Origin of the sequence: Runella sp. MFBS21 (genome assembly GCF_029433105.1) — a bacterium.
GTDB lineage: Bacteria > Bacteroidota > Bacteroidia > Cytophagales > Spirosomataceae > Runella.
In genome coordinates, this window is the sequence record NZ_JARNTW010000004.1 from 266,648 (window position 1) to 324,318 (window position 57,671).

Annotated in this window: 50 protein-coding genes (1 of these 50 cut by a window edge); 31 read left to right on the plus strand and 19 right to left on the minus strand. The window is 41.4% G+C overall.

Translation table 11 applies throughout. The annotated features are described in order from the left end of the window. The first annotated feature begins 125 nt into the window (after positions 1-125). From P1X15_RS11520 to P1X15_RS11530, 3 genes are all read left to right on the plus strand, one after another. Positions 126-836 carry an esterase family protein gene (locus tag P1X15_RS11520; RefSeq protein ID WP_277338272.1) on the plus strand — a complete coding sequence of 237 codons (711 nt, stop codon included), beginning with the start codon at positions 126-128 and terminating at the stop codon, positions 834-836. 81 nt (positions 837-917) lie between these two features. Beyond that, positions 918-1,991, plus strand: a complete 1,074-nt coding sequence (locus P1X15_RS11525) for a RimK family alpha-L-glutamate ligase (RefSeq protein ID WP_277338273.1) — start codon at positions 918-920, stop codon at positions 1,989-1,991. A gap of 63 nt (positions 1,992-2,054) precedes the next feature. After that, complete coding sequence (locus P1X15_RS11530) at positions 2,055-3,152, plus strand: carboxylate-amine ligase (RefSeq protein ID WP_028664646.1); 1,098 nt, start codon at positions 2,055-2,057, stop codon at positions 3,150-3,152. Between the two features lie 50 nt (positions 3,153-3,202). Here the strand turns inward: P1X15_RS11530 and P1X15_RS11535 are convergent, their stop codons facing one another. Then, positions 3,203-4,225 carry an acyl-CoA reductase gene (locus P1X15_RS11535; protein WP_277338274.1) on the minus strand — a complete coding sequence of 341 codons (1,023 nt, stop codon included), beginning with the start codon at positions 4,223-4,225 and terminating at the stop codon, positions 3,203-3,205. A 133-nt stretch (positions 4,226-4,358) separates the two neighbouring features. On the opposite strand from P1X15_RS11535, the gene P1X15_RS11540 reads away from it, so the two are divergent. The 8 genes from P1X15_RS11540 (at position 4,359) to P1X15_RS11575 (ending at position 15,179) form a co-directional block, all read left to right on the plus strand. Further along, positions 4,359-4,706 (plus strand): 4Fe-4S binding protein, encoded by a 348-nt coding sequence (locus P1X15_RS11540; RefSeq protein WP_277338275.1) that lies wholly within the window; start codon positions 4,359-4,361, stop codon positions 4,704-4,706. Between the two features lie 407 nt (positions 4,707-5,113). Then, the gene (locus tag P1X15_RS11545) at positions 5,114-6,355 is read left to right on the plus strand and encodes an outer membrane beta-barrel protein (protein WP_277338276.1); all 1,242 of its coding nucleotides are present in this window, start codon (positions 5,114-5,116) and stop codon (positions 6,353-6,355) included. A gap of 100 nt (positions 6,356-6,455) precedes the next feature. After that, positions 6,456-7,778 (plus strand): ammonium transporter, encoded by a 1,323-nt coding sequence (locus P1X15_RS11550; protein WP_277338277.1) that lies wholly within the window; start codon positions 6,456-6,458, stop codon positions 7,776-7,778. A gap of 640 nt (positions 7,779-8,418) precedes the next feature. Next, positions 8,419-10,758: a DUF11 domain-containing protein gene (locus P1X15_RS11555; protein WP_277338278.1), complete on the plus strand. Its 2,340-nt coding sequence runs from the start codon at positions 8,419-8,421 to the stop codon at positions 10,756-10,758. A 290-nt stretch (positions 10,759-11,048) separates the two neighbouring features. Continuing rightward, positions 11,049-12,080: an AraC family transcriptional regulator gene (locus P1X15_RS11560; RefSeq protein ID WP_277338279.1), complete on the plus strand. Its 1,032-nt coding sequence runs from the start codon at positions 11,049-11,051 to the stop codon at positions 12,078-12,080. A 108-nt stretch (positions 12,081-12,188) separates the two neighbouring features. Then, a complete protein-coding gene (locus P1X15_RS11565) occupies positions 12,189-13,184 on the plus strand; it encodes an AraC family transcriptional regulator (RefSeq protein ID WP_277338280.1) in 996 nt (331 codons plus the stop codon). Positions 13,185-13,233: 49 nt separating this feature from the next. After that, complete coding sequence (locus P1X15_RS11570) at positions 13,234-13,686, plus strand: transposase family protein (RefSeq protein ID WP_277338281.1); 453 nt, start codon at positions 13,234-13,236, stop codon at positions 13,684-13,686. Between the two features lie 110 nt (positions 13,687-13,796). Next, positions 13,797-15,179, plus strand: coding sequence for an L-serine ammonia-lyase (locus P1X15_RS11575; RefSeq protein WP_277338282.1), 1,383 nt, complete (start codon positions 13,797-13,799; stop codon positions 15,177-15,179). A 4-nt stretch (positions 15,180-15,183) separates the two neighbouring features. Here P1X15_RS11575 and P1X15_RS11580 read toward each other — a convergent pair whose 3' ends face one another. Both P1X15_RS11580 and guaA read right to left on the minus strand, forming a co-directional pair. Then, positions 15,184-16,620 carry a hypothetical protein gene (locus P1X15_RS11580; protein ID WP_277338283.1) on the minus strand — a complete coding sequence of 479 codons (1,437 nt, stop codon included), beginning with the start codon at positions 16,618-16,620 and terminating at the stop codon, positions 15,184-15,186. Positions 16,621-16,700: 80 nt separating this feature from the next. After that, complete coding sequence (guaA, locus tag P1X15_RS11585) at positions 16,701-18,227, minus strand: glutamine-hydrolyzing GMP synthase (RefSeq protein ID WP_277338284.1); 1,527 nt, start codon at positions 18,225-18,227, stop codon at positions 16,701-16,703. A 317-nt stretch (positions 18,228-18,544) separates the two neighbouring features. On the opposite strand from guaA, the gene thrC reads away from it, so the two are divergent. From thrC to P1X15_RS11625, 8 genes are all read left to right on the plus strand, one after another. Then, a complete protein-coding gene (thrC, locus tag P1X15_RS11590) occupies positions 18,545-19,846 on the plus strand; it encodes a threonine synthase (protein ID WP_277338285.1) in 1,302 nt (433 codons plus the stop codon). 1 nt (position 19,847) lies between these two features. Beyond that, the gene (locus P1X15_RS11595; protein ID WP_277338286.1) at positions 19,848-20,309 is read left to right on the plus strand and encodes a GNAT family N-acetyltransferase; all 462 of its coding nucleotides are present in this window, start codon (positions 19,848-19,850) and stop codon (positions 20,307-20,309) included. Positions 20,310-20,543: 234 nt separating this feature from the next. Continuing rightward, positions 20,544-21,083, plus strand: a complete 540-nt coding sequence (locus P1X15_RS11600; protein ID WP_277338287.1) for a PspC domain-containing protein — start codon at positions 20,544-20,546, stop codon at positions 21,081-21,083. Positions 21,084-21,115: 32 nt separating this feature from the next. Further along, positions 21,116-21,286: a LiaI-LiaF-like domain-containing protein gene (locus P1X15_RS11605; RefSeq protein ID WP_277338288.1), complete on the plus strand. Its 171-nt coding sequence runs from the start codon at positions 21,116-21,118 to the stop codon at positions 21,284-21,286. Positions 21,287-21,297: 11 nt separating this feature from the next. Beyond that, positions 21,298-22,305 (plus strand): LiaI-LiaF-like domain-containing protein, encoded by a 1,008-nt coding sequence (locus P1X15_RS11610; protein ID WP_277338289.1) that lies wholly within the window; start codon positions 21,298-21,300, stop codon positions 22,303-22,305. Positions 22,306-22,436: 131 nt separating this feature from the next. Continuing rightward, positions 22,437-23,555 carry a TlpA disulfide reductase family protein gene (locus P1X15_RS11615; protein ID WP_277338290.1) on the plus strand — a complete coding sequence of 373 codons (1,119 nt, stop codon included), beginning with the start codon at positions 22,437-22,439 and terminating at the stop codon, positions 23,553-23,555. A 191-nt stretch (positions 23,556-23,746) separates the two neighbouring features. Then, on the plus strand, positions 23,747-24,655 hold the full coding sequence (locus P1X15_RS11620; RefSeq protein WP_277338291.1) for an SMP-30/gluconolactonase/LRE family protein: 909 nt from the start codon (positions 23,747-23,749) through the stop codon (positions 24,653-24,655). 102 nt (positions 24,656-24,757) lie between these two features. Continuing rightward, complete coding sequence (locus P1X15_RS11625; RefSeq protein ID WP_277338292.1) at positions 24,758-25,504, plus strand: M23 family metallopeptidase; 747 nt, start codon at positions 24,758-24,760, stop codon at positions 25,502-25,504. 100 nt (positions 25,505-25,604) lie between these two features. Here the strand turns inward: P1X15_RS11625 and P1X15_RS11630 are convergent, their stop codons facing one another. After that, positions 25,605-27,080 (minus strand): redoxin domain-containing protein, encoded by a 1,476-nt coding sequence (locus P1X15_RS11630; RefSeq protein ID WP_277338293.1) that lies wholly within the window; start codon positions 27,078-27,080, stop codon positions 25,605-25,607. Positions 27,081-27,250: 170 nt separating this feature from the next. Next, the gene (locus tag P1X15_RS11635) at positions 27,251-29,971 is read right to left on the minus strand and encodes a PQQ-dependent sugar dehydrogenase (RefSeq protein WP_277338294.1); all 2,721 of its coding nucleotides are present in this window, start codon (positions 29,969-29,971) and stop codon (positions 27,251-27,253) included. Positions 29,972-30,527: 556 nt separating this feature from the next. Between P1X15_RS11635 and P1X15_RS11640 the strand changes: the two genes are divergently transcribed. From P1X15_RS11640 to P1X15_RS11665, 6 genes are all read left to right on the plus strand, one after another. Next, positions 30,528-31,235 carry a GNAT family N-acetyltransferase gene (locus tag P1X15_RS11640; RefSeq protein WP_277338295.1) on the plus strand — a complete coding sequence of 236 codons (708 nt, stop codon included), beginning with the start codon at positions 30,528-30,530 and terminating at the stop codon, positions 31,233-31,235. Between the two features lie 153 nt (positions 31,236-31,388). Next, a complete protein-coding gene (locus tag P1X15_RS11645; RefSeq protein ID WP_277338296.1) occupies positions 31,389-33,182 on the plus strand; it encodes an ABC transporter ATP-binding protein in 1,794 nt (597 codons plus the stop codon). Positions 33,183-33,450: 268 nt separating this feature from the next. Continuing rightward, positions 33,451-34,650 carry an argininosuccinate synthase gene (gene argG, locus P1X15_RS11650; protein WP_277338297.1) on the plus strand — a complete coding sequence of 400 codons (1,200 nt, stop codon included), beginning with the start codon at positions 33,451-33,453 and terminating at the stop codon, positions 34,648-34,650. 59 nt (positions 34,651-34,709) lie between these two features. Then, on the plus strand, positions 34,710-35,729 hold the full coding sequence (locus tag P1X15_RS11655; protein WP_277338298.1) for an alpha/beta fold hydrolase: 1,020 nt from the start codon (positions 34,710-34,712) through the stop codon (positions 35,727-35,729). Next, positions 35,665-36,369 carry an NAD-dependent deacylase gene (locus P1X15_RS11660; RefSeq protein ID WP_273213240.1) on the plus strand — a complete coding sequence of 235 codons (705 nt, stop codon included), beginning with the start codon at positions 35,665-35,667 and terminating at the stop codon, positions 36,367-36,369. The genes P1X15_RS11655 and P1X15_RS11660 overlap by 65 nt, the downstream gene beginning before the upstream one ends. 87 nt (positions 36,370-36,456) lie before the next feature. Further along, positions 36,457-37,335 carry a bifunctional 5,10-methylenetetrahydrofolate dehydrogenase/5,10-methenyltetrahydrofolate cyclohydrolase gene (locus P1X15_RS11665; RefSeq protein WP_277338299.1) on the plus strand — a complete coding sequence of 293 codons (879 nt, stop codon included), beginning with the start codon at positions 36,457-36,459 and terminating at the stop codon, positions 37,333-37,335. An 81-nt stretch (positions 37,336-37,416) separates the two neighbouring features. Here the strand turns inward: P1X15_RS11665 and P1X15_RS11670 are convergent, their stop codons facing one another. Beyond that, positions 37,417-38,169, minus strand: coding sequence for an acyl-CoA desaturase (locus P1X15_RS11670; protein WP_277338300.1), 753 nt, complete (start codon positions 38,167-38,169; stop codon positions 37,417-37,419). Between the two features lie 106 nt (positions 38,170-38,275). Between P1X15_RS11670 and P1X15_RS11675 the strand changes: the two genes are divergently transcribed. Further along, positions 38,276-38,566, plus strand: a complete 291-nt coding sequence (locus tag P1X15_RS11675; RefSeq protein ID WP_277338301.1) for a hypothetical protein — start codon at positions 38,276-38,278, stop codon at positions 38,564-38,566. A 297-nt stretch (positions 38,567-38,863) separates the two neighbouring features. Beyond that, entirely contained in the window at positions 38,864-39,304 is a 441-nt protein-coding gene (locus P1X15_RS11680; RefSeq protein ID WP_277338302.1) for a VOC family protein, read from the plus strand. Between the two features lie 8 nt (positions 39,305-39,312). On the opposite strand, the gene P1X15_RS11685 is transcribed toward P1X15_RS11680, so the two are convergent. Both P1X15_RS11685 and P1X15_RS11690 read right to left on the minus strand, forming a co-directional pair. Beyond that, the gene (locus P1X15_RS11685; RefSeq protein ID WP_277338303.1) at positions 39,313-40,197 is read right to left on the minus strand and encodes a PE-PGRS family protein; all 885 of its coding nucleotides are present in this window, start codon (positions 40,195-40,197) and stop codon (positions 39,313-39,315) included. A 68-nt stretch (positions 40,198-40,265) separates the two neighbouring features. After that, a complete protein-coding gene (locus P1X15_RS11690; RefSeq protein WP_277338304.1) occupies positions 40,266-41,666 on the minus strand; it encodes an OmpA family protein in 1,401 nt (466 codons plus the stop codon). Between the two features lie 183 nt (positions 41,667-41,849). On the opposite strand from P1X15_RS11690, the gene P1X15_RS11695 reads away from it, so the two are divergent. Beyond that, on the plus strand, positions 41,850-42,497 hold the full coding sequence (locus P1X15_RS11695; protein ID WP_277338305.1) for a class I SAM-dependent methyltransferase: 648 nt from the start codon (positions 41,850-41,852) through the stop codon (positions 42,495-42,497). Positions 42,498-42,507: 10 nt separating this feature from the next. Here P1X15_RS11695 and menD read toward each other — a convergent pair whose 3' ends face one another. Next, positions 42,508-44,223 (minus strand): 2-succinyl-5-enolpyruvyl-6-hydroxy-3-cyclohexene-1-carboxylic-acid synthase, encoded by a 1,716-nt coding sequence (gene menD, locus P1X15_RS11700; RefSeq protein WP_277338306.1) that lies wholly within the window; start codon positions 44,221-44,223, stop codon positions 42,508-42,510. 12 nt (positions 44,224-44,235) lie between these two features. Further along, positions 44,236-44,697: an Lrp/AsnC family transcriptional regulator gene (locus P1X15_RS11705; protein ID WP_028664612.1), complete on the minus strand. Its 462-nt coding sequence runs from the start codon at positions 44,695-44,697 to the stop codon at positions 44,236-44,238. Positions 44,698-44,914: 217 nt separating this feature from the next. On the opposite strand from P1X15_RS11705, the gene ald reads away from it, so the two are divergent. Beyond that, positions 44,915-46,045 (plus strand): alanine dehydrogenase, encoded by a 1,131-nt coding sequence (gene ald, locus P1X15_RS11710; RefSeq protein ID WP_277338307.1) that lies wholly within the window; start codon positions 44,915-44,917, stop codon positions 46,043-46,045. A 670-nt stretch (positions 46,046-46,715) separates the two neighbouring features. Here ald and P1X15_RS11715 read toward each other — a convergent pair. The 8 genes from P1X15_RS11715 to P1X15_RS11750 all read right to left on the minus strand — a co-directional run bounded on the left by P1X15_RS11715 (position 46,716) and on the right by P1X15_RS11750 (position 56,253). Beyond that, positions 46,716-48,437, minus strand: coding sequence for an AMP-binding protein (locus P1X15_RS11715; RefSeq protein WP_277338308.1), 1,722 nt, complete (start codon positions 48,435-48,437; stop codon positions 46,716-46,718). Positions 48,438-48,711: 274 nt separating this feature from the next. After that, on the minus strand, positions 48,712-48,966 hold the full coding sequence (locus P1X15_RS11720) for a hypothetical protein (protein ID WP_277338309.1): 255 nt from the start codon (positions 48,964-48,966) through the stop codon (positions 48,712-48,714). A gap of 58 nt (positions 48,967-49,024) precedes the next feature. Next, positions 49,025-51,031 carry an OmpA family protein gene (locus P1X15_RS11725; RefSeq protein ID WP_277338310.1) on the minus strand — a complete coding sequence of 669 codons (2,007 nt, stop codon included), beginning with the start codon at positions 51,029-51,031 and terminating at the stop codon, positions 49,025-49,027. Positions 51,032-51,159: 128 nt separating this feature from the next. Further along, positions 51,160-51,489 (minus strand): MGMT family protein, encoded by a 330-nt coding sequence (locus P1X15_RS11730; protein ID WP_277338311.1) that lies wholly within the window; start codon positions 51,487-51,489, stop codon positions 51,160-51,162. Position 51,490: 1 nt separating this feature from the next. Next, positions 51,491-52,069 (minus strand): DUF3109 family protein, encoded by a 579-nt coding sequence (locus P1X15_RS11735; RefSeq protein WP_277338312.1) that lies wholly within the window; start codon positions 52,067-52,069, stop codon positions 51,491-51,493. After that, the gene (locus tag P1X15_RS11740; RefSeq protein ID WP_277338313.1) at positions 52,066-54,237 is read right to left on the minus strand and encodes a LysM peptidoglycan-binding domain-containing protein; all 2,172 of its coding nucleotides are present in this window, start codon (positions 54,235-54,237) and stop codon (positions 52,066-52,068) included. Before P1X15_RS11740 ends, P1X15_RS11735 begins: the two co-directional genes overlap by 4 nt. Before the next feature lie 20 nt (positions 54,238-54,257). Continuing rightward, positions 54,258-54,899: an O-methyltransferase gene (locus P1X15_RS11745; protein ID WP_277338314.1), complete on the minus strand. Its 642-nt coding sequence runs from the start codon at positions 54,897-54,899 to the stop codon at positions 54,258-54,260. A gap of 115 nt (positions 54,900-55,014) precedes the next feature. Continuing rightward, the gene (locus P1X15_RS11750) at positions 55,015-56,253 is read right to left on the minus strand and encodes a pitrilysin family protein (RefSeq protein WP_277338315.1); all 1,239 of its coding nucleotides are present in this window, start codon (positions 56,251-56,253) and stop codon (positions 55,015-55,017) included. 129 nt (positions 56,254-56,382) lie between these two features. Between P1X15_RS11750 and P1X15_RS11755 the strand changes: the two genes are divergently transcribed. After that, the gene (locus P1X15_RS11755; protein WP_277338316.1) at positions 56,383-56,922 is read left to right on the plus strand and encodes an RNA methyltransferase; all 540 of its coding nucleotides are present in this window, start codon (positions 56,383-56,385) and stop codon (positions 56,920-56,922) included. Positions 56,923-57,079: 157 nt separating this feature from the next. Beyond that, on the plus strand, positions 57,080-57,565 hold the full coding sequence (locus tag P1X15_RS11760; protein ID WP_277338317.1) for a histone H1/H5 family protein, HCT subfamily: 486 nt from the start codon (positions 57,080-57,082) through the stop codon (positions 57,563-57,565). Between the two features lie 5 nt (positions 57,566-57,570). On the opposite strand, the gene P1X15_RS11765 is transcribed toward P1X15_RS11760, so the two are convergent. Further along, positions 57,571-57,671: the final stretch of a 4Fe-4S binding protein gene (locus P1X15_RS11765; RefSeq protein ID WP_277338318.1), read on the minus strand. It continues 1,117 nt past the right edge of the window; only the last 101 of its 1,218 coding nucleotides appear in the window; its start codon lies beyond the right edge, outside the window — the gene reads right to left on this strand; its stop codon occupies positions 57,571-57,573.

A 57,671-nucleotide genomic window follows, 5' to 3' on the forward strand; every position in this document is an offset into this window, starting at 1 on the left:
TTTGATAATGGTTTCAAAAGTAGAGGGAAATCCACTTTTACACAATTTTTGAGTGATAATCTTGTAATTCTCGGTTTTTGTATATATTTCGACAAAATATTTCTTTATCAAACACTTTATCAACCTTGAAAGAAACATATCAAAAATGGTATTCGCCCACCTTAGGCCGTGATATTGAAATGCTGGTATTGGGGCATTGGGGCTATCCTATTCTATTGTTCCCTACATCGATGGGGCGTTTTTATCAAAACAAGGACGCTGGCTTAACGGAATCGGTGAGATGGTTTGTAGAATCTGGAAAAATCAAATTGTATTTGATTGACGGTATTGATAAAGATAGTTGGTATGCCAAGCACCTGACTCCTGCCGTACGAGCTCACAATCATGCTGTATATGACCGCTTTTTGAATGAGGAGCTAGTGCCAGCGATGCGCTACGAAGCCAATGTTGATAAAATCGCAGTAGCGGGGTGTAGTTTTGGAGGCTATCATGCGCTCAATTTTGCCTTCAAACATCCCGATAAAGTAGCCTATATGTTTAGTATGAGCGGGGCTTTTGATGTCAGAAGCTTCTTGGAAGGGTATACTGACCATACCGTTTATTTCAACAACCCAGTCGAATTTATCCCCAACGAAGAAAGTTGGAAATACAATCATATGAAGATTGTACTAGGCACGTCTGAGTGGGATATTTGTCTCAATGACAACCTCACAATGTCAGGAATTTTGAAAAATAAGGGTATTCATCATTGGCTCGACGTAAGAGGTTGGGAAAAACACGATTGGCCGCTTTGGAATCAAATGTTTCCAGACTATATCTCAAAAATGGGACTCTAACCGCAGGCTTCTTGCCCCATAGGAGCTTGTGCAATCTAACAAACTAAAAATTTCCCCTTGGGGTAGGGGGCTTTTACATGTATGAAAAAAATTGGAATACTTCACGGAATGGAAAATACTTTCCCACAGGCTTTTGTGGAGAGAGTCAATGAGTTAGAGGGCACCGACATCGTAGCTGAGCCTGTGCTTATAGATAGAGTAGTACAAGGAGAGCCTACCGATTATGCCGTTATTATTGACCGTATTTCGCAAGATGTGCCTTTTTATAGGGCGTACCTCAAAAATGCGGCTCTTTGTGGTACGGCAGTTATCAACAACCCTTTTTGGTGGAGTGCCGACGAGAAATTTTTCAATAATGCTTTGGCCGTAAAGTTGGGTGTGCCTGTACCTAATACAGTCTTAATGCCTTCAAAAGAACGCCCCACAGATACCACAGAAACCTCGTTCCGAAATCTCAAAATGCCGATGGCTTGGGGGGAGATGTTTGAGTATGTAGGTTTTCCTGCATACATGAAACCACACGCAGGCGGAGGTTGGAAAAGCGTATATAAAATTCATGATATGGACGACCTTTGGGCCAAACACGCCGAAACCGAACAATTGGTAATGCTCCTTCAGAGTGAAGTTACTTTTGAGGATTATTATCGGTGCTATTGTTTGGGAGGAAAATATGTCCACATCATGCCCTATGAGCCACGCAATCCGCATCATTTGCGCTACGCTACTCAGCCTAAAACTACGGGAGAAGCACACAAAAAATTGATTGCGACGATTACCGATTACGTACTTCGCCTCAACAAAGCCTTAGGATATGATTTCAATACCGTAGAGTTTGCTGTACATGATGGGATTCCGTATGCCATTGATTTCTGTAATCCTGCTCCAGACGCCGACATTCATTCTGTAGGGCAAGAAAATTTTGATTGGATTGTGGACAATGCCGCCAAAATGGCCATTGAAAAGGCCAAATCCCACAAAGACGGTAAAATGAACCTGACATGGGGAAGTTTTGTACGTACTTCTGCTATGAATCTTCCTATCACAAACCTCGCCAAAGGAGACGTAGAGCAGACGGAAGAAAAACCCAAGAAAGCCCCTGCGCCTAAAAAAGCAAAAGCAGAGGAACCCACACCCGCCAAAAAGTCTAAAAAATAATATTCAGACTCAAGCCCTAGCAAGGAATTTCCTTGCTAGGACTCTAACTCTACTTTCTAGCCTATGTCTATGTTTACAATCGGAATCGAAGAGGAATTTCAGACCATCGACCCTGAAACACGGGCGTTGCGTTCGCATATGTCAAAAATCGTAGAAGACGGGAAAATCATCCTGAAAGAACGAGTGACTGCCGAAATGCACCAATCGGTGGTAGAAGTAGGTACCAATATCTGCACTAATATCCAAGAAGCTCGCCAAGAGGTGACTTACCTCAGAAAGATGATTATTGACTTAGCGGCTCAGCAAAATCTTAAAATTGCGGCGGCCGGGACGCATCCTTTCTCAGATTGGCAAGACGAACTTATCACGCCCAATCCACGCTATGACAAACTCATTGAGGAAATGCGTGATGTAGCTAGAGGTAATTTGATTTTTGGGCTGCACGTCCACATCGGTATCCCTGACCGTGATACGGGAGTTAAGTTACTAAATTCACTTACCTACTTTTTGCCCCATATTTACGCCCTCTCCACCAATTCTCCTTTTTGGTGTGGACGAAATACGGGCTTTAAATCATATCGATCAAAGGTATTTGATAAATTTCCCCGTACAGGTATCCCTGAATATTTTGAGACGGCCCACGATTATGATGATTATGTCAATCTTTTAGTAAAAACGGGCTGTATCGACAACGGTAAAAAGATTTGGTGGGATATGCGTCTACATCCTTTCTACAATACCATCGAATACCGCGTGTGTGATATACCAATGCGAGCCGACGAAACCATCTGCTTGGCAGCGTTGATGCAGGCATTGGTGGCCAAAATTTCAAAATTGATGAGCAAAAACCTCAACTTCCAGCATTATCGGAAGATCCTTATCAATGAAAATAAGTGGCGGGCAGCTCGCTATGGTATTCATGGAAAATTGATTGATTTTGGTCGTAAAGAAGAGGTGCCTTATTATAATTTGGCCCAAGAACTTTTAGAGTTTGTAGATGATGTATTGGACGACCTCGGTAGCAGAAAAGAAGTCGAATATATTCACAAAATTCTAGAAATGGGAACCGGCGCTGACCGTCAGCTTGCCGTTTGGGAAGCGACCAAGGATCTCAGCAAAGTGGTAGATTATATCGTAGAAGAAACTCGCTACGGAATTTAAAAAGAAGCTTTCCCTGCATCATAACATATACAGGGAGAGCTTTTTTTAGCTTATAAATTTGTCAGGAACGTCATCGTATCTACTCCATCTGCATAATCAGAAAGCGAAGGCGCTTGAGCTTGTCCAAAGGGTAGACTCCCTTCAAAACTACCTTCTTGCGAAACAATACACTGGAGTTTAGGACGGTGTAGCTCTACTAATTCGCTAAGGTGATTTTGAGATTTATATTCTTCAAAAAACAATACAGAGATAGGAGAAACTAACCCTTCACTTTCTTTCACTATCAAAAAACCGTTGTCTAAGTGTGCATCGCCATTGATGAGATAGATAGACTTGTTGTACTCATAATTATGGAAATACTTATAATGATGCCGGTATTCTTCAAAGTGAGTTTCAACCAAGGTCAAAAAAGGGATAAAATCATAGCCGGCAGGTACCAAAACTTTAGAGACATTACGGCAACCTAGCCCGAAATACAGCAAAATATCGGTGGCTAGTGCCATTAGCTCTTCTGTCGACTCGCTGCCATTTAGGATACCAAGCGAGGTACGGTTACGGCGGATTAAATGCGGTTTCTTAGAAAAATAATATTCGAAGTAACGGGCAGTATTGTCGCTGCCAGTAGCGATGAAAGCATCGGCATCGTTGAGGCGCTCTGCTACAGAGATGCGAGAGGCTAAAGCAGGCTCAATGTCGATGAGCTTTTGGATGATAAACAACATCAGCGTGCGGTCGTCGGTACTGAGTTTAGCCAATAGATGATGCCCACTTATTAAAACTGCTAGCAAATCATGAAAACCTACAGCAGGAATATTACCTGCCATGACAACTCCGACTTTTTTAGGAATATCAACATCTTCTAAATAAAGATTAGGATATTCACTGAGCCATTGGGTGAGTTTTTCTTCATCGAGGTATTGTTGGGCTATTGCCAGCAAAGCTCCATCTACTGCCGAAGGAGTAAACCAAGGGTTGGTAGAATGTGCTCTGTATGCGATTTCTTCGCGAATAGAAGTGTGGAGCAATTTGCCAAGTTCCACAAAAGGGCGTATGCGTTTGGTGATAGAATTCATTGGAATATTTATAGGAAAAGTACAAGAAATCAAAGATTTCTGATTTTTATTACCTAACCGAAACTTTAAATAGTTAAATTTGTTTTTCAATTGCGAGTGCAAATATCCCAAAACTAAACGATACAGTGCAATTATGGCTATCATGATTACTGACGAATGCATCAACTGTGGTGCATGCGAGCCAGAATGTCCAAATACTGCAATATATGAAGGTGGCGTAGAATGGACCTACGCTGGCGGGACTCTTTTAGAAGAAATTGACTATGGCGATGGTACGATTGTGAATGCCAAACTGAAACAATCGCCCGTTTCAAATGAGTTTTATTATATTGTCACTGACAAATGTACGGAGTGCGTAGGTTTTCATGAAGAACCTCAATGTGCGGCTGTTTGCCCGGTAGATTGCTGTGTGCCAGATCCTGACAATGAGGAAGACGAAGATACACTCTTGGCTAAAAAAGCATGGATGCATGGTGAATAGCCCAACATAAGTACATAAAGGCTCTTTTCGATTCAAAGCCTCTGGACTAGTCCAGAGGCTTTTTTTTTGCCAAAATCTCTCTGGGCTTCTTACCACTGGATTGGTTTGTTACCTTTTGAAAGAGTAAAAAAATATAAATATTCAAATGTTTGGTTACTTAGTATAGTAAGTTGGTGAAGAATAATATTTTGAAATTTTTTAATAAAACAGAATAATATTAAAAATTGTATTATGTTAATAAATAATTAAATTTATCTATAATAGTAGGTATTAAATGAGCAAAAAATTAAATTTTTATGAAAAAATACTTAAAAAATGAACCAAAAATTTGGTTTTTTACAAAAATAGACCAAAGTTTGTATCGGAAAACAAAACCACATAATGCCCACCTTAAACAAAATAATATTATGCAAAAGCTAAGTTTACTTGTTTTATGTTTGTTTGCAACGTTTTTGGCTTTTCCTAAGGGAATTGACGAAGTGAAGGACGATAGTAAGAAGGAAGCGAAGACGGAAAGCAAAACAGAAACCACTACCGAAACTAAAACGGAAGCTAAAACAGAGGAGGAAGAAGAGAAAAAAGGTCAGTTTACATTCTCAGGTTATATTGACTCTTATTACACTGGAAACTTCAACAAGCCCCTTTCTCGTTCAAACCTTGGTGCTTATTATGCTCGTGTATTTGATCAAAAATCAGGTCAGATTTCTTTAGGTTTGGTTCAAACCAAAATGCAGTATAGCAATGATAAGTCTGATGTAGTAGTAGACTTAACTTTTGGACCTAATGCCAATATGGGTAACTACGGAAATGCAGTCGGAACAGCTCTTGCGATCAAACAAGCTTATTTCAACTGGAAAGCATCAAGCAAACTTACTTTGACTGCTGGGCAGTTTGGTACTCACATTGGATATGAAGTAATCGATGCTCCTGTCAACTTCAACTATTCACTTTCCAATCTTTTCAACAATGGGCCTTTTTATCACATTGGGGTGAAAGGTACTTATGCGTTTTCAGACAAAGCGTCTTTGATGGTAGGGGTTGTTAATAATGTCGACAACTTGGACGACAACAACCGTAAAAAAGGCTTGATTTCTCAATTGTTTTTGAATCCTGTAGAAGGATGGAATGTATATCTAAACTTTATCAATAGCAACGAAGCCAACCCTGATGCACAAGGAAATACTCCTTCAGCTCACTATCGTGTATTTGATATTGCTACTACTTACCAAGCTACTGAAAAATTATTGCTAGGATTAAACGCGGCTTATGGTTCTCAAAAAGGAGATTATCAAGGTGCGGGTGGCCCTACAGATACCAAAACTTGGGGTGGTGCAGCAGGTTATATCAGCGTTGCGGCTAGCGATTTGTTTAGCATTGGTGCTCGTTATGAGTATTTTGATAACACAGGTGGTGCTCGCGCTTTACTAAACCGCAAAGATGAAGGAACTTCAGTTAACTCTTTTACACTTACTGGAAACTTTACCCTTGCTGACGGTCATTTGCTTATCAAACCTGAATTCCGCTTAGATGCTTACAAAAAACTTAGCGGTGCTGGCGAAACCAATTTGCAACAATTTGAAGATTCAAAAGGCGCTTACTCCAAAAACTCACAATCTACTTTGGGACTTGCCTTGATTTATAAATTCTAATGCTCTTTCCCTACTTAGTAGTTGGTATTGAAAATGAAAAAATACCAACTACTAACAATTCAATAATTATAAGTACAACCAAAACCAGTCAAATAATTTTATGAAAAATTACATCCCACTCGTGATTTTGTTGGGCATTAGCCTTCTAGGGATTTTGATGCCCGCTATCCCTACTCAAATTGTGACGGAAGGCCTTGATACAGGCGACATCGCATGGATGCTTGTTGCTACAGCCTTCGTTTTGTTGATGACGCCCGGTTTGGCGTATTTCTATGGTGGTATGGTCAACCATAAAAATGTGATTTCAACCATGCTTCAGAGCTTTATTGCGATGGGAGTTATCAGTGTGGTTTGGGTTGTGGTTGGGTTTAGCTTGGCTTTTGGAGATTCTATCGGAGGCTGGGTTGGTAATCCTACTACATTCTTTATGTTTAATGGAGTATTGGATGGTAAACCTTGGGGAGGCGCTCCTACGATTCCATTGGCATTGTTTGCTTTTTTTCAATTGAAGTTTGCGGTAATTACTCCAGCTCTTGTGACAGGTTCGTTGGCAGAGCGTATTAAATTCCGTTCTTATATTTTGTTCATGGTATTGTTTAGCATTTTTGTGTATGCACCTTTGGCACACTGGACTTGGCACCCTGACGGATTTTTGTTTAAATTAGGAGTACTTGATTTTGCAGGTGGTACAGTAGTACACATGTCTGCTGGATGGGCTGCTTTGGCTGGAGCATTGTATCTTAAGCGTCGTCGTGCTCACGTTGAAGCCAACTTTTTGCCCCCTGCCAATATCCCTTATGTATTGCTCGGAACAGGTCTTCTTTGGTTCGGTTGGTTTGGTTTCAATGCAGGTTCGGCGGTAGGTTCAGGTCCTTTGGCAGTATCTGCTTTGGGTGCTACCAATACTGCTGCTGCTGCTGCTGGTCTTGCTTGGGTTCTTTTCGACACTGCTAAAGGTAAAAAACCTTCTGCTCTTGGATTCTCTATCGGTGCTGTAGTAGGTTTAGTTGCGATTACTCCTGCTTGCGGTTTTGTGACCATTCCTCAGTCTATCTTTATCGGAGCGATTTCTTCAATCGTTTCTAACTATTTAGCACATCTTCGTACCAAAACTACTCTTGATGATACTTTGGATGTATTCCCTTGCCACGGTGTAGGAGGTATGATGGGTATGCTTATGACTGGTATTTTTGCTACTAAAGGTATCAACGGTGCGGTAGTAGATGAAGGATTGGCATACGGACAGTTTACCTTGTTCAAAAACCACTTGATAGCGCTTGTTTTAGTATCAGTATTTGCTTTTGTAATGTCATATATTATCTTGAAAGTAACTGATTTGATTGAACCTTTGCGTGTGTCTGAAGAAGATGAGAAAGTAGGTTTGGATATTAGTCAACATGATGAATTTTTGGTAGAGGCTTAAGCCTCCAAACAACGACACCACAGGCACGTTTCTGACGTGCAATTGACTGTGGTTTTGTTGTACTCGTTGAAGCTACTGGCATTGCTGGTAGCTTCATTTTTTTGTATAGTCATTTACCCTGAAGAAGACAAGAAACGATTTTTGGGCAAGCCTAATTTAGCTCATGTTTTATACGTCGGCTTGTGTTTTATTTTGTATTATCTATGGTATTAATGTGATTTTTAATAGAGAGTGATTCTGGATCTTTTCTAAATACATACGCTTAGAGAGGTAAACTGATTTATTGAGATGGTTTTGAAACCTTTAAAAATAGAGATGTTATTTATATTCCTATTGGTTTTTTGTTGTCTTAAAAGGTTTTTGTATAATTTATTCAAGTTTTGGTTAGAATATTGTAGTAGGGTGACAGCTTTAAAAAATACGCTTCCGAAGAATTAAGTAAAATACTTAATAAGTATATATTAATAGTATATAAATGCCAAAAAAAGGCATATTTTTTTCCTAAAAGATTATTTGATATTCCTCAAAGTTACTTTCTAGGGTTTGTTTATCGATTGGTCAAAATGTTGATAAAAGAATAGCTGGTGGTATATCAAAGATAGACACCACATACTCTTTTCACACTAAACATTTTATGGTCATGTTGTACAAATTCCTACGTACAGTTGGGGTAAGCATGCTGCTTTTCATTCTAACCCTAAGTCATTCTAAAGTGCTAGCGCAACAACAGACGCTAGAAAACAATCAAATATGTATGGATCCCATTGCAGGGAGAGGGGCCTACATCAACAGTGTCAATACAGGAATATGTTTGCTTTGTACAGCTGCGGACGGGGCACCCGTAGTTGATGGCAATCTTGCAAACTTTACGACACTAACCACGGGTATCTCAGTAGGACTCCTAGGCGGCTCGGCGATTTCGGTAAAGGACTCACTTCAGTATTATCCAGCAGGAAATGTAGCAGGTTTTGTGATAGGAATGGGGACGTCTCTGTTATCTGCAGATATCTTGGGCGCTTTACAAATCCGTACTTATCGTAATGGGATATTACAACAAACCGCGACGCTAGGAGGAGGCTTATTGAAAGCATCGGCTCTGGCGGGCACAGGAGGCAAACAAATCGTAAGTTTGACCACAACCCAAGCTTTTGATGAAATCCAGCTTTTTGTGGATGGGAGTTTGTCGGTTTCCCTGTTATCTTCTTTGAATGTTTACTATGCTTTTGAGGGGCCTGCTTCCTGCCCCCTTGATTGTACCAATGCTTTGGTGGGGGCGGATGTCAATAGCGGAGATCCTACCGATACTGGTTTTGGAGGGGTGTGTTTAGGTGGAGGAGTATCAAATCCCACCAATGCAACTAATGCGGATACCACTGATGCGGCCCAAATATCTATTCCAATCGGTGTGGGATGTTCTCGTTATTTGCAAGTAAATCTTGCCAATACTATTTCAAATGGCCCAGGCGACGTATATGCTGGTTTTGTAGTGCAGCAAGGATCAGGTTTGCTTGATGCCAGTGTGCTAGGCGTTCTTACAATCAACACTTATTTGAATGGAACACCTGTACAGAGTATCCCGAGTGGAAGTATTTTGACGGCGTCTCTTCTGGGAGGTACACGCGCTCAGCTTGGATTTAAAGTAACGGGTGCGTTCAATGAAATTAGAATTACCGCAGGGGGATTAGTGTCTTTAGGTTATGATTTGAATGTGTATTATGCTTTTGTAAAAAATGATAGTGACGGCGACGGAATGCTTGATTGTATGGATAGGTGCTCGGGCGATGATTTGTTGGATACCGATGGGGATGGTATTCCTAATGCTTGCGACGAAAATCAAGTGGATATTGCTATCAACAAAACCGTGAACGCTGATAGTGTATCAGCAGGTACAGATGTAGTATTTACTGTTACCGTTACTCGTGAGGCTGATTTAACTGGTATGGAATCGCCTACAGGTTTGAAAATTAAAGATTTACTTCCTACGGGTCTTAATTACGTATCACATTCGGCACCCACTGGAACTTTCTATAATCCTGGAACAGGTATATGGAACGTAGGTAGTGCTTTAGGGGGTAGTACTATGAGTCTTGCCCTAACGATTACAGCGAGTGCGGATTCGAGTGGAGTGCTGACCAATATAGCCCAGCTTTTTGCGCTTAATGAGCAAGATATCGACCCTGCCAATGCCGATACTATCTCTAGTGCGTGCGTATCGGTGCCATTCTTACTGTGTCCCGGTACTGCTCTGACATTGTCGGCACCCGCGGGGGCTACCGGCTATCAATGGTATCTTAATGGAGCCATTATTCCGGGAGCTACCGATTCTACTTATACTGCGACTGCTTCTGGTAGCTATACATTTACAAGCTCGGTGGTAGGTGCATGTCTTACGGGTAACTGTTGCCCAGTGATTGTAATCTACAGAGTAGCTGAAGCCAATGCTGGTTTAGATCCTGCGCCAATCTGTGCGGGCACTGCTGTGACGCTCACTGGCTCAGGAGCTGGGATAGGTGGTAGTTACTTATGGAATACAGGCCAAAATACGGCAAGTATCAATGTGTCACCTACTAATACTCAATCCTATATTTTGACCATTACAACTGTAGATGGGTGTGTAGATCGTGATACAGTGGTAGTCACTGTCAATCCAATACCTATTGTTGGAAGTGTAGTAGCGATTTGTAACAACAATGGTACTACCGACAATTCTGGTGATGATACATTTACATTTAATCTTAACCCAACGGGTGGAAGTGGCACTACTTATACGGTGAGTGGTGTGACTCCTACAGGGCCTTTCAATTATGGAACTCCCCAGTTATTTGGGCCATTTGCGGCAAGTGGAGGCAACCTTAACGTTACGGTGACAGATGCTAATACCTGCTCAGTAAGCGTGACAGTGATAGCACCAGCGGGGGGATGTTCTAACTGTTCGCCCTCACCTGTTTGTGTACCAGTAACCGTACGTAAACTTCAATAAAGGTGACTAGAAAATAAACCATCAAAGTGCTTTTTAAGTGTTTAGAGGAGAGGGCTTTCTGTAAAGGGAGGCTCTCTTTCTATTTTTTTTAGATTTGTGAATCCAAAACGTTTTTTTTTCGTACATACCTTGGGTTATTGAGTATTCGTTTTATTATTGTATTGGGTTTGAGAATAATACTATGCGTTATGATGACTATTTTACTCATAATAAATGCAATCCTATCGACATTACTCGCAATAAAAATTTATCGAATAGGGCAGTTTGGTAAGTATTTAGCACTTTTGGGTGTGTTAAATTCTCTACAGCAGTTGCTGCTGAGCTATGTTTCTTATTTTCATAAAGCGATTGCAAGTTATCTTTTATGGTTGCCAGAAGCACTTAGTTTGACCGTGCCGGTTTTGTTGGTAGGGCTTTTAAATAGTTCTTTGACTCCTCCTACTTCCAGAAGCATCAAATGGATGCTGGTACCATCTTTCCTTTATATCAAACTATTTTCGTATGCCTATGTAGGAGGGTATGTAAGCTCGGGGTTGTTTTATAGTTCTAGTTTATTTAAAGGGACGGTAGGAATAGTGTTTCTGTATAATTTAGCAGTATGTAGCTACATAGCTTATAAGTTCTCGGTTCAGCCCAAAAGTATACTACAAACATATAAGCCTTATTTTTTATGGTTGTTTTTGTATACTTTTTTGCTGTGCTACATGGTCAGTACTAATTCCTTATTTTTAGGACAACCTCTGAAGAACGATTTGTATTTTATCGTTAATCAAGGTATCATCATGGGCGGAATCGTGTTGTGGGGAGTGGGGTTGTACAAAGATTGGAAGCTAGATAGTGTTGCGATAGACCAGTATCCTGATGTAAAAATCTCTACAGAGTTACTAGAAAATGAACCCAAATACCAACTGAGTATAGCCGATAGCAATACTACTATAAGTCTTAAAAAAGAGTTATGCCCTAATTTAAAGACAGAATACGTAAAACGTATTAGACATGCTTTAGAAAGTGAAGAAGTATTTCTTAATTCTAAATTAAGTTTGGCTTTGCTAGCTCAAAAGGTTGACATTACCCCTCATCAACTATCCTATACAATCAATAACGAGTGGGGGCTTAATTTTAACGAATTGATAAATTTATACCGAGTCAAAAGAGCTAAACAGCTTTTAGAAGACAAAAACCATATCTCAGCTACCATTTTTGCGATTGCGATAGACTCGGGCTTCAATTCAGAGTCATCGTTTTATACGGTTTTCAAAAAAAGCACAGGATATTCGCCAAAACGCTTTAGAGAGGCATTAAAAATGACTTCAAAATTATAACTTTGAAGTTTTTTATTAGAAAATTTTATTTAATTTGCACTACGCACATTACCACTACTTTGATCAAGCCATTAAATAGGGTATCTAATCTTATTCAAGATCATTTTTATGGAGATCAAGTTGAGTTTAAAACCATCCAGAGATTGGATGAGTCAAGTAGCGGAGCAATTTGGAGTTGAAGCAAAATCAGCATCTGAATTTTATCATTCTGAAGGCCATTCGTATGTTAAGTTAAACGCAACAATCTTTGATAAAGAGGTTGCAGTATTGATTGGTGATTTGTGTTGGCACAAACCACTCAATACAGTAAATGTGTCATTAGGAACTAACGAATACTGGACATTGCAGTTCGTTCATTCAGAAGACGCTCATGTCCATTACTTAACGGGAGGAGCAGCCCAAAAACACACACAGGCGTTTAAATCTTCTTTGTTTTTTAGTTCTAAAATGACTGTAGATACACACTGGGCTGTAGGTAAACGTTCACGGTTTGTGGCTATTAGTTTTTCAAGAGAGTGGCTTTATGAAAAACTTGGATTGAGTGAGACCAAAAATAATGAGACAAATTCTGCGTTTTTAAATTTGTTATCTTCTGAAGCAGGGGTGTATATGAAAGGGATGGCGCTGTTTGAACAATCTTTATCACTTAACAAACTTTTTGAGGACGTACACGCGCCTACTTGGAAGCTATTAGCGCAGGCAAAGTGCTATCAATTGATAGCTGAGTTTATTAATCAAATAGGCTATACCACAGTAGAAGAATTGGGGATGAAGCTAAATCAAAGCGATCTAAAACGTATTGTGGCAATTGAAAACAAGTATTTTGTAGCTACCAAGCCTCTTCCCAATCTAGACTTTCTAGCTAGTGAAGCCAACATGAGCTTGTCCAAATTTAAAAAATGCTTCAAACAAGTATATGGCTTACCTCCTTATGAATATCACCTTAATCAAAAACTAGAAGTAGCTAAAAATCAACTTCTACAAAACAAATGGACTGTCTCTGAGATTGCTTCCCAATTGGGATATACAAGCGCTGCTAATTTTGACAAGGCATTCAAAAAGAAGTTTGCCATGAGTCCAACTTCTATGTTAAAACAAGTATAAGCAAGGTATCTATCAAAATACACATTTCTATTCTCAATTTAATGCTTCTATGGTTTGGATTATGATTCAGCGTTACGAAGATTTACAATCTGATGAAAAAAATCTTCGACGATTAACAGGTTTAAAGAAAGATGAGTTCAAGCAGCTTCACCAGTATTTTAAAGACGGGTGGCAGACTTATTTTTCTAACTATACTTTTGATGGTAACCCTCGCCTAAGAAGGCAATTGTCCACTCGTAAAAATAGCATATTCGCGGATTCTCAAGATGCATTGCTTTTTGTGTTGGTATATTTGAAAGGAGGGGTACCCCAAGAGCAGCTAGCACTTAGCTTTGGGATGGATCAACCTAAGGTGAGCAAGTATCTTTCGCTTACTCAAAGGATTTTACTTAGTGTTATGGAAAAAAATCCAAACATTATTTCCAAGCGCAAACAAAAACGCCTCTTAGAAATAATAACGACTAAGTCTCATGGGGGAATGATAGCCGAGGAGGTTTCTTAGGGCTTTTTGGGGACAAAGATTTTTTTTTACTTTACCCCTACGGCGAGATAGTACCAAAAAGCGTATTTTTGGCTACTATCTCGCACTTGTTTATAACCTCTTTGAAACTTATGCCTACTCCTAACCCAATTACTACTTCATTTTTTGATTTATTTAAAGTAGGCCCAGGGCCCTCTAGTTCGCATACAATTGGCCCTATGAAAGCCGCTTATCTTTTTAGAAAGCAGCTAGAGACAATAGCTCCAGATCTGGCACAGCAGGCTCACAAAATTCAGATACATCTTTATGGATCACTGAGCGCTACTGGCAAAGGACACAGTACTGATAGGGCTATTGTGGGAGGATTGTTAGGATGGCAACCTCATACCTGCGACCCTAAATTGTTGAATTCTATCATGAAAACCGACCAAGATACGTATCCTGTGGTGTTTCAAGAGGTATCAGTATATGTAGGAGGGTTAGATGTGGTGTATCATAAAGGAAAAACCAATTTTCCACATCCAAATACCATGATTTTGAAATTGGTAGATATACACGGGCATGTTTTATTTGAAAGAGAGTATTATTCGATTGGAGGAGGGTTTATCCAAGAAAAGGGCCAAGCGCCCGAAGGTACACGTCAAACTCAGCCCAAATACCCTTATTCTACTATGGAGGAATTAAAAATTCAATTGAAGCAAAGTGGCCTGACCTTAACCCAATTGATGATACAAAACGAAAAGTCACTCACGGGATTGACTGAAAAAGAGATTCTGCAAAAAATTGATCAAGTGTTGACTTTTATGCACAAGGCAGTTAAGCGGGGTATTAGAGCAAAAGGGGCATTGCCTGGTAACATTCGACTCCAACGGAAAGCAGCTATTTTATATGAGCGAGCCAAACAACATGCCTCCACTACTGACAGCTTTTTGATATTTCTAAACGCTTATTGTTTGGCGGCTTCTGAAGAAAACGCTGCTGGGAGTATTGTGGTGACAGCACCTACCTCCGGGGCCTCGGGCGTATTTCCGGGTTTGACTTATTTGATGAAATATCATTTTCATTATTCTCCCCAAAAAATGCGTGACGGAATGCTGGCAGCGGCAGCAGTGGGTTTTTTGGTGAAACACAATGCCAGTATATCAGGTGCTGAAATGGGGTGCATGGGCGAAATCGGAACCGCTTCGGCTATGGGTGCTGCTATGCTGACCTATGCAGCTGGAGGCAATATGGCTCAGGTAGAAGCTGCCGCCGAAATCGGTATTGAACATCATTTGGGGATGACTTGTGACCCTATCGGAGGATATGTGCAGATTCCGTGTATCGAACGCAACGCCATGGGGGCAGCCAAAGCTTACAATGCCTACTTATTGGCCATGACCATTGAGCCAGAGATGCAAAAAATTTCTTTCGATAGCGTTATTAAAGTAATGCGAGCCACAGGGCGTGATATGTCAAAAAAATACAAAGAAACCTCAGAGGCAGGTTTGGCATTGAGTATGACAGAATGCTGATTGGTCATTTACTGTTGGCATAAGAAGGTGTGATGCGCTTATAAATACCTTTCCATGAGGTTTTTTGATATTGTTTACCGATTTCGGGTAAGCGCGTAAACAATTGAGGCATCATTTGCTCCTTATCAATAATATAGGTAGGAGGGTCTGCTACAAACTTATCAAAAATGCTAATGACACTTTCATAGCTATTGAGATTTTCAAAATCCTTGCGAGCCAGTTCCCAGTTGATATAAGGCGTTGCAGGGAAATTGTTGGAGTATTCGCCCTCATCATCTCCGATCACCAATATCTTTTGCTGGGTGATTTCGGCGGGTAAGAGGGCTTTCTTTGTGCGCAAATTCTCTAATCGAACGGATTGATTCAACAAAATTGGCTTTTCCAACAAAGACGATTGGTACCTGAAAAAAGCGATGGTCAAAAACACCACAATGAAAAGAATCTCAGAAAGCAGGTAACGCTTCATGAGCAAAAAGAAGTTGACTGAGAAAAAAGCCAATGGAGGTATAAAAATCACGAATTGCATGGGAGCCACAAAAGGCATTAGCCCGATGGAAATGATTGCTACAATAAACCACAACACCATAATCTGCTGACAACGGCTCTGATAATTGATAAACCGAGGATACCCAATGGTTTGAAAAAAACCTAGTCCTCCCAATAAAATAATCCCTCCCATGGTACTAAATACGGCCAAAAAATCACTCAAATAATAGCGGTGTGTCCGAAAAGCAGAAGTAAGTAAGTTTTGACTAAGATCGTCGAGGGAATCTTTGAAAAAGAACAACAATATGACGAGTACAATCGGAAATACATATCCAAAAAATGCAAGGGTATGTTGGCGAAAATTACTTCCTGTGTATAAAAGCAAGGAGGCAAATGCCCAAAGTGAAAAAAGCCCCATCGGCAAATAAAACAAAGTCGCCACACTTAGATAAAACCCCAGCTCAAACACTTCATCGGTGACACCATCGCGTTGCATTTGGCGGATAAGTGTACCAAATGCAAACAAAACAAAGGTGGTAGCCATTAGCACTGGAGAAAGCGTACTACAGTCAAAAGATACGTTGATAAAAAGCACGTACAAAATCCCTGGCACGTAATTGCGCTCCGTAAAAAGCTGTCTCTCTCCCGATATATAGTTGAAATAAACTGCTTGAATGATGATAATGATATTGGCAATGGTACGGTGGGCGCTAGGAGAGCGTCCAAAGAGTTCGTCCACACCCCAATAGACCAAGGCAGACAGAGGACTAAGGTTGTCCCACACATCTCGGTACAACATAAAACCCTGCCCCATTTTTTCTCCCACCAACATCCATTGAAGTTCGGGTACGAGTAGTTCGGGGGGTGAGATATAAAAAGGAAACTGAAGAATCACCAAAACGATGATGAGACTCAGGATTTGATAAGGAGCATTGACTCTAAAAAAACTCAACATTATCTATACAATGGAAAAAAGTAGTGAATACCTGCTGTATTCACTACCTATGATGCCGTCTTGGGTGAGGCGTTTTTATTTTATTCCCATTCGATAGTAGCCGGTGGTTTGGATGAAATATCATACACCACCCGATTGACTCCCTTCACCCGATTGATGATTTCGTTGGAAACATCTGCCAAAAACTCATAAGGAAGATGTGCCCAGTCGGCTGTCATACCATCTACCGAGGTTACGGCCCTGAGTGCTACCACTCGTTCGTAGGTACGTTCGTCGCCCATTACTCCCACACTTTGAATAGGGAGCAACATCGCGCCTGCTTGCCATACTTGATCATATAGACCTCTGTTTTTGAGACCATTGATAAAAATGGCATCAACTTCTTGTAAAATAGCTACTTTTTCGGCGGTGATATCCCCCAAAATCCGAATCGCCAAACCAGGTCCCGGAAAAGGATGACGCTTCAAAATATTTTCAGTAATACCGAGGGTTTTGCCTACCGCTCTTACTTCGTCTTTGAAAAGGGTATTGAGTGGCTCTACCACTTTTAGTTTCATAAAATCAGGAAGCCCGCCTACATTGTGGTGAGACTTGATGGTCGCCGACGGCCCTTTGACCGATACCGACTCTATGACATCTGGGTAAATAGTGCCTTGACCGAGCCATTTTACGTCTTCAATAAGATGCGCTTCTTGGTCAAATACATCAATGAATGTTTTACCAATGGCTTTCCGTTTGGCTTCGGGGTCGCTAAGGCCAGCAAGTTCAGTATAAAACTGTTCTTTGGCATCTACTCCTTTGATGTTAAGCCCCATATCTTGGTATGAGTGCAATACACTTTCGTATTCGTCCTTTCGCAGAAGACCATTGTCAACAAAAATACAGTACAGGTTTTTGCCAATAGCATGATGAACCAAGGTAGCGGCTACCGTAGAGTCTACTCCGCCCGACAGTGCCATCACTACTTTGTCGTCGCCTAGTTTTTGTTTCAATTCATTGATGGTGCTTTCTACAAAAGAAGCAGAAGTCCAGTTTTGGGAGCAGCCACAAATACCTACCACAAAATTTTTGAGGATAGACTTGCCTTCCGTAGAGTGAGTCACTTCAGGGTGAAACTGAATCCCGTAGGTCTGTTCATCTTTGAGCTTGAAGGCCGCTACTTTTACAGAATCTGTAGAACCAATCAACTCAAAATTGTCAGGTATTTGAGTGATTGTATCCCCATGAGACATCCATACTTGGGTGTTGGCCGATACCCCGTCGAGCAGTGCCGAGCTTACATCATGACTAAGCATAGCACGACCATATTCGCGGTGCTTGGAGGCATTGACTTGTCCGCCGAGGGTATATGCCATCAGCTGGGCTCCATAGCATACTCCCAACAAAGGCAACTTTCCTCTAAAAAGGCTTAAGTCAACCCGTGGCGAATCTTCGTCACGCACCGAGCAAGGACTTCCAGAGAGAATAACTCCTTTGATATTGGACGTAATTTCGGGAATTTTGTTGAAGGGATGAATTTCGCAGTAAATGTTCAGTTCGCGGACGCGTCTAGCGATGAGTTGGGTATATTGCGAACCGAAATCAAGAATCAAGATTTGTTCGGTCATAGACGTATTTCTAAGATGCAAAGTTACAAAAGACCTACGAAATACAGTATCACTATTAACAAAAAGGTTTGAAAGATACCTAACAAACTCCGTAGGACGTATACCAAGGGGACTACTGATTATCCAAAATCGTTTTATTATTCTTCAAAATCAAGTTTTTATAACGCTAAAACCTAGTATTGACCAAATAAACTACCCAATTTGGGTAAGGTATTCGTGGGTCTAGAAGAGGTAAAATTGGGTAAGTACTTGCATAGAGCATATGCGACACGTAATTTTGACCTTTTAAGTTCGCACGTTTTACGCAATACCCACTGATGATTTTATACAGCACCAAAAATCAAAACCTCAAAGCTACGCTCGAAGAAGCGGTTTTTCGCAGCTTACCTCCCGACAACGGCCTTTATATGCCAGAGGTGATTCCGACGGTTTCGGAAGCATTCCTTGAAAATATTGACAAATTAAGTTTCAATGAAATTGCTTTCGAAGTTTCCAAAGCCCTCCTTAGCGACGATATTTCTGACGCAGATATACGAATGATTGTGGAGCGGGCTTTTGATTTTGATGCGCCCGTAGTGTCGGTGGAGCCGCATATGCATTGCTTGGAGCTATTTCATGGGCCTTCGATGGCTTTCAAAGATTTTGGGGCGAGATTTATGGCATCTTTGATGTCTTATTTTTTGGTAAAATCTCAGAAAGAAATTCGGATTTTGGTGGCTACCTCTGGCGATACAGGCGGAGCGGTAGCACAAGGGTTTCACAATGTGCCGGGTATTAATGTCACCATTTTATACCCGAGTGGTAAGGTAAGTGATATTCAAGAAAAACAACTGACCACATTGGGAGGAAATGTGACGGCATTGGAAGTGAATGGTACTTTTGATGATTGTCAGGCTTTGGTCAAAAAGGCTTTTTTGGACGCTGACCTCAATCGGAAATACAATCTAGCTTCAGCCAATTCCATTAATATCTCACGGTTGATTCCCCAGTCTTTTTATTATTTTAGAGCCTATGCTCAGGTCAAACATTTAGGATTGCCCGTCGTGTTTTCGGTCCCAAGCGGCAATTTTGGAAATCTTAGTGCGGGGCTGTTGGCGTACCGCATGGGCTTACCAGTGTCACATTTTATTGCTACCACCAATCGCAACAATGTAGTGCCTAACTATCTAGAAACAGGAAATTATCATCCTATACCTTCGGTAGAGACCATCTCCAACGCCATGGACGTGGGCAATCCAAGTAATTTTGTCCGTATGACTCGTTTTTTTAGTGATGACTGGGAGCAGGTTAAAAACGATATTTCTGGTTTTTGGTTTGATGATAAACAAACCAAGACAGCCATGCGAGAAGTACGTGACCGCACGGGCTACTTGATGTGCCCCCATACAGCGGTGGCTTATCTGGGTCTGAAAGAATACATGAATCTCACTAAACAAGAAGTAACGGGGGTATTTTTGTCTACGGCACATTATGCCAAATTTTTGGATGTAGTGGAAGGTGCTTTGGGGACAAAAGACGTAGAAATACCTTTGAGATTGTCGGAACTCTTGAGCAAAACAAAAGAAGCTATTCCGATGAGTACTGACTTTGAGGATTTTAAGTCATATTTACTTTCCTAAAATGCAACTTGTAGTAGCTCGGACGTCGCAGCATTATTTGGCAGCCATAGGTCTTTTTAAAGAATATGCCCAAGGATTAGGGATTGATCTGCAATTCCAAAAATTTGATGAAGAGCTACAAATTTTACCTATCATGTATGGCCCTCCCCAAGGCGAGCTTTGGCTTTTAGGTAAAGAACCTGAGTGGGTCGGGTGCGCTGCTTTGCGTCAATTGTCGCCTCAAGTGTGTGAGTTAAAGAGAATGTTTATCGTTTCCTCTTATCGAGGACAAGGCTGGGCCGACAAAATGATGATAGAGGCTTTGGAAACCGCTCGTCATCTAGGCTACACCTATATGCGGCTCGATAGCTTGCGCCGATTGGAGGCGGCGGTCAGATTGTATCGTCGATATGGTTTTGAGGAAATCCCGCCTTACAACTACAATCCCGAACCCGACGTGGTGTATTTTGAGAAAAAGCTGTAGGATATCTATTGAAAGAGCAAAGGAATCGCGCTTTTGCTCTTTGTGCTTTTAAGAAGCAAAAAGGTGCTTCTTGATTTACCTGTCATCCCCAAAAATCTCCATTTATTTTGCCTTTGTACCGTTGGTAGTAAAAAATATTTTATTACCTTGCATTACATAGTACCTTTGAATCAACAATGAAGCAATTATCAATTTTGACTCAACCAACAAATCACGTTTTTAAATTATAAAGTCATGAACAACAAACCATTGCGTCGTATTCAGAGTGAGGCTGTTTTGGGTGGTGTAGCCGCCGGCCTTGCTGATTATTTTGGTATGGACAAAGCCCTGATGCGGGTTATTTTTGTAGTACTGATGATTTTTGCAAAAGGTTTTCCCGCTATTTTGATATACATCATTTTATGGGCAGCCCTGCCTAAAGGGGAGCCTACTACGACCGCAACGTGGGACTACACAGAGCCTAATCAGCCCAAAAGAGATTACAATAAGGGAGCTGAGATTGTAGGTTACGTTTTACTCCTTATTGGTGGATTCATGTTGTTTGATCGGTTGTTTTACTGGATGCACCTCCAAAAATTCTTGCCGGCGGCATTACTCATTGGAGTAGGTTTGTTTTTGATTCTTCGTGCCAATAACAAACCACAATCGTCTATCAATAACTCAGACCGAGCTACCCCTTCATGGACTGATTCGGCTCCTATCAATGATTGGCAGCCTCCTAAATCTTCGGAATCTTCGCAAAGTACTTCCGAATCTGACGAGCCTAAGGTTTAACAAAGAACTATTTACCTATAACCATTACAACCATGAATTATCAAAGCACTTTTTGGGGAGCTATCCTCGTACTCATCGGTGGTCTTTTGCTCATGCGTGAGCTTTTCGACTGGTTTGATTTTGAACGCTTTTTTTGGCCAGTATTATTTATTGTAGGCGGGGCGTTGCTGATTTTTAAAGATAAACTTAAGAAAATATCCTAACTCACTGAGCCATGAAACAATCTTCTAATACCCTTTTTTGGGGCGCGATACTACTGGGCTTGGGACTCGTAATGATGGCCAAAACACTAGGATGGTTTTATATAGACTGGGGGCTTACCCTTCGTTTTTGGCCAGTATTGTTGATTTTGGCGGGCGTGAGCCTTCTTTTCAGACAGAGCTGGTCGGGCATAGCCACGGCTGTCTTAATCGCCATTGCGATTCCTTCGGCTATCATCAATGCTGCTAACAAAAAACTGGATCGTTGGAGTGATAACGGAATAGAGTTTCACCTTGATGATGACGACGATGATGATGACAACTATCGCCGAGACGACGAATACAAAGAACGTTCTAAGGTTTATTCAAAAGATGGAGAAACGCACTTTTCGGAACCATTTGCGGAAGGTATCTCCGATGCAACGCTCAAATTCGGGGCGGGAGCAGGAGAGTTTAAAATCGAAGGTACTACTTCTCAATTGATTGAAGCTGATGCCGATACCCAATTTGGTAACTATGTAATGACTACCAAACGAAATGAGACCGAGAAAGCAAGTGTGGTAAACTTCGAAATGGAAGGTAAAGGCAAAGGCAAAAATATCCGTATTCGGGATTTTGACAATATGGACAACCAAGTCAAAATGAGTCTAAACAATACGCCTACTTGGTCATTTGATTTGGGCTTAGGGGCTGGTAAAGCAGATTTTGATTTTTCAGCTTATAAAGTCAAAAAGGTGAAGATTGGCGCGGGGGCTGCGGAGGTAAATCTCAAACTAGGTGAAAATGTAGAGAATGAAGCTATAGTAGAAGTAGAAGCAGGTGTAGCTTCTATCGAAATCGAAATCCCCGAATCTGTGGGCTGTGAATTGAAAATCGAAGGTGCTCTAAACTCCAAAGACCTAGATAATTTTGAAAAAATAAGCGGAGGATTGTACCGCACTTCCAATTATGATACAGCCACCAAAAAGATAAGTGTCTCTTACAAAGGGGGATTGTCTCAACTAGAAATCAATAGATATTAGTAGTTTAAGATTAGTTGGATTAAAAAATGCTGTTGGTTTCATAACTGGCAGCATTTTTGTTTTTGTACCTTTGTACATAAGAAAATCTAGTATTCCTTCGTTTACAAAAGCAAACACTTTCGAGTCATTTCATGAAAAAAATACTTACGGCTGCTGCATTCTTGTCTAGTCTTGTGCTTGTTGCACAAAATAAAGTGCAAGACTTTACGATTTCGGGAACTGCCAAAAATCTACAACCCAAAGACAAGGTTTATTTGGAAGTAGCGGGTACTCAGCCTCTTTTACGGCTAGACTCTGCCATCGTAGGCTCTGACAAAAGATTTACTTTCAAGCGTAAAGAGCTAGATGAAGGAACGGTCTATCAAGTAAACTTGGCTTCGGCGCAGCGAGTTATTGTGTTGATAGAAGGAGGAGAAACCATCGAAATAAACGCCGAGGGCACTGAAAAAGGTAAAGCGCTTGTCGCTGGTTCTAAAAACAATGATTATTACCAGCAGTTGCTTACTCTTTATAAAGAAATGAATGAGAAATCACTCAAATGGCAAGAAGAATACGCCCAAGCAGAGCAAAAGAAAGATACAAAAAAAATTGCCAAAATTCAAGAAGATTTTGAGGCTTCAAGCCAGGCATTTACGGCCAAAATTAAAAGTATGATTCCCGAAATGGGAACTTCATTGGCGGCCTTGTTTGCCACTAATTTCTTAAATCCCGAAACAGAGTTTGCGACTATTGATGCCCTCGCCAAAAAATTTGAAGTAGAGCGTCCTACTATGAAGCAAGCGCAGATATTTGTCGGTAATGCCAAGCGTATGCGTGGAATCCAGATTGGAGACCCTGCACCAGAGATTACGCTCAATAGCACCGAAGATAAGCCTGTAAGCCTTTCTTCATTGCGCGGCAAAATAGTGCTCATTGACTTTTGGGCGTCTTGGTGCGGGCCTTGCCGCCAAGAAAACCCCAATGTAGTAAGGGTTTATAATAAGTTTAAAGACAAAGGTTTTGAGATTTTTAGCGTATCGCTCGACCGCGATAAAATGGCATGGGTAAAAGCCATTGAAAAAGACGGACTTGTGTGGCCAAACCACGTTTCAGACTTGAAATATTGGCAATCGGCTGCGGCCCAAACCTATGGCGTAAATGGTATTCCTGCGACTTTCTTGTTGGATAAAGACGGTAAGGTAATTGCTAAAAACTTGCGTGGCGAAGCTCTTGAGAGAAAACTAGAAGAAGTATTGAAGACCAGCAACTAGAAGTAGGTCAGAAAAGATAGGTACTTGAGTTTTAAAAGAACTTTTCAAGTTTTCGTGACTTGGAAAGTTTTTTTATTTTGGCTCAATTGCCAATCTTTACGTGCATTTCCAGACAATGGACAAATGTACACAAGGCCGTTTACCTTCATTCATTTATCAAAAAAGTACCCAAACAGCTTGATTCATTGGTTATGATAACATCTTCTCTATTTCTTCGTCGTTGTGCGTGTGTTGCAATTGCGCTTGCTCCTTTTGTGGTTTCTGCCCAGACCTCAGATTATACCCGCGAACACGAATTTACCAAAAATTGCGAAGGTCCATCCGTGGCGGCCGACGGAACCGTCTATGCCGTTAATTATATTATGGATGGTACAATTGCGGAGATTCCTAAACGTAATAAAGCCAATATTTTTCTGACACTTCCCAAAGGAAGCACAGGCAATGGAATAAGATTTGGAAGTAAAGAGGTGTTTTACGTGGCTGATTTTACCGGTCATAATGTACTGAAAGTCAACCTGACTACTAAACAAGTTACGACTCATTGCAACGAGCCTCAGATGAATCAACCCAATGATTTGGCGATTATGAAATCAGGACAAATTTTTTGTTCAGATCCCAATTGGAAAGAAGGCAAAGGGCAAGTGTGGTATGTATCGCCCGAGGGCAAAGCCAAGATTGTAGCCGCAGATATGGGAACTACCAATGGCATCGAAGTAAGCCCTGATGAAAAGATTCTTTATGTCAACGAAAGCGTGCAGCGTAATGTTTGGGCTTTTGATATAGCTCCCGACGGAACACTTTCTAACAAAAGACTCCACCATCAATTTTCGGATGGAGGCATGGACGGGATGCGTTGCGATGTGAAAGGCAACTTGTATATTACACGCTGGGGCAAAGGGGAGGTGGCAGTCATATCGCCCGAAGGAAAACTCATCAAGACCATTACTACCAAAGGGAAAAATGTTTCTAATATCTGCTTCGGTGGAAAAAAAGGACGTACCTGCTATATTACGCTCCAAGATCGTGGATGCTTAGAATCATTTACCGCTGATTTTGCAGGGCGTGAATGGGCTTTGATGCAAGGATTTGGTAAAAAATAGATTTTGCAATAAATTTGTGCTTTGATTATGGAAAAATGATATAAATTATATCGCTTGAGTGTTTTATTGCCAATTTATTAAAAAGGGATAAGTTTGTACTAAATGCAAAAATTCAACATCATTATTATTCTAATTTTAGGTCTGCTTGCTGCTCGCTCAGATGCTCCTCGGGAGCAACTAGTGACTTTAGGACAGGCATTTCAAAATCTTAATACTCAGATTCGGGAGCAAACGCTCTCCCCCGACTCGGCGCAAATGCGTTTTCAAGCCATATTGAAGGAGTTGCGGGAGGTATCAGAGCCTTACCGACAGCAAATTTGCCAAGGAGATTCTATCGGTTTTGTGTTTCCATTGAGAGATTACGACGCCGACCAGATAGGCGGCAGCGGTTCGGGATTTCGCCCTTTTGGCTTTAACCTTTTTGATCATTCGGTACAAGGAAGCCACCCTGCACACGATATTTTTATCTATGATCGAAATCAAGATTCTATCGATGACCAAACCGACAAGCCGGTGGATGTATTGGCAATGCGGCCAGGAGTAGTTGTCGCTACCGAAGCCAACTGGACCCCTGAAAGCAGTTATCGAGGAGGCAATTTTGTGTGGATTTACGACCCTTGCTTGGATGGATTGTTTTATTATGCTCATCATAGCCAAGTGATGGTACAAACTGGCGACCAGGTAGTAGCTGGTCAGAAAATAGCTGAAGTAGGACGGACGGGTTTCAATGCTGCCAAAGCTCGTTCGGGTACACATTTACATTTGATGTATCTTCAATTGACCCCCGAGGCGGTGCCAGTGCCTATCAATACCTACGACTGGCTAGCGGCTGCAACAATCTTGAGGTAAAGTTCTAAAATATTAACAAAATAGAGAGAGCCCTCGAAAATTTTCGAGGGCTCTCTCTATTTTGTGTTTTGACAATACCCGTCAAAAAAGGGATAACGGTCTATTTACGTCCCAAAAGTGCTTTGATTTCTTTTTGTAACATTGGGTTATCAGGAAATTCTTGGGGAATCCAGCGTTCTACGATTTTCCCTTGGGCATCAACCAACACAAACGGATAACGCATACTAGTGGCGTAGGTATCTTTGAGTTTTTGAGCATCTTCTTCAGAAGCCCACAGATGTACTACACCGGGGCGTTTTTCGGTGGTAGACTGCCACAATTCAAAAGAAGTACTGGGAGTAACATTCAGATAAACGAAAGTAAGGCGGTCGTTATAAAACGTTTCCAGTGGCTTAAAAATAAATTCGTGCTGTTTTAGATTAAAACAAAATGCGATACATACAGGCTTACCTTGAAAGCTATTTAAAGAGACTGTATTGCCTTCACGGTCTTTTAGGGTAAAATTGGGAGCTGGCTGCCCTACAGCCATACGTTCTTTGGTTTCGATAGTACGCTTAAAATAAGGAATAAGCTCAGAGTTGGGATAAGTGCTTTGATAGCGTTCGAGCAAGTCGCGGGCAGCACTCATATCACTTCTGAAAGTAGTAGCATAATCGAGCCAATGGGTCAACAAATATTGACGTTGTTTGGGATATGCGCTCAATTTTTCCTCGCTATTTTGATAGGCTAATCTCACAGCTTCGGGAGTAAGTACATAGGCTTTGGCCGAATCTGTAGGATATTTCTGAATGACTGGAATTTGGATAAAATTCTTGAGTTCGTTGCGATAGGTCTCGCTCATGAGCGCAGCATCCGACAATATCTTAAAGTTTTGTAATGTAAAATCTTGTATGGTTTTACGCTCATCTGGTTTGAGCTGTACCCCTTGGCTTTCGCGGATTTTTTTGTCCGAAACAATCAGTCTCAGCAGATAAGCTTCTGTGAGTGTCATGGCTTTGATATAACTCTCAAACTCTGGGCTTGGGTTGTTGAGAGCTTGTAGTCGTTGTTGACGTACCGCCTGTAGACTATCTACTTTGGGTAAAATGTTACTATTGTCTATCTTGGTTGGGTTGTAACCAAAAACAGGCAAGTATTCGTACATTTTACCTTTAAAACAGTCTCTTAGGAGTTCTTGGTAAGAGGCATGGGAGCCGCTAAAAGTGAGGCTTTTGTCGGGAGCTACGGTGATCGTCAAACTATCATTGGGACTAATAAAAAGGAGACGGCTTGCATTTGAAGAAGGATTTTGACCTATCACAATTTTTTTACTAATAAGGTCTAATCTAACCACTTGCGGCTCTTTAAGCTCAAACTCTGTCATAGCCCATTGCTTGGTGCTATCATCAAAATATCCAATATTTAAGAATTCCATATCAGTCAGCCCAATCGAGGGAGCTTCGTGATAGCGGACTTGCTCAGTGGTAAGCGAAACAGTAAAATCGCGCTTTTGGGGAAGTTTCAGGGTAATGTGGGCTTTTTGAGCCCCTGCTACTAAACTGGATAGCGCCAGAAAAAAAAGTATATACGTTTTCATAAAAAAGTTTTTTGCTAAAACGAACAACTACTCAAAAACTTGCCTTTAGACAAATGATTTTAGTTATCGGTAGTTGTCTATGAAGACAAGTTTTTGGTTTAAATAATATACGTTTTATCCAACAAAAAAGCCGTTCCAAGAACGGCTTTTTTGTTGGATAGGTTTATTTTTTATTTGCCTGTATTGGCTAATCCGTTGATATTGAACTGTATCCATTCTAGCCCAAACAATCCCTTGTTTTCGGGAACAGCTTGTGAGGTCGTAAAAACAAGATAAAGGTTATGAAGTTTATCATCAGGTTTACGAATCGAAGTGCTTACGACGCCAACCTTATCGTTAGGGACTTCTACTTGTCCAATCAACGCTCCTGTGGGAGTGTCGAGTCTAACTTCGATTTTGCCGCCTACAGTGCGGTCGGGAGCCGCATATACCATAAAAGACAGATTTTGAATGTCAGTAAGGTCTACATTTTTGTAAAGTGCATAGCTGCCATTTTTGACAGGAGCTAACACTTCTGATTTTGAAGGTAATTCTACATTGGTAGCATCTTTCACTTCATCATTCCACACCGCTTTTACTTTGGCGGGGCGTAGTGCCACGGTACTTGTTGAGGTTTGTGGGCCTACTACAGCGTTGCCTTTATCGGTGTAGCTAGCGCGGAAGATATAAGAACCTTCTTTCGGTTTAGAGGCGGTTACGTATTCACCTTTGGTAGGTTTTTTATCGGGAGCTTTTTCATTGCCCAACGACATGATATACTTCACAATCTCCTTAGCATCGTCTTTTTTGATTTGAGGGTGAGCGCTCATTGCTTGCTCTCCCCACACACCTCCACCACCATTGATGATTTTGTCGGCCAACGTGCTAACAATATCACGCGCACCTTTGTATTTCTTAGCTACATCGCGGTACGAGGGGCCGATTGATTTTTTGTCGATAGAGTGACAAGCCATACAGTCAGAGAGTTCCATGAGACGCTTTCCGGTAGCAACACCTAAGTTGGCTTGGTGGCCTTGGGCCAAAATCGTTTTATCAAAACCTTCTAAATAATCAATCGTAACTGTCACGTCTTCGGCATTGATTTTTTTGTTGGCCAGGCTTCCGTCTTCTTTGTCTACTACTTTTACTTCATAGTTGACAGGTTTATTTTCCCAATAAAAAGATTTATTACCCGCCACGGCAAGTTCAACTTGCGGAGGTTCGTTGCCTACTTTTACTTCTACTTGGCTCGAAGAAGCATTGCCTTTAGCATCAGTTACTTTAAGAGTAGCCGTATATATTCCTGGTTTGGTGTAAGTAAAAGTAGGATTAGGAAGAGTACTTTTAGGAAGTCCTTTTCCAAAGTTCCATTCATACTTAAGAGCATCTCCGTCATAGTCGATTGTGCCTTTAGATGAAAAGACCGCTTTCATAGGCGCTGCACCCGCTTTTTTGTTGATAGAGGCTACAGCGACAGGCTTACGGTTGCCAGCATTATAAGTAATGCGAGACAAGCGAGAATCGTCGTTTTGAGCAAACCATGTATTGCCATATTCGAGTACATACAAAGAGCCGTCTACCGCAAATTGCATATCGATAGGATGGCTAAATTTAGTGTTGGGCATAAAAGTTTCCATACTTACAAAATCGCCCTCTTTGGTCATCGTAACGGGGTGAATCCAGTCCCGAATCCATTCATAAGCAAAAAACTTACCGTCATAATGGCGAGGGAATTTGACGTCGTTTTCTGGATAGTCATCATAATAGTAAACGGGCCCAGCCATTGCATTGCGGCCACCTTTGCCTACGATAGGCCCAAATTCGGGCGAGTCGGCATACGGATAGTAAATAAAAGCTTTTTGAGCAGGGGGCAATTCTACTAGACCAGTGTTGTGAGGAGAGTCGTTGATAGGCTTCAGGGGGTCAAATCGCTCACCTGATACCTTCGTTCCCATATCATAACGATTGTAGGCTTGATTGTCAGCTACAAACAAAGGATACCCAAAATACCCTGCCTTGCGTGCTTGATTGACTTCATCGTAGCCACGTGGGCCGCGTGTGGGGCTATCATTTCCGGCATCGGGTCCTACTTCTCCCCAATACAAAAAGCCTGTATGTTGGTCTACCGAGATGCGATAGGGATTGCGATTTCCCATAACGTAGATTTCGGGACGTGCTTTTTCGGTACCTGGAGCAAACAAATTGCCAGAAGGAATGTCATAGCCTCCTTCTGGGCGAGGTTTGATGCGAAGGATTTTACCCCGCAAATCATTGGTATTAGACGAAGTAGAGCGGCCATCCCAGTTGGCTCGGCCTGGACGCCCGTCTAGTGCGCCATAACCGTCGTTGCCAAAAGGATTGATATCATCGCCCGTAGAGAGATAAAGATTGCCTTGTTTGTCCCAAGCAATGGAGCCTCCCGTATGGCAGCAGTCAGTACGTTTTACGGGCACTCTTAGTAGTACTTGTTCCGTACTTGGCAATAGAGTATCGCGCTCGGTATCGTATTTCATTCGTACGAGTCGTTGGGAAGTATCAGCTTCGCTCGATACAGGCGAATAATACAGATACACCCATTTATTGTTTTTGAAATCAGGGTCAACATTAATACCCATCAACCCATACTCTTGCTTGATATATACAGGTAGATTGGCCACGACTTTGTAAGTATTGGGCTTTTTGGGATTAAAGAGTTTTACTTTGCCCTTTCTTTCGGTAAACAGTACTCGGTGATCCTCTAGCACTACTAGTTCGGTAGGCTCGTCGAGTTTTTCCAACAAAAGATTTTTAGTAAAACGATTTTCTTCAGGAGCGGTGTTAGATTGGGCAGACACTTGCGTACTTAGTAGTAGGCCTATCAATAGACAACCACCCCCTAAGCTTACTGAATGCTTCCAAAAGGTTTTTTCCATGAGGTTATGAATTAGTTTTATTCTGTAGTAATTATTATAAAGGCAAATTGTTTGCGAAACTAATGTGAAAATACAAAAGTAGCAGAACATATAACGTAAAAAACATCCAATTGTACTATTGAAATGAGAACAAAAAGGCAGGATTGTTGTTATAGTAGTCAAGTTGTGTTTTGTACCAATTTTTGGGTTCAATTTTAACTTTAATTTTACGCTAGTGATGAATCATAAAACAAAGTGTAAAGTATTGATTGCCAATGGATAGCAAGGTGATAGAACGAATCGAAAAAATATTTTGTTTATTTCTTGTGAATGAATCACAATTTAACCGATATTTGTCACGTTTTTTTCAAAAATCTAATACAAAAGTGGCACACACTCTTTCACATACTCGCTGCGCGCACATTACGCCATTTTTTTGTAGGTCCGAAAGGACACAATAATACTTGTTTGCCTACGTAGCAAACACATCTCGCCAACTTATCTCAAAAACTTACATTTTATCAACCCCAAAGCGGATTTGTTGTCTCCGCAGAGGATTCAATTCCCACAAACGACAATGTCAAACATCGAAATCGTAGCTAACGAATACATCGTAGAAACAGCCGAAGACAAACATTTCCACCTTGCTGAGACTATCTGTCAAGAGATGGAAGAAAGTGCTAAACAGCGTGGTACTGGCATCGCCAAACGTTCGCCTATTTATATCCGAGAAAAAATGTCTGAAGGAAAGGCTATCATAGCCACTACACTCCTTGGAGAATGGGTAGGTTTTTGTTATATCGAAACTTGGGAACATGGTAAATTTGTGGCCAATTCGGGCCTTATCGTACATCCTGACCACCGTAAAAGTGGTATTGCAAAGGCTATTAAAAGAAAAGCATTTGAGCTTTCGCGGACTAAGTATCCTAATGCCAAAATCATTGGAATCACTACGAGCCTTGCCGTGATGAAAATCAATTCTGATTTGGGCTATGAGCCGGTTACATTTAGTGAATTGCCTGCCGATGATGCATTCTGGAAAGGGTGCTCTAGTTGTGTCAATTATGATGTGCTTACTCGTACCAATCGCAAAAACTGCCTTTGTACAGGGATGATGTACGACCCTGAGCAAGTACAGAAGCAAGGCAAAAAAGCCCCTTGGGACTTTTTGAAGGAATCAAAGCTTTATGAGCGTTGGATGCGTATCAAGCAGCGGATTTTGCTGCGTCGTGAAACCCGTGAGGCCAAAGCTCGTAAGCGCCAAGAACTCGAATTGACGCACTAAAAAGTTGCTACTGTTAGTATATAAAGCCCTAACTGCGGAATAAAAACGTAGTTGGGGCTTATTTTTTTGGATATAACCTAGAAGTTTTCGTAGTTTCGATAGATAATTCGCAAGTCTGTGTTCGCCATTTCTCAAGTAAAATAGAAAAGATTTTTGGAACTTCGGCAAATCATCAATCGTCTGCTCCCTTTTCTGAGCCCAGACCGGTGGCTCATTATGGGGACATTGGCGCTTACCTTGATTGGAGCCCTGACGGCCCAGGTCAACCCCCTTGTGTTACGGCATACTGTTGATGAAATTGATTTGTTGCTTCGTGAAGGTAAAAGTTTGGAAGAAGGATTACCTCTTTTAGGATGGATTACGGTGATTCTGTTTGGAAAAGAACTTCTGAATATTTTTATCCAATTTGGGCAAAAATTTTACGGCGAAAAACTTCGCATCAATGTTTCTTTCAATCTTGCCCAAAGTGCCGTAGAGCGAATTTTGACTTATAAAATGAGCTTTTATACGAGTCAGCTCAATCAATCCGGACGCTTGCAAACTCGCATTGACCGAGGAGTGGAGAGTCTGACCAAGCTCGTCCAAAATTTTTTCATCGATGTATTGCCTTTGTTTGCCAACGCCGTTGTGGCTTTGGTAGTGATGTTTTCGGCCAATGTTTCTGTAGGATTGGTGGCGATTTGTGTGTTGCCCGCTTACTTCTATGTAAGTTTCAAACAAGCCCAAAAACTTCAGGGAGTGAGGCGTAAATTACGCGGACAGCGTGAAGATAAAAACAATGGTTTGATTAATTTGATTGACTCTATCTCTGTCATAAAGTCGTTTGTGAGAGAGAAATATGAAGGGAGAAAACAGCTGCAGCTTCAACAAAAATTGATGGATTTACAGTTGCAAACGCGCCGTACAAGTTTCATTTTTGAAGGCTTAAAGACATTTATCGAGCAAATTGGTGTCGTACTTATTATCATTTTGACAGCTTATTTGGTTCTTGACCGTCAAATTTCGATTGGAGCTATTATGTTTCATATCATGCTGTTTGGGAATGTTTCGGCACCTATTCGGCAACTTCATCGGATTTATGATGAAATGAACGATGCCCTCATCTATGCCGAGGGCTACTTTAGTATCTTAGACGCCAAAGGAGAAATAGAGTCGCTTGGGCATACTATTTCTGAGCCTTTAAAGGGGGATTATTTGTTGGAGAATGTCAATTTTTATTATCCAACGGGGGTTCACGCTCTTAAAAATGTTAATATTCACATTCCCCATGGGAAAACAACCGCTTTAGTGGGACTTTCGGGCGCGGGCAAATCGACGGTGATTAATCTCCTCACTAAGTTTTATGTGCCTGAAAGTGGTCAAATCTCTTTGGATGGTATTGCCCTCAACGATTATGATACTCATGCTTTGCGTGATGATATAGGCTTGGTACTTCAGAAGAATCACATTTTTAAAGGAAGTATTGAAGAAAATATTAGATACGGTAAACCTTCAGCTACGCTAGAGGAAGTACAAGAAGCGGCTAAAAAAGCTTTTTTGCATGAACAAATTCTAGATTTGCCCGACCAATACAAATCAGACGCTTCTCAGCTTTCGGGCGGTCAGCAGCAGCGGATTGCGATTGCAAGATTGTTTTTGAAAGATCCTCCTATTATTTTCCTAGATGAACCCACCGCGAGCCTTGATGCTATCGTGACAGAGCAAATCCGTAATAGCATCGAAGCCATCAAGCAAGGGCGCACGGTGGTGATTATTTCGCATAGTATTGCTCAGATTATGGATGCTGATGTTATTTATGTGATGCAGAGAGGCGAAGTAGTCGAAAAAGGCAAGCATGAGCAATTGTATGAACAGGAGGGCGTTTATCGCCATATTTTTGATGCATCTACTCGTAGTCTTAACTTAGATAAAATTGCAAAGACGCTGGATAACAACGCCGAAACTTAAAAATAGGGGCTGAGAATAAAAAGGAAAGGAGGATGCTGATTTTTTATAAACCGTGCGTTTATTCTCCTAACTTTGCACTGAAAAATAAAGAAAAACCTACCTTATTTGACTGAGTAAAAAGCTGCTTGAATACAAAAATCATAACTTATTTAATACTGAATAGTTAAGCATGAGCAGCGCATTGTTAAAGGTTTTTTGTGTGTAACTAATTGATTTTGAATTGATAATAATTAACAATTAACTTGTGCTTTAGCACTTAAAGAAGTCCATGTCTGAAAGTAAAAAAGTCGTTTTAGCGTTTAGTGGAGGTTTAGATACCTCTTTTTGCGTCAAATATTTGTCAGAAGACAAAGGCTATGAAGTACACTCGGTATTGGTAGATACAGGTGGCTTCTCAGCCGAAGAGCTAAAGGCTATTGAGGCAAGAGCCTATTCGTTGGGCGTGAAAAATCACGCTACTATTTCCAAAACAGAAGATTATTATCAGCAATGTATCAAATACTTGGTATTTGGGAATATTCTTAAAAACAACACCTACCCCCTGTCGGTAAGTGCCGAGCGTATATTTCAAGCAATAGCGGCGGCAGAGTATGCCAAGGAGATTGGCGCACAGGCCATTGCGCATGGTAGTACAGGGGCTGGCAACGACCAAGTACGTTTTGATATGGCTTTTAGGATTATCATGCCTGAAGCCGAAATCATCACTCCTATTCGTGATTTGAGACTTTCGCGCGAGGCCGAAATCGAGTATCTAAAATCAAAAGGTGTAGACCAAGAGTGGCACAAAGCAGCGTATTCTATCAATAAAGGTTTATGGGGGACATCGGTAGGTGGAAAAGAAACTCTCACCTCCGACAAATATTTACCCGAAAGTGCTTTCCCTACCCAAGTAAGCAAAACCGAACAAGAACGCATCAGTCTCACTTTTGAAAAAGGGGAATTGGTAGGTATCAATGAGGTGAGTTATAGCCCCGTAGAGGCTATCCAAAAGCTTTCAGAAATTGCCGCTCCTTTCGGTATTGGACGAGATATTCACGTAGGTGATACAATTATTGGGATCAAAGGACGCGTAGGATTTGAGGCAGCTGCGCCTTTAGTAATTATTAAAGCTCATCATACTTTAGAAAAACATGTATTGAGCGAGCAACAATTGTATTGGAAAGAACAACTAGCCAACTGGTATGGTAGCTTATTGCACAAAGGGCAATTTATGGAACCTGTCATGCGTAATATTGAAACATTCTTGGCCGATACCCAAAATCACGTGACGGGCAAAGTGCACCTCACTTTGGCACCTTACCGTTTTTATGTAGAAGGTATCGAATCAAGTTTTGATTTGATGTCGCCAGTATTTGGAAGTTATGGTGAAATGAACAACGCTTGGACCGGGGATGATGTACGCGGCTTTGCCAAAGTGGCTTCCAACCAAGTGATGATTTATCAAAAGATTAGTGAATTGAATCAATGAGTAATAGATTAAGATTGTGGGACGTCGTGCCCACAGTCTTAATGGATAATCTGGGCTGAATGAGAAAAAAACTACCCCTCTTTATTATTTTTTTATTGGTTACTTTTCTGAGTCGAGCTCAAAACGAAGGTTGGGCTATCTGCAATAGTGGTGCCAATTTATACTTCAAAATTGTGGGTAGTGGCAATCCCGTACTGGTAGTGAGTGATGCTGGGAATTCGTCAGCATACCTTCAAGAACTTATAAAAAAGCTTTCCACGACCAATCGGGTCGTTTATTATGACCCCCGGGCTACTGGCAAAAGTCGTTTTCCGGTTATTAATGATACTACCGTTAATTTCAATATGGCCGTGGCAGATATTGAGGCTTTAAGGGCGGTGTTGCGGATTCCTAGGTGGTCGGTATTAGCTCATGGATTTGGGGCTAAAATCGCCTGTGCCTATGCTTCCCAAGCGGGCGAACATCTAGGTCAGCTGGTTTTGGTGAACCCTACGGCTATGATGAACACTTCTTTGCCTCCTTCCACTTCTTATTTTGATACTTTTGAGGAATACGGTTTTTCAGGAATGCTGACTCAAGAAAACATCAGCAAGCGTTTTCAACATCTACAATCACAACTACAAACAATGGCCAACGACTCAGTGGCGCGGGCACGGGCTATTATGACTTTTCAGGCAGCTACCTACGTACACGATACCTTGCATGAACCTGTTGCCGCAGAATTTTTGTATGAAAAAGTACGAAATGTGGCAATTAAAAGCCGAGTAAGTAATAAATTTGTTCCAGAGCCTTTCGACTGCGTGAGCGTATTGCGCCAGCGAAATATTCCTGTGATGGTGATTTTGTCGCGACAACGTGTGAATGCCAGCGGACTCGCAACGGAGTGGAAAAAAGCGCTCCCCAATGTCTCAATCGTAATGATAGACCGGGCGCATCATTTTCCGTGGTTAGACAATCCTGCTTTGTTTTATGAACAAGTAAATTCCTTTTTAAAACGATTTGTTCCTGTAACGTATGCCAGTCAAAAAAAAGTTAGTAGTCCTGTCAGGCGCGGGTATCAGCGCCGAAAGCGGAATTAAAACATTTCGAGATTCCGATGGTTTGTGGGAAGGATATAGCATTGAAGATGTAGCAACTCCTGAAGGATGGCAGCGCAATCCAAAGCTGGTATTGGACTTTTACAACGAGCGTCGTAAACAGGGATTAGCGGCCGAACCCAACTTAGCTCACTTGATTCTGGCGGAGCTAGAACAATATTTTGACGTACATATCATTACCCAAAACGTTGATAATCTCCACGAAAAAGCGGGGTCTACCAACGTTTTACATTTACACGGCGAACTCTTCAAGGCTCGTAGTACCAAAAACCCGAAGCTTGTCTATGACATAGACGGCTGGGAGTTGAATTTGGGCGATAAGTGCGAATTGGGCAGTCAACTTCGCCCTCACATTGTATGGTTTCATGAAGAAGTACCCATGATGGAACCTGCCCTTAAAATCACCGAAAATGCTGATATTTTTATTGTAGTGGGTACGTCATTAGTAGTATATCCAGCGGCGGGTCTTGTATATTATGTACAGCCTCGGGTGCCTATCTTTGTAGTAGATCCCAAAACCCCCGAAATGTCGGGCAGTACTAAGTATGTAACTTTTATTCCCGAAACAGCTACCGTAGGAATGGCAATGCTGAAAGAGAAGCTACTGAGAGAGTATGCTTAAATTGGGGTGTGCGTAGATTTCAATCGGTATTTGGCAAGAAGGCTGTACATTTGTCTATTCATTATTTCATAATTCGTAAAAACATCAATGCAACTTTTAGACGGTAAAGCACTTTCGGCTCAAGTCAAAGCCGAGATTAAAATAGAAGTAGACAAAATCAAAGCCCATGGCGGTAAAACGCCGCATTTGGCGGCTATCCTAGTCGGCAACAATGGCGCGAGCGAAACCTATGTAGCTTCCAAAATCAAAAGCTGCGAAGAGATAGGTTTTAAGTCAACATTAATCAGCTTGCCTGACACTACCTCCGAAGAAGAGCTACTATCGCATATCCAAGATCTGAATTATGATGAGGATGTAGATGGGTTTATTGTACAATTACCCTTACCTACTCACATCTCCGAAAACCGAATCATGGAAGCGGTCGCTCCCGAAAAAGATGTGGATGGTTTTCACCCTATCAACGTTGGGAGAATGTGCAAAGGGCTCCCTGCTTATATTTCTGCTACTCCTTTTGGGATTTTGGAAATGCTCGAACGTTACAAAATTCAGACTGCCGGTAAACACTGCGTAGTAGTAGGACGTAGCCAAATTGTGGGTTTGCCGATGAGCATTTTGATGCAACGCAACGCTTATCCGGGCAATTGCACCGTTACGATTTGTCATAGTCGTACGCCCAATCTGAAAGAAGTATGTCAAAGTGCAGATATATTGGTCGCAGCTCTTGGAAGACCTGAATTCATTACGGCTGATTACATCAAAGAAGGAGCCGTCGTTATCGACGTGGGCATTACACGAGTAGCCGATGCTTCCAAAAAAAGTGGCTTTGCCATTAAAGGAGACGTGAAATTTGATGAAGTAGCACCTAAGTCAAGTTTTATTACGCCTGTGCCAGGTGGAGTAGGATTGATGACTATCTGTGGATTGCTTACCAATACCCTCTTGGCTTCTAAAAAGGCTATTTTCTAAAAATAAAAAGACTTTTTTTTAAAATAAACCTTCCAAGACTTTTAACTCTTGGAAGGTTTGATAAATGTCCTTATTGACTTCTCAACTCGGCATGTAGTTTAGGTCATTGTTTCGCTTCAATTTAATGATTCCAACCGCATTGAGCATTAAAATAAACGGAAATGTGGGATCAAACTCGTGCCATTTTACCCCAAAATTAGCTCTTCCACCCAGTTTGTGGTGATTGTTGTGGTAAGATTCTCCCATCATCAAAAAGTCAAAAGGAAGTAAATTTTTGGCGGTATCATTGACTTTAAAATTGGTATAACCATAACGGTGCGCATACCAGTTAATAATCACCCCGTGTACAGGCCCCATCAAGTAGTGAATCGGGAGCAGCAAAAACATCCACCAAGCAGTGGCAAATTGAATATAAAACAGCGTATAAAGCACCCCCCAGCCAATTCTGATAGCCCAAGAGTCTCCGAGGCGTTCCATAAATTCCCAATGAGGTACATCTTTCTTAAATTTGTCAGGAATATTGTCGTGGCGATGTAAGATATTGTTATAGTAGTTTTTGGTTTTCCACATCATATCTACGACACTGTCCGAAAAACTCGGTGAATGTGGGTCTTGCTCGGTGTCGGCATAGGCATGATGTAAACGGTGCATAACCCCATAAGCATAGGGACTTAAAAACGACGACCCCTGGAAAACGAAAGTAAGGGTGTAAAAAAACTTCTCCCAAAAAGGGCTCATTGTAAACATTTTGTGGGCAGCGTAACGGTGCAAAAAGAATGTCTGCATCAGTAACGATAAATACCAGTGGGCTACAAAAAATACAAGAATATACATAGACAATCAATTAGTTTGATAAAAGAGTATAACAAAAGTACTAATGTGCTTTTAGGAAAAAGATGAGGAAAATCATCTTTGGAAGGATTTGATATAGAAAACAAAAATGACGTTTCAAGAATTTAAAAACTCGCTTTCAGAAGAGCGCCCCGCCGCCGATTTTTCGGTTTTGTTAAAAGCACTCTGGTATGATGCTAAAGGTGATTGGGAGGCTGCTCACAACATAGCGCAGTCGCGAGAAGGCACGCGCGATTATGACCGTTTACACGCCTACCTCCATCGCAAAGAAGGTGATCAATGGAATGCGGGCTATTGGTATCGGCGTGCTCGCGCCGAGATGCCTTCCTATAGTTTAGAAAAAGAATGGGAAGAACTTGTAAAACAATGGCTGGTATAATACTGACTTTCCAAGTTTTGGGTGAGTAGGTTTGTAAACTTGGAAAGTCTCTACCTGCAAAACTGACTTTCCAAGTTTTGGGTGAGTAGGTTTGTAAACTTGGAAAGTCTCTACCTGCAAAACTGACTTTCCAAGTCTTAGGTAATTAGGTTTACAAACTTGGAAAGTCTCTACCTACAAAACTGACTTTCCAAGTTTTGGGTGAGTAAGTTTACAAACTTGGAAAGTCTATCATATGCCATTTCTTAAATTGAGATTTTTTGGGGTTTAGGTTATCAATTTTTTAAATTCTTTTTTGTGAAAAAAATACTCATTCTCCTATTCGTAAGTATGTGCTTTTGGTGGAAATGCACCATTGCCCAAGATAAAATAGGGATCCTCAAGCACAATCATATTGCCTTGCAGGTGGCTGATATTCAGGCAAGCGCGAAGTTTTATGGAGAAGTGCTACAGCTTGAGCGTATTGAGGTTCCTGACAATCTGAAAGCCATCAGGGCATGGTTCAAAATCGGTAATGACCAGCAAATTCATTTGTTGGCTGGGCGTACGCAGCCAGTTGTCAATGATAGAAATGGCAGTCATTACGCAATTTTTGTGGCTTCGATTGCGGAGGCCGAATCTTATCTCAAGAAGCGGCAGCTCCCCTTTCATAAGCAAGTAAGATTTGACGGCGTGACGCAGATTTACTTGCCCGATCCTGATGGCTACTTAATAGAACTGAATGAATGGAAACCTTAACGTGAAGGTTATTTTCGGGCATAGAAATATAGATTGACTGAAGGCAGTGTACGTCTTTCGCTCAAAGTAAAATAGCCTTTGCCGTCTTTGTCAAAACATACTGCCTCGCCTTGAGGCTCTAAAATATAAGGCAAGTTTTTGAGAGGAGCTTTGGCAAGAACATCACTGATTTTTTCATCGGCGTTACGTTTCCAGTAATAAATAGCTGTATAACCTCGTACAATGATTTCGCGCCCATTGGTAGAGATGCTTCCTCCAGTGAGGTCATTTCCGACGGTCATGGTGGCTACTTTTTCAGCTGTTATCACATTGGTGGTGGATTGAGGATAAGCAAGACGATAAACGTGCGCACTGCCTAGCCATTTGGTGATTACGTACAAATCCTTGGTGAGTGGGTCAAGGAGTATAGTTTCGGCATCGTGAGTACCGTCAGGATAGCGAAAAGCGATGGGTTCGTAATTGTTGATGATAGCTGTAGGGCTAGCAGGTTCAGGAAAACGATAAATCCGCTTGATGTCTGTACAGCTGCAATTATCACCTATATCTGCTACGTACAAAAATGTTTCGTTTGGAATAGGGCCGGGACCTATTGCTATATCTTCCCAATCATAATTGCTGAAGGGAGTAGGAATTTTGCCCACAATCATCCCTTGACGATTGAGTAAAAAGAGCTCACTATCAGAACCGGCATCTTCATGCGACCACAAAAGGCCAGGTTGTTTGTGGCTATCGGCGAGCCCCGACGCCTCACCAAGGTCGTCGGCTGGCTGGACTACGTGGGAAGTAGGGGTATCCGAAAAATTGGTAGATTCTAAATCTATAGGTGGTTCTTCTTTTTTACAACCCCAAAGGCATAGAATATAAAAAGCCAAAGCAAAATACTTTAATTTCATTTGTTAAAATTTTACAGGTAAATTGTCTATCCTAGATGGTGGATATATTTTAAAACAACTTGATTGTTTTAAAGTTTGGTGATGATCATTTCCACACGTCGGTTCAACTGACGTGTTTCTTCTCGGTTATTGCTGGCTATTGGGCGGGTAGGGCCGAAGCCTCGACTAGTGATGCGATTGGCAGCAATACCTTTTGATACTAAAAAAAGTTTGACAGTTTCTACACGTTGTTTTGAAAGAGCGACATTGAGATCAAAATCCCCCTGATTGTCTGTATGGCCATGTAGCTCGATTTCGGCATTGGGATTATCGCGCATAAATACCCAGAGTTGATTGAGTTCTTCATCAGATTCAGGAAGCAGCTCGGCTTTTCCTTGAACAAAACGTATATTTTGGAGTGTCGTTGGTTCTTTTAAACTAACGGGTTTTAGGTTGAAAATATTGGTATAGTTTGATTTTTCGGCTATTTGAGCTGCATTGTAAGTCAGGCTCAAGGGCAAAAATCCTTGGGCTTCAATTGTTAAATTGAGGTTTTGATAAAGCGGAATCACAATGTTAAACTTGCCGTCTAGCGCATCAAAACGTGCCATTTCGACTTTATTTTTGTCATACAAAATGATAACGGCATTGGGAATAACTTGCTTATTTTTTTCATTTTGTATTTTGCCATCCAGTTTCACGGTTGCATTAGCTGATTTGGCGGGTAGTGAAGCGAGTGAATCTAATGAGGTTTTCGTAGGGGAGGAGAGGGTGGGAGAATCGACTTTTAGTTCAGCTTTTTTTAATACCGTTTTGTTTAAGGTTACAAAACTTTGTTTGATTTCGTTAGCAGGTATTACAAAGTCAGAGATTTTGATAAGCGCAACTGCCCCCTCACTTGCTTCTTCTTTTACCATCAAGTCATCAAAAAAGAAATTCAATACTTGATCTTCGTCAATGACGGCATCATTGTTTTTGTCTGTAAACTCAATCTTTGATTCGCCGTCTATGTACATTTTAAATTGTTTGGTCTGACCATTGCGCGAAATCACGTAGTGGGTGTATTCATTACGTCTAACGGGCGCTCTGTCGCTTGTTACAAAATTGTAGAAGTTGAGCTTGCCATCATAAATGTAGCAACCATTGTCGGTTTTTCGGTTTTTGAAGTCAAGTACTCGTTTCCAACTATCTAATGCCGAAAATTTAAAATACATCTCAATCGTGTAAGAATCTCCCAAAAAACCATTTGCGGCTCGATTGTCGAATTGTAGACCGCAGTTTTTTTCGAAAAAATATACTTGTCGCTTGGCGTTTTTGAGTTCAGGTAGTATATCTTCCTTAAATTCTCCCTTTTCACCCAATACTTTTAGGGCAGGAAATAATCCAGTATCTTCCTCTAGGTTTTTGTTGAAACTATACACTCCTTGACGTTGAGCTTCAGCACTATAGGTTGTCCAAAGCAAAACCAAGCAGCTTGCTAGTAAACGCATAGAAGTGAAGAGTGAGAGAAATTTCAAAACGAATATGTTATGATGAAGCCTCAAATTTAGTAAGATTAGTATGAAAAGTGATACATCGAAAAGTAGTTGGAAGTGACTAGCTTTGTAGAGGATGAAAATTCCTAATGTGGTGTCAATCTTCAATATCCCAATATTTAAAAGCTGCAACCCCTTATGCCGTCGCCTTTTATTCCTGCACTAAAGTACCATTTCTTAACGCCCATTTACGATTGGTTTATTGCGTTGACCTTACCAGAAATTGCGGTAAAAAAGCAATTGATTCGGCAAGCCAATATCAAAAAAGCAGAAAAGGTCCTAGATTATGGGTGTGGCACGGGTACGTTGTTGCTGCTGTTGGAAGAGCTACATCCTGATTGTGAAGCTATTGGTATTGAGGTAGATACACAAATGCTGAAAATGGCGCAGCGCAAAGTGGCGGAAAAAAACTCGTCGGTTCAATTGCAATATTATGAAGGAGATAGACTACCGTATGAAACAGGGACTTTCGACAAAGTGATTTCGTCGTGGGTATTTCAACACCTGACAACTTCCCAAAAAATAACTTCTTTTCGGGAAATACACCGCGTGCTTAAGCCCGAGGGAGAGTTTCACATGGCCGATTGGGGTAAAGCGCAAAATGCCCTGATGAGAAGTCTTTTTTTTGTCGTACAGATGATTGATAATTTTTATACTACCGACGACAACATTCAAGGCCGTCTTCCTTCGTTGATGCAAGAAGCAGGCTTTTCGAAAGTCGAAATTCTGGAAAACCAATCTACTTTATTTGGAACCTTATCTTACTTTAAGGCTCTTAAATCCTAAATCTCTAGCATTAATCTGTTTTACGAAAATCCTCAAAAACTTCAGCATTGATAAGTGGGTCAGTAAATATTTCTAGAAGTTTTGGCCGCTTGTTGTCAATAATGAATTGTTCCCAAATTTTGCCAAAGTTATCGCCTTCTTGAAGTGAAAAGTAATCTAATTGGGCATCTATCGCTGTATGCTGTGCCGTAGTGTGATGGCGGGTCTCAAAATACTGTTCTAACTCAGGCTGTGCAGTCGGACCGTCGATGAGCCTAAAGATATTCCCACCATTGTTGTTGAAAAGCACTACACGCAAATTAGCAGGTATATGGGGATGCCATAGGGCGTTGCGGTCATAGAAAAAAGCGACGTCGCCTGTCAACACAAAAACCAATTGCTCAGTCATAAGGGTGGCTCCCAAAGCCGTGCTGGTACAGCCGTCGATGCCACTTGTACCCCGATTTGCAAAAACTTGGATATTGTGCGTTGTACCTATCAAGTTGGCGTATCTGACGGGCATACTATTGGCAAGATGCAAGATGGTGTTGTTCGGGAGTTTTTCGAGGATTTGTTCTACCAACGAAAATTCATTCCACCTTTTTTGAGCCTGTAAAAAACGGCTTAAAAGTCGCTTTGCTTGCAACTCAGCTTGCATCCACGTTTGGCGGTATTCGTCACGTTCGTCATCTTCGGTATGTTGTACAAACTGCTGATAATCTAAATCTTCTAGGAGTTTTTGGAAAAAATAAGTAGGCGAAACAGGAATCTGAGTAGTAAGCGTTTGAAAAGTATCAATCAACAATTCACTTTGTTTGATGTGCCAATGTTGAAGAGGCGGGTTGGTTCGCAAAAACAACTTGAAGTTTTTTGAAATAAACGAGTCGCCTACTGTAATCAGCAAATCGGGGCGAAGAGCAGCTAGTCTACTTTCGTCTTTACTTCTTAAAAACACATCGTGGTGACGCACAAAACTATCCTGAGGAGGAATATTAGAAATAATATCCCCTAAAACAGGCACTCCCAGCTCTTCGCCAAACTCTTTTAAAGTGTTCCATAAAGCGGGATTAGGGGGAAGTTGTCCCACAGCAATAAGCACCCTGGAAGCACTTTCAAATTCATTTTGGAGATGATGCCAAGTCTCGGTCGAAAGAGAAGGTTGAGTCTCTACTCTGTTTACGATTTTTACGTGTCGGTCGTAGGTTATTTTTTCGGTAGCTTTCGGATAAAATGGCTCGCGGATAGGTACATTGACATGCACGGGCCCTTTGGGAAATGTTTGTGAAAGATTGATAGCCTCGTTGAGTACTCGTTGGATATACCATGAGCTATCGGGGTGGCTGTAATCTGAGGGTAAATCAAAAGACTTTTTGACATGCTTACCGTAGAGTTCTCGCTGATAAATCGTTTGTCCGTCTTGTTGATGAATCCATTCGGGAGGACGGTCGGCGGTGAGTACCAAAAGCGGTATCTCTTGAAAAAAAGCTTCTACTATGGCCGGTGCGAGGTTGTAAGCGGCACTGCCTGAAGTACATATCAACGCTACTGTCTGCTGGCTCAACTGAGCCATCCCAAGCCCCACAAAGCCCGCGACTCTTTCGTCGGGAATCACTTTGGTTTCAATAGCGGGATGCCTAGCAAAAGCTAAGGTGAGGGCGGCACTCCGCGAGCCAGGTGAAATGACTACATTTTGGACGCCCTTTTGGGCACATATTTCGGCAATGTTGTAAATCGACGGAAGGAGCATGAAAATAAAACTTTAAATCGGCAGGGCAGTGGTACTCTTTACCTCCGACATCACAAAGAAACTGCTTATGTGCGAAATCGCTTTAAGGCTTGCTAACTTTTCCTGATAAAAAGCATGATAGCTTTCGACGTCGTTGGCGACGATTTTGATGAGATAGTCAAACGTCCCTGATACCACACAGCATTCTACTACCTCAGGCATTTGGAGCATTACTTCGTTGAACTCTTGAAAATTTTCCTGTTGTTGTTTGTCCAGGGTTACATTACAATACACAGTAAGGCCTTTTCCGAGGCGTTTTTTATTGAGAATAGTCACATATTTTTCGATGATACCTTCTCGTTCAAGCTTTTTGATACGGTCATGAACCGGGGTAATCGAGAGGTTGATTTCGGCGGCTATTTCTTTGATGGTCAGCTGAGCGTTTTTTTGTAACAACTGTAAAATACGTAGATCTGTTTCATCGATTTGGTTCATATTGTCAAAGCAATTATTGGTAGCCGAATTTTTTTCGTTAATAGACCTTTAAATGACCTCAATATAGTAATTAATTGTTTGAAACGAAGATTTACAAAAATATTTTCTTATTTATAAATTTATATCAGAAAATATTTTTGTATACTATAATTTTGTATCGCTCTTTGATGATTACCAGAGGCTCTAAATCTGTCACTTTTAACAATATTACACGACCATGATTATCGGCGTACCTAAAGAAATCAAAAACAACGAAAATCGCGTAGCGCTAACACCTGCAGGTGTAGCCGAATTTCGTAAAAATGGCCACACTGTGTATATACAATCCACAGCGGGTTTAGGGAGTGGATTTGAAGATAGTGAATATGAAGCCGCGGGTGCAATCATCCTTTCTTCAATCGAAGAGGTATATGGTATCGCCGAAATGATTGTAAAAGTAAAAGAGCCTATTGCTTCAGAGTATGCGCTTATCAAAGAAAATCAGCTTTTGTTTACTTATTTCCACTTTGCATCTTCGGAAGAGTTGACACATGCCATGATTGAAAGAAAAGCCGTATGCTTGGCTTACGAAACCGTGGAGCGTCCTGATCGTTCGTTGCCTTTGTTGGTGCCGATGTCGGAAGTGGCAGGTCGTATGGCGATTCAAGAAGGAGCCAAGTATCTCGAAAAACCAATGGGTGGAAGAGGTATTTTGTTGGGAGGTGTGGCAGGTGTAAAGCCCGCCAATGTATTGATTTTGGGTGGTGGTATTGTGGGTACGCAAGCCGCAAAAATGGCAACGGGACTAGGAGCTAATGTCACAATCGTTGACATAAGCCTGAATCGTTTGCGGTATTTGGAAGATATTTTACCAGCCAATGCTGACACGGTGATGTCAAACGAATATAACATTCGGGAATTGATTAAAAACTCTGATTTGATAGTAGGAGCTGTGTTGATTCCGGGAGCGAAAGCACCGCATCTCATCACCCGTGATATGCTCAAATTCATGAAAAAAGGAACCGTACTCGTAGATGTAGCGGTAGACCAAGGAGGATGTATCGAAACTTGTAAGCCTACAACCCACGAAAATCCGACTTATGAAATCGACGGTATCGTGCATTATTGTGTGGCTAATATGCCCGGAGCGGTGCCTTATACTTCGACGTTGGCTTTGACCAATGCTACTTTGCCTTATGCAATCCAATTAGCAAATAAAGGCTGGCAAGCAGCGTGCAGTCAAAACGAAGACCTCAAAAAAGGATTGAATGTAGTACAGGGGAAAGTGGTATATAAAGCAGTTGCAGATGCTTTTGGCTTATCATATACTTCGGTTGCCGAAGTATTGGAAGAAGAACTGGTGGGTTAATTTTTATAAATTAAGATTGGTAAATAAATGGCTGAGCCAACTGGCTTGGCCTTTTTTGTATGTCTTTTAAAAGGAGTTGCTTTGACAGACTATTAATTTTGAAAATAAAGAAGGTATTTGTGTGAATCACCAAAATTTATATTTACTTATACTAAACTATCGAGCCAGAAAAAGAATGTATCATATAATAAGGTAAGAGAAGATAAATTCAAAAAAAGCTAAGTTAGAAAAAAGTGTAATATGTAATTGTAAGATAGTCAGTTAGTTGTATTTTGTAAGGAAAAGAATTAATGGTAGAAAACTTTAGTAATTACTTTTGAAAAGAGTAGGGATGATGTAAACCTACTACTAAAAATGGGTAGTTAAATATGGTCAACTTGGGATGTATTTAGTATGCGTGCATAAAATAATCTATTATAGGTGTTTATTCTATTAAAAGATATTGTTTTAAATGTTAATTTTGTAAAAAATTGAGACAAAACATTCTAACCATTTAAATAAAAATAAGTCATGATGTTACTTAGTATAGCTAGTGACGTCATATACAAAGAGTTTTTCATAACGTTGAGTAAAGTTAAAAAGCCGGGTGGAGTTTCTGCCCGGCTTTTTTGTGAATGATTGAACCTTGAAGATGCGTTATGCTGAGAACATACACTGAGACAAGTATTAGTTAGTTACTTTTTGTAGTAGCTTCATCGCGCAAAGCTCTGCGGAGGATTTTGCCTACATTGGTTTTGGGCAGTTCTGTTCTAAATTCGATATGTTTTGGGCATTTGTAAGCCGTTAGGTTTTGGCGGCAAAAAGCCATTATCTGCTCCTTGGTGAGATTTTCATCTTTTTTTACTACAAAAATCTTCACAGCTTCGGTGGTTTTTTCGTCAGGTACTCCTACGCACGCTACTTCAAGTACACCGGGGCATTGAGCTATTACGTCCTCGATTTCGTTGGGGTATACATTGAAACCCGACACCAAAACCATATCTTTTTTACGATCTACAATTTTAAAATAACCTTCTGCATCCATCACACCTACATCGCCCGTTTTGAACCATTGGCGACCATCGACGGGGTCGATAAACATGACCTTTGCTGTTTCGTCAGGGCGTTTATAATAACCCGGCATGACTTGTGGGCCGTAAGCACAGATTTCGCCTGACTCGCCTACCTCGGCCCAAGTATCATCTTCGCGTAAAATCCGTAATTCGGTACTAGGAAAAGGTATACCAATAGTACCGATTTTATTAAACTTAGGATCAAGCGGATTGGCCGAAAGCACAGGAGAAGTCTCCGAAAGTCCGTAGCCTTCGGTGGGAAGATTGCCAGTAAGTTTGTACCAACGTTCGGCTACTACTTTTTGTAATGCCATTCCACCCGCCGACGTAACACGCAGTTTACTAAAGTCTACTTCACCGATACGAGGGTGATTCATAAGACCGTTGAAAAGGGTGTTGAGACCTGTAAAGAGCGTTATTTTATATTTTTTTAGAATATCAATAAACGCATTCATATCACGCGGATTGGTAATAAGAAGATTCATTCCGCCATTTTTGAGCGCCGATAAAGCATTACAAGTCAATGCATATATATGGTACAACGGTAGGGCTGCTACCAAGACATTAGGGTCATTTTCGGGGATTTGCTGGAGCATTGGGCTAAGATAGAAGCAGTTGGCTTCTACATTGGCGATGATGTTGCGATGCGTGAGCATCGCACCTTTAGATACGCCTGTAGTCCCTCCTGTGTACTGAATAAAAGCCAAGTCTAGGTTGTGAATGCTTGGTTTTTGATAATTCATCGATGCTCCTTCTCTGACGGCATCCATGAATGATACAGCTTGAGGCAGATAAAACGGCGGAACCATTTTTTTGATATTTTTGACTACAAAGTTGACAATTTGCTTTTTGGGAAAGCTAAGAGTATCGCCAATTTGAGTTACAAAAACATGCTTGATTTCGGTTTGAGGCAAAACTTTTTCAAGTTTGTCCGCAAAGTTTGCTAAAATTACAATAGCCTTAGCACCAGAATCTTTAAACTGATGCTCCATCTCGCGGGGAGTATAAAGTGGATTGGTATTAACTATCGTGAGTCCGGCTCTCAATGCCCCAAATATTGCAATGGGATACTGTATGACATTGGGCATTTGGATTGCTATGCGGTCGCCTTTACTAAGTCCTATTCCTTGAAGATAAGCAGCAAAATTGCGCGACATTTTATCTAATTCGGCATAAGAAATTTCTTTGCCCATACACGCATAGGAGGGCTTTCTGGCATATTTTTCGAATCCTTCGTCTATCATTTCCAGCAGCGAGGGGTACACATCTGGATTGATTTCGTAGGGCATCCCTGATGGATAGTACTTTAACCAAGGGAATGTATCGCTGGTGACAGTCATAGGGTTTTTGGTTGATGTTTAGAAAAAATTGTACCTTACAAAGATACAAACGAACAAGCATACCCTAAGATTTCAACTTATTTTTCGTAAATAAAAAATTAGTAACTACTTAGCAATACGCTCCGCGCGAGCGGCCCCGTAGGCTGTATGCCATAAGCTTTTTGTTAGAAAAGATTTTGCCTACTCAACGAGTACCCGCTGTGATTGCCTAAAAACATCGCAAAAAATGCTTACAGCTTAAAGCTTAGTGCCTAAGGCTATGTAGTTAAAAAAATTAAAGTCCTAATTCTTGGCGATTTATATCGAATGCTTGAGCAGACGCCTTCATGATTTCCAATACTTCATGATAGCTAAACAAGCGACCATCCAAATAAGCTTGTTCTTCAGGCTTAGCAAATGCTTTTGTGCCTTGCAAATCACGGATGTTTTGGTGCAAGGAAATGAGGACATCAGGAAAAAAATCGACAAATTGCTCAGAAGACATCTCTTGGTGTTTTTCGTTTGTGATGTAAATAACGTCTAAAACCACCAAAATTTTAGTTTTTTTCGTCTCTTTAGTTCGTAAAATAATCGTTAAGTATTGAGCTTTACTTTTTAAGAATGGTAAACTCTACTCTTCGATTTACTTTACGATTTTCTTCGGTTGTGTTAGGAGCTAGGGGGCGAGTGGGGCCATAGCCTTTGGTCTGAATTCGAGCTTGCTCGATGTTTTTGGAGATAAGATAGCGTTTTACTTCTTCTACACGGTCTTTTGAAAGCTGTACATTAGCATTGAAGTCACCTACATTGTCGGTATGGCCTTCTATTAAAATTTCCATATCGGCGTTTTCAGTCATCATTTGGGCGATTCGGTCGAGCTCAGGTAGAGACGAAGGCAAAAGGTCAAATTTGCTTTGTGCAAAACGAATGGTATTGAGGGTGATTTTTTTGCCGATTTCAATAGGGGTAAGCACTATTTCTCGTCTAATTTCGCGGTATTGGTTTTCTTGGCTCAAATCAATCGTCATACCACTGGCTTGGTAGCCTTTGTGCTGGGCGGTAAGGTTATATTGTTTTTTGGTATCTAATATCATCTTAAAATCGCCCACTTCGGGGTCGTAATCGAGGACTTGAGGTGTTTGCTTTTGCTCGGTATCTTCTACAATGACTTGTGCTTGGAGAGGCCGTTTGGTGAGTTGGTCTATTACAGTGCCTTTTAAGATGACGGTAGGATTGGGGCGGATGGGTTCGGGGAGTTTTACCCTAAAAATATCAAATTCACCTAATGAATTTTCGGACGAACAGAAATAGGCGTAAGCACCCGATGCCGGGATTGTGAAATGTGCTTCGAAGTCAAAAGTATTGAAAGCAGGGCCGAGGTTTTCGGGCTCCGACCATTTTTTCCAAGTATCATCTAGGCGTCGGCTTACGTAAATATCCATTTCACCATAGCCACTGCGGCCATTTGAGGTAAAATATAAGGTTTGATTATCGGTCGCTAAAAAGGGAGTATACTCATCGTCGGCAGTATTGATACTCACTCCCATATTGGTGGGAGAAGACCATTTGCCGTCGGTTTGTAGGAAAGATACGTACAAGTCAGAGCCTCCGAGGGTATTGGCATCTTGAAGCGATAGCACCATTACTTTACCATTAGGGCTGATATAAAATCCTGAGAATGAGTGTTCGTTAACATAGTTTTGGAGCCCTAATTGTTGCGGAAAACTCCATCCGTTGCGGTTTTTGTGACTTACCGATACTCCTTTGGATAGGGCTCCGTCTGGATGATAAATATTCATCAGCAAAGCAGTGCGGTCATCGGGCGAAATGTAGCAAATCGAGTTTTCTTGTAGATTGTTGATAGGCGACCCCATGTTTTTGGCGTATTGCCATACTCCGTTTTTTTCTTCGGCATACCATACATCATAGTCTTCTTTGGCGCGGAGGTTGCCGGGATGATCGTAACGAGTAAAATAAATCGTGTGCCCATCAGGCGAAATAACTGGGGCTACTTCGTTGGCTTTGGAATTGACGTTGGGACCTAGATTTTCTTTTTTGAGTTCTTTGGGAACATTCTTAGCTACGTTGATTTGGGCTTCCACGGGGTTTTCACTAGCTGAGATGCCAATAGCATCTATTTCGTTCCAACCGTTTACGAGCTTGGTATCTAGCACCACCTTGACAGCGGCTACTTTGTAGGTAGAAAGCTGTGGGAGCCATACTCGAAACATGCCAGCGTTGCGTTCTGAGGTCGTGTTTTTGGATTTGTAAATTTGATATTCGTTGCCTTGAGTATCATATACAAAGACTTTATCAATGCACCCTCCGCCAAAATTTTCACCAATAGCCACCTGTCTGACTGCGGTGGGTGTTTCAAAACTCACTTTGAGCCATTCTTCGCCCGCATTTGGGGAAGACGCCCGCCAAGCTGAGGCGCCGCTCTCGGCTTGGGGAAGTTTGTTGGGTTTTCCTAAAACTTGTACGGCTCGGTATTGTTGGCCACTGCCTTGGGTATACTCAGACGACATCCCTACGACTTTCGATGCCCATTGAACAGACTGCGCCTGTAGACTGCTATAGGCAAAACACACGAATAAATATGAAAATATGCGCATATTAGCTGGCTTTTTGAGCTGATGCGCATATATCGTGCCAAATCTTCGTTTTTATCACCAATGGGCAGTTGGCGGATATAAGATTAGTAGGCGTAAGCTATTAAAAAGGATTGATGCTTAGGCGTTTATCAAAGAAGTTCGTCGCTTGGATTCCAGAAGTGTTTTTTGAAGTCTATGATTTTATCCTCTTTGACCACAATGCCCTCTGCTGAAAGCAAATCCTCCATGGCGGTAGGACTTCCGAAGAAGTGTTTGCCTGACAAAATACCGTTACGGTTTACTACGCGGTGAGCAGGTACATCTGGCATTCCATGACAGGCGTTCATTGCCCATCCTACCATACGTGCACTAAGCTTAGAACCCAAAAAAGCAGCAATCGCTCCATAAGATGTGACGCGTCCCTCAGGAATCTGTCTTACTACCTCATATACATCGTTGAAGAAATTTTTGGGTTCCACTTTAAGCGGGTGATGATGATTTACTTTCGATTTTATGTACTAATTCTTGATACCAACTTTCCCCGTATTTGGTGATAAGTGGGTCTTTTAGAAATTTATAAATAGGCACTCCTAATTCACGTCCGTTGTGGCAGGCGGGTTTGCAAATATGCCAACGGTCGTAGTTGAGAGCATCAAAATGATCATATTTAGTAATTCTAATGGGGTACAAATAGCAAGAAATGGGTTTTCGAAAAGCGATTTTTCCGTCTAAAAAAGCTTGTTCGATGCCACATTTCAAAATCCCTTTTTTATCATAAATTGCGTAGGCACATTCGCGACCATTGACTGTGGTAGTGACATAGTCGCCATCTGAGTCTTGCTCATAGAGCCCTTGGGTTTCGAGGGCTTCTATGCCTTTTTGATTGAGGTAAGGTTTTACCAGAGGATAGACCTCTTCTAGTACTTCTAACTCTGACTCAGCCAAAGGTGCGCCCAAATCTCCTTCTACACAGCATGCACCTTTGCATTTAGTAAGTTCACACACAAAAAACTGATCCGCTACATCATCGCTGATGACGGTGTTGTCAATCACTATCATTGTTTTTTAATCTTGAGTTGTTGGCCTATTTTCACTCCATTATCGCTGAGGCCATTCCATTCTTTGATATCATCAATCTTGACCCCATACTTTTGGGAAATACTAAACATAGTTTCTTTGGGAGCTACGGTATGTGTCAAAAATTCTTCCTTGGTAGGTTGTTGTGAAATGGTGTTACCTACGGGTGAAATTTTAATTTTTTGTCCTACTGCAAGCTTAGAGTCAAGAGTCAAATTGTTCCAATACAAAACATCATTGACTGTTACATCATACATTTTTGAAATACTAAAATACGTTTGACCCGCTTCTACTACGTGGACGATCGTCTTAGCGCTTCCTGAGGAAGCTGGGGTAGGAGTGGTAGTTTTAGGCTTGGTTGCAGTGCTAGAAGCAGGAGGCGTAGTCGTTGACTTGCTAGTAGAAGCAGTAGTATTGTTTTTGTTAGAAGCCGCAGGGCGTGTATTATTGGTTTTAGCTTTGCTTGCTTCTTCTTCATCGTTAATAATTACTACTTTATCGTCGTCGTTTGGATTGAATGAGGGTGCACGGCGATTTGGTTTTGTAGAAGTCGAAGGTGTATTGGTTTTAGGCGAGTTTGTTGGGATAGAGTTTACATCAGTAATCTCTACTCCATCACCCGAATCAGGCAACGACTTGTTGGTATCGTTGCTAGGAGGCGTATCTGCCATTTTGGGCGTATATACTTTACGTTCAGAAGGGTTTTGAGGAATTTTGTTGGTGTTGTTATTGGCGGGAGGGTTGGAAGGCAACTCAGTAGAGGTTGAAAATGTTTCCTGCGTAGCAATCCGAGGCTGCGATTTATTGACACCAGGTCTCCATTCATCTTCTAGGGGGATTTCAATCACTTCGACGGGTGTATTTTTGGGGCGACGCTTCGCTAACCACAGCACACGACCTGTTTGGGGGCGTTGGTTACGATTGTCCATGCGATTGTATTTGACCAAATTTTTGATTCTTATTCCATAAATCTGCGATACTTTCCACAGCGACTCTCCATCACGTACGGTATGAAAAGGTACGGCTGCTTTTTTGTTCTTTTTGGCTAAATAATAGACGCTACCCGGCACGATAGGGTCGCGCTCAGACATATCGTTGTACCGCAAAAAACTACTGAAACTTACTTTCGCTTTGCGAGCAAGGCTTTCGATATTGTCGCTGTTGTCGGCCATAATACCAGGTAAACCGTTGATTTCGTATAAAAGCAGGCTACTACTATAGCCTTGAGCCCGATTCAAGATAGGAAACCCAATGTCTTTTTGGGTAAAATTGTCACGTTGATTAGGTGTTTTCAACGAAGCCAAGCGGCTACGGGTATTAGAAAGTTGATCGTTGTTGACGGGAATAATCAACGAATATTCTTTATCAGAAGGAATATCATTGCCAGTAACCCAGCGGTTGTGAGTACGTAATGTGACTTCGTCAATTTCAACCTCAGATGCAATAGAGGCCAAGGTACGTCCGCTCGCTTTAGGGTATTCAAGAAGGGCGATAGTATTGGGTGATTGATAGCGGTCTATAGAAGATTCAATAGCGATTTTGTGGGCCAAAAATCTCAAAATATAGCGATCAGACTTTCCATTAAGTTGGACTTCTCTGGCATATGCCCACTCCGTAGGGATAGTTTTGCTAATGCCACCTGCTCCTAAATAATAAGAATAAAGAGACGCAATCCAGTTGTTGAATTGGATGTTGCTTTTTTTGAGGTATTGAGCAGCAGCACGGGTAGAAGAAATGATGTTTTTCCGTTCGTCTACTTGGTCATTTACGCGAAGACCATAATCGACGGCTGTCTCTTTTTTAAACTGCCAAAAACCTACTGCATTAGAAGCAGACACCGCATCAGGCTGTAAGCCGCTTTCTTGTACTGCCAAAAATTTAAAATCTACCGGAACATCCTCATCAATCAAAACACCTTCAATAAGCGGGAAAAACATGACGCAACGGTCGAGTTTAGCATCCCAAAATTTTTTATTGCCCAATAGCGCCTTTACATCAGACTGAATCACGGCTCGGGCGTCTTCGTCTAGTTGGATATTCATACCTGCAAATCCCACACTACGAGGGATGGTAGGGATGGTATTTTGTGCCCACAGTAGAACTACCGAGTAAAGAGAAATTAATGTGGTTAGGGTGGCGATACGTTTCATCTTTTTCGTTCTGCTAAATGTTAGTGTTTCCAAGCAATCAGAAGGCCGTCTCTAATAGGAAGAAGGATGTTGCTGACGCGTGAATCTTGATGAATTTTTTGATTAAAATCTAAAAGTGCTTGAGTGTCTTTGTCTATTTTCTTATCAGTTTGCGCTACTTTTCCACTCCAAAGAACATTGTCAGCAATGATTACTCCACCTTTGCGAACTTTGTCAAATACCAAGTCATAATACAAGCTATAGTTGAGCTTATCGGCGTCTATAAACACTAAATCGAAGGTGTCAGATAAAGTTTGGATTTCTTCGGCGGCATTCGCGATTCTAAAATCTATCTGGTGGCCGAAGGGGGAATTATTAAAAAACTTACGGGTAAAATCATATAGTTCTTCATTGACATCAATCGTAACCAATAGGCCATCATCACTGAGTCCTTCTGCCAAACAGAGAGCTGAGTAGCCTGTGTAAGTCCCGATTTCGAGGATGCGACGCGGGCGTATCATAGTCGAAAACAGCGACAATAATCGACCTTGCAAATGCCCCGAAAGCATTCGAGGTTGAAGTACTTTAGCGTGAGTTTCACGATTGAGTTGTGCCAGTAGTGGGCTTTCAGCCGACGTATGTGCCAGCGCATAAGCTTCTATAGCTGCAGGCAAAAAATCCATTCAGTACATTTTGTTTCAACAAATATAAACGAAAAAGAAGCAAAATTGGGTATAAAGAGGCTATTTTTATCGTACGGCTACTATTTGTATGAAGCAATAAATGTACTAAGAAATTTTACTCAGCTTCGGGCAAAAAAGTAAGAGTACTCCAGTGGCGCTCGTCAAACATCTCTTGGGCAATGTCTTGTAGTTGAGAGGCTTGTACGGCTTCGATTTCGGCAAAAATTTCGGGTAAAGAATCCACTTTGCCGGTGTCTAAGATACTTTTGGCCATCATCAGCATAAAACTTTGATTTCCTTCTTCCGACATTGCTAGTTGCCCCATTAGTTGTACTTTCAAATTGTGTAACTGAGTAGTAGTAAGGGGTTTTTCTCTTAGTTGGCGTAGTTCGCGGTAGATAAGGGAAGTTGCTTTATCAAGATTTTTGGGTTCTGTTCCAAAAAACACTCCCAAAAAACCAGTATCTAAATAAGGTGAATAGTTGGCTTCTATCGAATAAACAAACCCGTATTTTTCGCGCAGGGTCATGTTGAAACGCGAATTGAGACCTGGCCCACCGAGCAAATTGACCAGCATAAAAAAGGGAAGACGCTTATCGTCCATGAGGGCATAAGAAGGTCGTCCCATGGCTACTTGGGCTTGGGTCATGCCGCGGGCTACTTTCAATGATTGAGGCACGTAGATTTCGGGGGAAGTACGGACGCGTGTGGTGGTGCGGTGCGGCAAATCATACAAATACTTTTCGGCTTGTTTGATGGCCTTCTTAAAAGGAAGATTACTTACCAATGATACCACGATTCGTTCGGTATCAAGGTTTTCGGAAATGAAATTTTGAAAATCTTCTCTTCTAAAAGAATTGACACTTTCGGGCGTCCCCAGGATATTACGCCCTAACTGATGATTTTGAAAAACCACTTCATCAAACTCATCCTGAATCGCATCTTCGGGAGAGTCGTAGTACATGGCCATTTCTTCTAGGATAACTCCTCGCTCTTTTTCGATTTGTTTTTCGGGAAAAATCGAGTGAAATGCAATATCAGACAAAAGCTCGATCGCTTTGTCGCTGTGCGATGCTAGCAACGAAGCATGAAAACATACTTTTTCTTTGGTAGTATAAGCATTAAGCTCACCGCCCACCGTTTCGAGACGATTGATGATGTGGTACGACTTGCGTTTTTGGGTACCTTTGAAAGCCATGTGTTCCCAAAAATGCGCTAATCCTTGTTGGTGTGCTTGTTCATCTCGACTACCAATGTCGAGCATAATGCCCCAATGGGCTATTTGGGTATGGGGTACTTGTTTGTGTACGACACGAATGCCATTGGGCAAAGTGTGTAAGCGGTATTCTTCCATTCTACGTTTTTAATCACTAGTACAAAGGTAACAGTTTTTGACGGATGCTAGTTTCCGACTGTGATATTCTGCCTACTTTTGTAGCTTCAGACTCTGTGTCAGAATTTGCTAACTTGTAATTTTTCAAAAATGCCTCCTCGTAAATTGTCTATGGATGACCTCAATCGATTGTCGGTTGAAGATTTTAAAAACGTCGAAAAAAATCCCTTTGTATTTGTATTAGATGATATTCGAAGCTTAAACAACGTAGGATCGGTTTTTCGTACCGCCGATGCTTTTAGGGCCGAAAAGATATATCTCTGTGGGCTTACCGGTACGCCGCCGCATCGGGATATTACCAAGACCGCCCTCGGAGCAGATGAGTCGGTAGAATGGGAACATAGCTCGGATGCGCTCACCCTTATTCAAAAATTAAAATCGGAAGGTTACAAAATCGCCGCTTTGGAGCAGGCTCAGGGAAGTGTAATGCTCAATGAGTTTGAACCACTTTTGTTAGAAAAATATGCTTTTGTGCTTGGGAATGAGGTGTTTGGGGTGAGTGATTTGCTTATCGAACAATGTGATGTATGCCTGGAAATTCCGCAGTTTGGTACCAAACATTCCCTCAATGTATCGGTAAGTGCCGGGATTGTGGCATGGGATTTTGTTTCAAAAATCCTGAAAAAATAAACTTAAAAATGAGCCTATACTTTGGTAGGAATGAAAAATAACGGAACCTTTGGCAATTTTTTGCTTCACTTTTTATACTTTAACATACACAAAAGACTCTGGCATGTTTGGGTGTCAGGCTTTCTCTCAAAAATCAATTACATAAAACAGTATTAAGATGAAATCAGACAAGAAAAAAAGCACAAGTGAGATTGCGGAGAAAATTGCGGCCGCGATTGTGGGCGAAAGCACCTCTAAAAAAATTGTAAAGGCTATCAAAAAGACCGCTGAAAAGTTGGCTAAAAAGTTAGAAAAAATAAAGAAAAAAGAAACCAAAAAAGCCGACGAAGAGGCTAAGAAAAAGGCGAAAAAAGAAAAAGAGAAGGATAAAAAAGCCAAGATCAAAAAATCAGATAAAAAACCGAAGGAAGGAAAAATTAAAGATGTGAAGGAAAGCACGCCTGTGGAGGTACCGACCGAAGCAGTGGAAGCAACTCCCGAGAAGGCAGAAGAAGCTTCCGAAGCCAAGCCTGCTCCCAAGCCAAAAGCCTCTAAACCAGCACCTGCGGCGGCCTCAGCTCCTAAGCGTCCAAGTACTAGAAAAACCCCCACAGCACCAAAAACGGCACCCACTAGCGACAAAGAAACGAACCCTGAGGGGTAGCCTGATTACTCTTCTTTTTTAGGCTTCATGGTAGGCTTAAACACCGGTTTGGGACGAGGTATTTCTTGTTCTGAATCGGTGTTTTTATTTGCTGCTTCCAAAGAAG

Coding starts and splice junctions, on each gene's coding strand:
- P1X15_RS11675 (WP_277338301.1), top strand. CDS start 38,276: ATGACGTTTCAAGAATTTAAAAACTCGCTTTCAGAAGAGCGCCCCGCC.
- P1X15_RS11670 (WP_277338300.1), bottom strand. CDS start 38,169: ATGTATATTCTTGTATTTTTTGTAGCCCACTGGTATTTATCGTTACTG.
- P1X15_RS11725 (WP_277338310.1), bottom strand. CDS start 51,031: ATGCGCATATTTTCATATTTATTCGTGTGTTTTGCCTATAGCAGTCTA.
- P1X15_RS11660 (WP_273213240.1), top strand. CDS start 35,665: ATGCCAGTCAAAAAAAAGTTAGTAGTCCTGTCAGGCGCGGGTATCAGC.
- P1X15_RS11550 (WP_277338277.1), top strand. CDS start 6,456: ATGAAAAATTACATCCCACTCGTGATTTTGTTGGGCATTAGCCTTCTA.
- P1X15_RS11540 (WP_277338275.1), top strand. CDS start 4,359: ATGGCTATCATGATTACTGACGAATGCATCAACTGTGGTGCATGCGAG.
- P1X15_RS11750 (WP_277338315.1), bottom strand. CDS start 56,253: ATGGAAGAATACCGCTTACACACTTTGCCCAATGGCATTCGTGTCGTA.
- P1X15_RS11595 (WP_277338286.1), top strand. CDS start 19,848: ATGCAACTTGTAGTAGCTCGGACGTCGCAGCATTATTTGGCAGCCATA.
- P1X15_RS11545 (WP_277338276.1), top strand. CDS start 5,114: ATGCAAAAGCTAAGTTTACTTGTTTTATGTTTGTTTGCAACGTTTTTG.
- P1X15_RS11655 (WP_277338298.1), top strand. CDS start 34,710: ATGAGAAAAAAACTACCCCTCTTTATTATTTTTTTATTGGTTACTTTT.
- argG (WP_277338297.1), top strand. CDS start 33,451: ATGTCTGAAAGTAAAAAAGTCGTTTTAGCGTTTAGTGGAGGTTTAGAT.
- P1X15_RS11615 (WP_277338290.1), top strand. CDS start 22,437: ATGAAAAAAATACTTACGGCTGCTGCATTCTTGTCTAGTCTTGTGCTT.
- P1X15_RS11685 (WP_277338303.1), bottom strand. CDS start 40,197: ATGAAATTAAAGTATTTTGCTTTGGCTTTTTATATTCTATGCCTTTGG.
- P1X15_RS11525 (WP_277338273.1), top strand. CDS start 918: ATGAAAAAAATTGGAATACTTCACGGAATGGAAAATACTTTCCCACAG.
- P1X15_RS11600 (WP_277338287.1), top strand. CDS start 20,544: ATGAACAACAAACCATTGCGTCGTATTCAGAGTGAGGCTGTTTTGGGT.
- P1X15_RS11640 (WP_277338295.1), top strand. CDS start 30,528: ATGTCAAACATCGAAATCGTAGCTAACGAATACATCGTAGAAACAGCC.
- P1X15_RS11635 (WP_277338294.1), bottom strand. CDS start 29,971: ATGGAAAAAACCTTTTGGAAGCATTCAGTAAGCTTAGGGGGTGGTTGT.
- P1X15_RS11755 (WP_277338316.1), top strand. CDS start 56,383: ATGCCTCCTCGTAAATTGTCTATGGATGACCTCAATCGATTGTCGGTT.
- P1X15_RS11570 (WP_277338281.1), top strand. CDS start 13,234: ATGGTTTGGATTATGATTCAGCGTTACGAAGATTTACAATCTGATGAA.
- P1X15_RS11690 (WP_277338304.1), bottom strand. CDS start 41,666: ATGCGTTTACTAGCAAGCTGCTTGGTTTTGCTTTGGACAACCTATAGT.
- P1X15_RS11735 (WP_277338312.1), bottom strand. CDS start 52,069: ATGATAGTGATTGACAACACCGTCATCAGCGATGATGTAGCGGATCAG.
- P1X15_RS11530 (WP_028664646.1), top strand. CDS start 2,055: ATGTCTATGTTTACAATCGGAATCGAAGAGGAATTTCAGACCATCGAC.
- P1X15_RS11740 (WP_277338313.1), bottom strand. CDS start 54,237: ATGAAACGTATCGCCACCCTAACCACATTAATTTCTCTTTACTCGGTA.
- P1X15_RS11760 (WP_277338317.1), top strand. CDS start 57,080: ATGAAATCAGACAAGAAAAAAAGCACAAGTGAGATTGCGGAGAAAATT.
- P1X15_RS11580 (WP_277338283.1), bottom strand. CDS start 16,620: ATGTTGAGTTTTTTTAGAGTCAATGCTCCTTATCAAATCCTGAGTCTC.
- P1X15_RS11565 (WP_277338280.1), top strand. CDS start 12,189: ATGGAGATCAAGTTGAGTTTAAAACCATCCAGAGATTGGATGAGTCAA.
- P1X15_RS11625 (WP_277338292.1), top strand. CDS start 24,758: ATGCAAAAATTCAACATCATTATTATTCTAATTTTAGGTCTGCTTGCT.
- P1X15_RS11745 (WP_277338314.1), bottom strand. CDS start 54,899: ATGGATTTTTTGCCTGCAGCTATAGAAGCTTATGCGCTGGCACATACG.
- menD (WP_277338306.1), bottom strand. CDS start 44,223: ATGCTCCTTCCGTCGATTTACAACATTGCCGAAATATGTGCCCAAAAG.
- P1X15_RS11705 (WP_028664612.1), bottom strand. CDS start 44,697: ATGAACCAAATCGATGAAACAGATCTACGTATTTTACAGTTGTTACAA.
- ald (WP_277338307.1), top strand. CDS start 44,915: ATGATTATCGGCGTACCTAAAGAAATCAAAAACAACGAAAATCGCGTA.
- guaA (WP_277338284.1), bottom strand. CDS start 18,227: ATGACCGAACAAATCTTGATTCTTGATTTCGGTTCGCAATATACCCAA.
- P1X15_RS11715 (WP_277338308.1), bottom strand. CDS start 48,437: ATGACTGTCACCAGCGATACATTCCCTTGGTTAAAGTACTATCCATCA.
- P1X15_RS11610 (WP_277338289.1), top strand. CDS start 21,298: ATGAAACAATCTTCTAATACCCTTTTTTGGGGCGCGATACTACTGGGC.
- P1X15_RS11630 (WP_277338293.1), bottom strand. CDS start 27,080: ATGAAAACGTATATACTTTTTTTTCTGGCGCTATCCAGTTTAGTAGCA.
- P1X15_RS11575 (WP_277338282.1), top strand. CDS start 13,797: ATGCCTACTCCTAACCCAATTACTACTTCATTTTTTGATTTATTTAAA.
- P1X15_RS11605 (WP_277338288.1), top strand. CDS start 21,116: ATGAATTATCAAAGCACTTTTTGGGGAGCTATCCTCGTACTCATCGGT.
- thrC (WP_277338285.1), top strand. CDS start 18,545: ATGATTTTATACAGCACCAAAAATCAAAACCTCAAAGCTACGCTCGAA.
- P1X15_RS11620 (WP_277338291.1), top strand. CDS start 23,747: ATGATAACATCTTCTCTATTTCTTCGTCGTTGTGCGTGTGTTGCAATT.
- P1X15_RS11555 (WP_277338278.1), top strand. CDS start 8,419: ATGTTGTACAAATTCCTACGTACAGTTGGGGTAAGCATGCTGCTTTTC.
- P1X15_RS11695 (WP_277338305.1), top strand. CDS start 41,850: ATGCCGTCGCCTTTTATTCCTGCACTAAAGTACCATTTCTTAACGCCC.
- P1X15_RS11535 (WP_277338274.1), bottom strand. CDS start 4,225: ATGAATTCTATCACCAAACGCATACGCCCTTTTGTGGAACTTGGCAAA.
- P1X15_RS11665 (WP_277338299.1), top strand. CDS start 36,457: ATGCAACTTTTAGACGGTAAAGCACTTTCGGCTCAAGTCAAAGCCGAG.